This window comes from Shewanella sp. ECSMB14102 (assembly GCF_000813075.1).
Lineage (GTDB): Bacteria > Pseudomonadota > Gammaproteobacteria > Enterobacterales > Shewanellaceae > Shewanella > Shewanella indica.
Genome location: NZ_JWGX01000016.1, coordinates 1 through 57,671, shown reverse-complemented (window position 1 = coordinate 57,671; position 57,671 = coordinate 1). Strand labels below are relative to the sequence as shown.

Here is a 57,671-nt window from a genome sequence, read left to right as displayed (position 1 = left end):
ACGTCACCGATGACTTCAGGATCACCGCCGGAGGCAGGGTTGAACGGGAATCCCAGCTGCGTAATTTCTGGATGAAGCAGCCGCAAACGCCCATAGAAGATACCCTGGACAACAGTAAGACCATCAAGTTGCCCAAGCTGGTATTGCAGTACGATATCAATGCCGAGACCACAGTCTCCTTAAGCGGTCGCCGTGGCTACAACGCCGCCGGTGCGGCGATAGGCTTCCCGGAAAATGAGTTCTACTTCTACGATGAAGAGTACGTTAACGCCTATGAACTTGGGCTGAGAACCAGCCTGGATGGCGGTAATATCAACCTGAGCGCCAACCTGTTCTACAACGACTACGACGGATATCAGGCCACTGGCTCTGCCAGACGGGTTATCAACATGGACAAGGTGATTACCTATGGTGCCGAGTTTGAAGCCTCAGCCATGGTGACCCGGGATCTGCGCCTGCACGGCGGCCTTGGGCTGTTGAGTTCGGAAATCAAGGAACCGGGAGAAGGTTATGCTTCTGCCAAGGGCAATGAACTGGATTCGGCCCCCTCAATGACCGCCAATCTCGGTGCCCAGTATTGGCTGACAGATCAGCTTACCTTGAGTGTCTCCGCCAACTATGTCGGTGAGTACTATGGTGACTTTGAGAACACGGAGGAACGAGTTGCCGGTGACTATGTGCTGGCACGTATGTCGCTCAATTATGAGACAGACAACTGGATCTTCAACGCCTTCGTCAACAACGCCTTTGATGAGAAAGCCGTGTTGAGTCGCTCTCCGGCTGCCCGTAACTACCCGGATGGCTATGCGGCAATAGTCGATCCCCGTAACTTTGGGGTCTCTGTCACCTACCAGTTTTAACCTTAGATAAGCCCAAAGGCTCCCAAGGGAGCCTTTTTAATTTTATTGAAGCCCCTTTGACAAAGGGTTACGGCTTCAAAGCCGGTTCATGACTGAGCCGCAAACCACATGAAGTAGGCATAGTTTTACAGCATGCACTTGGCCAGGCTGCAGATACTCCCTGGATGCCGAAGGCCCAAAAAACGATACATCACAGTTACCGAGTTCGGCATTGAGTAGGGCCCAAGCCCCTGGAAGGATCGAATCACAAGGGCAGCAACAATTTTTGAATGGAGTTAGGGGCTAGTTCGTCGGCGGAATGGAATAAGTGCCCACGGCATGAGCCACAACTTCGCTGTGTCCATCTGAAAACACAGACACTTCGGCAATCGCCAATGATTTACCCAGTTTCAGCAGCCTACAATCGGCAACTATGTCACACTCGGCGCTGGGTTTACGCAGGAAGTTGATATTCAGGTTGGTAGTTACCGCCAGAGGCACTATGCCTATTTCCGCCAACAAGGCGATATAGATGGCAATATCGGCCAACTCCATCATGGCCGGCCCTGAGACAGTACCGCCGGGGCGCAGGTGCGCCTGAGTTATCGGCTTACGCACTCTGGCCGACTTATCTCCCAGATGTTCAATCACAATATCGCTCTGTGGCAGCTCGCGTTCGATAAAAGCTTGCAGCTCAGCGATAGTCACCATCTAAACCTCCTTGATTATTTGGTCAATCTTGCGGTATCAATGGGCCATGGGTATCACTTGAGCATTAACAGCCTCTGGTTTAGCCATGTTTGCCCTTCTACTCCTGTTTGGTTCTGGGCTTTGATACCGCTTTTAATTGTTGCCGCCGTTTAAGCTCCCGCCCCTGAAGGGTAAATATCAACCAGACTAACAGCAAAGGCAGCATTGGAACTATCCCCCAAAGCAAACCCATTGAGCTTGCTACCATGGTGTATTTAAGCTGATATAGCGGCACCAACACCCAAAGGGGATAGCTGTAGAACAATCCTCGCACCAGACGCATCGACAAACTGCGATGCAGTTCGGCGCCGGGCAGCGAAGCAAACATCAAGGCAAACCAGCCCAAAACGCCCGTCAGCAGTGCAAAACCCAGCACAAACTGGATCAATAGTTCCGGCATTCCCTCTCCCTGAGTATAAGCTTCCAACCCTTTTGCCCGATTTACAGCGCTGACCGGAGATCGCCTGTCAGCCAGGAGTGGTCATCGCAGAAACAAAGGTCAAGCACCCACGGCCAACTCGCTCACTTTCAGCTTAATCACTGCCAGAATCACACCCCGGATCCGCAGCGGCGGTTTCCGCTGCACTATGGCCGGCACTGGCCTCATGCAGGCTAGCGACCGTAAAATCCTGTGGCCGACCAAAGATAACCTCCGCAGCTTCCCTTCTCAGTTGACCATAGTCCGGCTCACTGGAACCTTGAGTTATGGAGGTTTGCATCGAAATGCGGGAAAATTCGGCCGGTGAGCAGTACATGGCATAGGCATAATATTCGTTGGTCGAAATACCGCCATGACTATCACAGGCTCTGGGAGGACGCCTGAGCTTTTGTCTGATTAAAGCCCTTTCCAGCTGATTTCTGGAGTAATATCTCTTCTTGCCATAATGCTTTAGCAAATCCCTGGATAGCCTACGGGCATATTGCTTTATTTTTTGTTTTCGAAACAGATGGGCAAACATAAGAACTCACTCTGCTTGGCTCACTTCTCCAATATGCCGCTTTGTGCTCAAAGCCTGATTGGATCCCACTTGCCGAGCGGCACCAAAAAACAGATATGGCGCGGCAAATAAGTTAATGATCAGGCTATAAAACAGCAGCAACGCCACACCCAAACCTGTCATGATGGTTTCGGCGCCGCCTGAGCCTTGTCCCAGAATCCGCAACAAACCGTAAATAAAGATAAGCCCGGCGGCCAACCAGCATACGTTCATGGCGCTCCGTCTTGTCGCCGATAAAACCAGCTTGCCGAGCGTATCAGACCAGGCAGTAAACTATGACCACAGCCCGGTTCAATTTCTCATCCTGGTTTCGCGGCTAGGCTTCCAGAGCCAACTGCAGCAAGAAGTCCAGTTGCACTCTGGCATCGCCTCTTTGAGTCTTATCAATAGCTGGTTCACCCCCGAGACGCAGTGCCGGGGTGTAAAAGTAGATCTGGTTTGGCTGCAGCCTGCCTTGCTGGTCGCTGACTTGTTGAAGTTCCCTCTTCCTGAAGAAGCTGGTTTGCACTTCATCGTCACAACACCAGTCGTTGAAGAAGTCTTCCATGTTCCAGGTGAGCACATCTGTCTGTGAAGTGTGGGGATCGATAAAAGCGATATCTTCATCCCCTTCATCGCTCAGGAGCCGATAATAAAAAATGTCGCCAAAACAGCTGATAGCGAACGGGATGCGACTCATGTCTTCATCCAACATCAGCCAGCCCCAGAGATTGTCCAGGTATTCATCCGGATCAATAAGTTGGATTAAACCATCACCATAGTGGCCAAAGCCATGTTGTTGCCACAGTTCCAATAAGCACTCGGGCAAATGGTCCTGATATTTGGCAAGAGTTGGCGCCGATACTGATTTGATATCTGCGCCGGGTGGCAGATGGTCGATAAAAGATTGCAGAAGCATTGAGGTAAAATTCCTTTTCCTATCAGAATAACTGTCACAAAACCTTGGGTTTTCCGTGACCTTGATTTGAAAGCCTTAAGGCACCTAGGTATAGATATGAGACCTGGATAAGGCCGGCTTCGATTATGCGGCCTTTGATAGCATGATTGCAATCCCGAGAGACGCACCGGCTTATACACAGCGCCCAAAAATCGCTGCGACAGTATCAGTATTTTTCCGGAAACATCTTCCGATAACAAAGCCCTCCACCATAAGTCAGGCTGTCACCACCGAATTCATCCATCACAGTAAGCGGCTGCCCCGCCACTTCAATAACGGCTTAGAGGTAATCACCCTCGGTTTGCTTAAATACTGCTTGCACGGCTTTCCTTATAAAAATTTTTTTGAAGCTGTGCCTCCGTTGGTCACTGCTCAGCTTCTTTAGCCGCCAGCCATTCACATTCCGCGGTATTGGCCAACTCCCCCAGTTGACGACGCTGATCCCGCCCTTGGAAACCGCAGCGAGTCCCCTTGCGAATAGGTACTGCATATTGAATATCACGGGCTTGTTGTTTAAGAAAGGCATTGCCGGAGCGGCGATACTCTGCCACTTCCCGCTCATTGAGCTGGACCATAAAGCGGTTGTTATGTCGGCAAAGCACGTCCAGATATAGCTGCCCTTCATGCTCCAACAAATACCATTGCCCTTGAGCCATCGCCAGTACTCTCATACTCAGCTCCCGATTATGCCGCTTTTGCCGAAAGAGGCACAAAATTACAGCAGCGTAAGCCACTCTGAGGTATCTGCCAGAATAAACTCATAGCGTTTGCCATCATTGAGAATGATCCGCAGCGCATCTGCCGATATAGGAAAAATACCGCCGCCAGTAGCCAGACACTTTTCTACCGCGCAGATATCATCTCGCTTGAGAGTGTAGGGCCCCAGCCCCAGTTGCTGATTGAAAGGCACAAACTTGAGTTCATTGCCGGTCAAAGAAATCTTGCCATCGGCTTTGGCCACTCCGTTCTGCACTGTAGTCATTGACGATTTGATCAGTTCTGCTGCCATCCTTGCTTCCTCTTGGGTGATGCCTTGCTTCCTTAAGGCCTTGTTGGCATAAGCCATCAATAATGTTCAAACTACCCCAATAAATGGGATTTGTCATCCCGATGAACAGGCACTGCTGCACTGCAGGGCTCAGGCGATAGCCTCTGGCAGGATGATCTCCGACGCGCCAAAACTGTGAAGATAGCCATCAATAATGGCCAGCGCGTCTTCATCCGAGCAGAGATAAACGGGCAAACCATGCCGCTCTGCCAATTGCTTTGCACGCCGTTTTTGGCTGAGGCCATGGGATTGGTCTCGGCTCTGCGAATGAACCACATGGGGCACAAATAAAAGGTCGGCCAAGCCCAGCGCCTTCAGGTTTTCAAGGCCTACTGTATTGCTGTCACCACAAAGCGCCGCGGTTTCTATGTTGGCAGTCAGCAGCATGGCGCCGGCACTGACACCAACCAAGAGATGTCCGGATGCAGCATAACTCTTGAGATTCTGCTGTTGATTGCGACTATGCAAGCCATGTAAAAAACGGTAAGTATCCCCGCCCGAGAGATGCACTAAAGGCTTATCCAGTAACCTCTACATCACAGTGTTGTTAAAACCCTGTTCAAAATCCAGGTAGGTGTTGAGACCTATGCCAAGGCCTTGATAAAACGCCTGTGTTGGCCGGTAGAAATCCCCCTCGGGATCAGGCTCTGAACCTATGTAACCACCCGCTTGCCCTTTAAGCCCCAGAGCCTCAATAACAAACGCAAGCGCCTCACGGCCTCTTGCGCTTTGGTGATTACTGAGCAGCAGTAGATTCATACTTTTTCGCTCCTTGAAAGTCGGCAACTTCTTACAACACCCTGAGTTTCCCGCTCACAGCCTCAACGGCCATTCGCGCCGTGATTGATAAAGTTCTTCAGCCCAAGACATCAGCGCAGGGAGTCAAAAGCAGCCAGCAGTGCTTCATCTTCTCTTTCTAACAGGCACTCGCCAATCTCATCTATGGGTAACGTAGCGCTGAGGGACAACAGCTTAAGGGCTTCAATATGCTCAAGAGTCAGTTCATGCTCGGTAAGCAGGAACGACCAATCGAAACTGTCGACAAGCGCCTGCTCGACACCATCGGCATACAGCTGGTTAAACCTTTTTGGGTTGTGACCGAAGATCAATGCCGCCAAGCAAGCATATTCGCCGAATTCACTGTCATCATCAAAGCAGTAATCCAACGCTATGCCCCGACTCAGCAAGGCTGCCAAAGCCTGTTCACCGGCTCCATTCAAATGGTATTCATTGTAAAACAAACAGGCCGCCGCCGTAGCCAGTGCCTTATGGGAGAAGGCGTATCTGGGCAGTAGAAAATTAAAAATGGCGTAAGCGTCAGACTCTCCTGCAAAGACCAATGCCAACAACCGGTTATGGTCCAAGCGGCCACCCACTGAAATAAACGCGCTAATAAAACCGAGATAAACATCGTGACACAGCCGGTAAAGATGTTCAGGGTCGTCTTCGACCAAGCTGCCATCCGGGCCGTTGACTTTGATGATGTCAAATAGCGGCGTAAACTGCTTCGGCTCGGAATAATACGTCACACGGCAATACATAAGGTAATAGATTTGATAGTCCTTGATAACGGCGTTCGCCCTGAGATAAGAGATGATCTCAAGCCCGGCCGGGTCTTTCTCTATCCTGAACATATATTGGGACCAGGCTTTCGGCATATGCTGGCGCAAATAGTCCAGATTGCCTTCTTCAATATGTTGTTTTATCTCATTTAATCCACGAAACACGGCATTCCTCTCATAACAGGTGTAAATCTTCTCCGGGAAATCCCGGGCCTGGTAGGTAAAAGACCTGAGTTAGGGCTGACTCAGTTTTTGCTCAAGCGCCCGGTTCTGAGCCATAATCTCTTCGAGAAAAACCGAATCATGCAGCCTGGCCAATTGCAGCGCCTTGATAGACGCCGCCATTGCCTTATCGAGCTGTTGGTTAAGCGTATAGGCCGTTGCCAGGCTGTCCCAAAGGATTTCCGAGCGAGCGAATTTCTCTACTCCTTGCTCCAATATGGCAACGCCCCAGGTAGTTTGGCCCTCATAGGCGGCCTTTAGGCCGTATACGTTGAATTGATGTGCCGACAACGGAAAGGTATAGCCATACTCGGCAGTTTTTCCCCTGTAGAACGCCAGCAGTTGTTGCAGCGACATCACATCGACTTGTGGTACCGCGTTCCAGCCACTGAAGATGGCTTTAAGCCCCTCGACATTGCCAATCAAGGGAGTGCTGTCGTGGGTTTCTCGGGCAAAACGGGCATTGAAAACCTGTAGCTTTGACGGCTTCTTGGTTTCCAGTTTTTGCAGCATGGCGTCAAAGGCCTGCGCCATCTCGCCTGGCTCACTCGCCATACTGAGAAACCAGCGCATGGGCGCTTTGCGCTCGCGAGCCTGGTATTTGTCATAATCTGTAATCAAGGTGCCATCGTCCCACCAGAGGCTGGGACTAATGGCTATCGCGGCATTGAAGGAAGACGCCGGACCGAGCGCCTGATAACTGCTGTAAAGCCCGGCCAAAGAGTGGCCAAATATCGTCCGGTAAGGCGCCAGACGGTAACGTTCACTCAATGCAGGCAGCAGTTCCTCTGCGATAAAACGGTTATAAACATCAGCCTTTCCCGCCCTTGCGGCGAAATCTTCCGGCTCTGTGGGAGTAAAGTACTTGAGTCTGTCGCGGGTGCTTATGCCCACCACTATCATTTCCGGCACTATGGCGTATGTGCTCAAAAAGCCGACGCTGGATGCCACATGATGAAACTGGGTCGAACCATCAAGTACCAACAGCAAGGGGTAGTGAAAACTGTCTGAATGTCGATAACTCTCGGGCAAAGCAATCTGAACTGTCACGGCTTCATCGATAAGCCCGGCCGCAAGTGTAAAACGCTGCTCTTCGGCCAATACAGTCAGAGACAGCAAGGCACAAAGCAAAAATACAAATCTCATGGAAATCCTTGTCAGTAAAACGTCTTTAACGGGCTTTCAAAGGTCGGCCGGCGCGGGATGAAAAGCTGACGGTCAATAGCTGATGACCGCGGGCATCCGTCGTTGCCAAAAGTCTGTATTCACCTTCCCGGCGTCCTCTTTACCTGGATTTAAAAGCAGCCGGGTTACAAACGGCCTTTGAGCGGGTGCTGAGTTTGCCAACCGCTGGCTCCGCGGCTGCTGACAAAATACACCAGCAGATCAGCGGCGCTGCGATGGCTGACCCAATGAATCAGTGACGTGGCCATTGAGCGGCTCGCCACCTGATACCAGAGACTATCCTGATTGTGCGTAGCGCCGCGGCTGTCGACTCGATAAACCAATAGATCGGCGGCCGCGCGGGAGCTGACTTCATATACCAACACCTTGGCCGCTCCCCGAACCTGAACCTCATAAATAAGTGCCATAAAACCTCCCTGTAGTAGCTTGGCTATTTGTAATGTGGATGTTAACTCCCGAGATAATCAGCAAACTCAAGATCCAATTACAATATTTTTCGGTATTACAATGACGACAGGTATAAACATCCTTCCTCTCAGACTCAAAGCCAGAGACTGGATTAGGAGCTCAACACTATGACCATGCAGTTTGGTTGGATGACTTAATCACCTTGATTGCACAGGCGTCACATTTCTTGTTTCTTATCATCCATGCCCAAAATAATCATTTACCCAAAATCGAGTGAGTTTGTGCATGATGCATTCATATTCAGTCGTCACTCGTAGTTGTGCTGCTTATGAGTTAAAACCAAATAGCGGCATATAGTCATTATTGTCTCCCAGGTTGACCTCTAAGCGCAGCACCTTGTAACACATGGCAAACAAAGACTCTCCCAACCAACGGGGATCAAAAGCCTCGAGGGCCCTGAGCATGCCTGCAGGGCCGGCATCGCCCTTGAGCTCTATAGGGGTCAACACATCGATAAAACTGGCCACCAAACCGTAGAGATCCCGTTCAGCATCTCCTTCCAGGGCCCAGAGATCCGGGTCGGCATATTGAGCAGCATAGTGTCTGGCCGCTATGTCCTGACCCAGGCCAAAGTTCAAAAGCACGGCGCGGTCGCCATTACAAATAATATTCTTCGGGCAGATGGCTCGATGGAAGATATCCAATCTGTGGAGATACTGCAGCGCCGTCAGCAACTGTCTAAACCAGCCTATCACCTGTTGCGGCGATTGGATCTCGGTGCAATCCAAAGCAACGCCCCGCTCCCAGGCCCTGGCAATGAAGACCCGGTCGCTGCCGCCAAGTTCGCCAAAGGCCAATACCCGCTCCACATTGGGGTGATAAATGCGGCTCAGGCTGCGGTATTGATGACATACACGCCCCACTCGCCGACCACCAGAACATCCACCTCCATCGCTTGCCCGGACTGAGTCGGGATCTCAATATTGGTCAGCAGCAGATAATCTTTGGGTAACTCATCACCCAGCAGTTTAAAGGCCCAGCGCTCGGCGTCGTTGACCGGGGTTCCAAAACTGATGTGTTTGGCCATATCACTCTCCCTGAGATTGGCAATCAGTGGGGGCAGAATAAAAAGCTAGAGAATAAAAAGCCACCCAAATTTGGGTGGCTTAGGAAAATTCACTTATCTTCAGTGGTGGCAGTGCTCATCACACTCATGGTCATCATCGGCAAACTCGTCATCGCCGTCCTGATGCTGCATCACGCCCCAACCATCTGTCATACCATCAAACTCGGCGGCAAAGCTGTTCAGCTCGGTTTCGCGCGCCACCAATGCCTGATACTCGGGCACCATATTGATGCAGACAATCAGCTCCCACTTTTCTATCTCTTCGTTGAACTGCAGCTCAACTTCGCCTGCCTGCTCGGATTGACTCAAATCTTCCAATGCCGATTCAGCGTCGCGCTGATCATCAAACACCAGGAAAAAGTCCACATCCAAAGGCTTGCTCAGGTCGATACCCGACTCCTGCATTGCCTGCAGCATCTTGCCGTTGTCATCATCTGGAAATTGCATTCTGTTCCCCTTGCGCTTATTGCGCCGCCACTATTTTAACCGTTTCGCCGTTGAAGCTGACCAGATCGCCCGGCAGCAATTTCTTGCGCTTGCGGGTTTCAACTTCGTTATTGACCAGCACCAGCCCTTCGGCAATCACATGCTTGGCCTCAGCGCCGGCACTGGTCATGCCTTCTGCCTTCAGCACCTTATAAAGCTCAATATACTCATCGCCGCTATTGAGGGTGAATTCGCTCATTTTCTGTGTCACTGTGACCTTGCCTTGCTGGAATTGACTCTATTTGGGGCGGATTATAGCAGCAAGCATCCGCTTGGGGGAGAGAAGTCAACGACGCTCATCACTGAGCAGGCCATAGGCCCTGTCATCCACCCAAAGATCGCCGATACGGAAGTTGTGCCGCAATATTCCCTCAAGCTCGAAGCCGCACTTCTCCATGACCTTGGCCGAAGCCAAATTATCATTGGCGCAGTGACCGATGAACTTATGAATATTGAAGCTCAAACAGCCCCAATCTATTACCCCGCGCAGCGACTCAGTGGCATAGCCCTTCCCCTGCATATCTGGATGCAACAGGTAACCCACCTCGGCCTGCGCCAGCTCAGGATCGACGCAGTAAAAGCCGGTCAAGCCGACAAAGCTGTCACTGCCCAATTCTTCAATCACCAGCGTCAGCCAGTCGCCGGACTCATAACGCCAAGGCTGGCTTCGCTGCTCAAACTTGGCTTTGAGCAGTGGTTCGGGTTCGGGATCTCTAACAAAGCGGCCCACCTCAGGATCGCAATGCAGTGCCAGAAACGCCGGCCAATCTTGCTCCTTCAGAGTCCTGAGCCTGAGTCTATCGGTATAGATTTCTATCACTTGCTTAAACTCTTACAGCTTAACCGCGACTGGTAACTTCAAGCAGGTGAAAACCAAAAGCCGTTTTCACCGGCCCCTGTACTTCATTGAGCGGCGCGCTGAACACCACTTCATCAAACTCACGCACCATCATTCCCGGGCCAAATGAGCCCAGCTCGCCGCCTTGGGCTCCAGAAGGACAAGCAGAATGTTTACGGGCCAGCTCGGCAAAATCGGCGCCATCGATAATCTGTTGTTTCAAGCTGGCGCATTCTGCTTCGGTTTTTACCAGTAGATGTCTTGCTGTTGCCTGTACCATAATTTGCTCCTCAGTAATCTTGGCCAAGTGGCCTTTTTTCGGTCGGTCACCGAACAAACCCGGCCAGTATAATATCATTCTGTGTCAGAAGTTAACTGACACAACAATAATGGCAGGCCGTGAGTCGAAGCTAAAAAACGCCGTCAGATGACGGCGTTTTGAGTTTGCGTATCGAAGACTCGACTTAAATTCAGTCTCAGGCTGATGCTTTTTGCTTCAGCTGCTTTTCTATCCAGAGATCTATCTTGGCTTCCATCACCGCCATGGGTAAGGAACCTGTGGTAAGGATTTGATCGTGGAAGGCCTTGAGGTCGAAATTATCCCCCAGGGCTTTCTCGGCCCGGGCTCTGAGCTCCAGGATCTTCAGCTGACCAACTTTATAAGACAGTGCCTGACCAGGAATTGCCATATAGCGCTCCACCTCGGCGATGATGTCGCTTTCCGCCAGTGGAGAGTTGTCTTTCATATACTGAATCGCCTGTTCACGGCTCCAGCCCTTGGCATGCAGGCCAGTATCCACCACCAGGCGCATCGCCCGCAGCATTTCATCCGAGAGCTTGCCGAAATACTGGTACGGATCTTCAAACAAACCCATCTCTATTCCAAGATATTCGGCATAGAGGGCCCAGCCCTCTTCAAAGGCGGTGTAACCGCTGAAACGTTGGAACTCAGGCACGCCCTGCAGCTCTTGCTTGATGGCTATTTGGAAGTGGTGACCCGGCGCCGCCTCATGCAATGACAAGGTAGTCATGCCCCACTTGGGCTGAGCTTTCAGGTTATAGGTGTTGATGTAAAACACCCCTGGACGACTGCCATCGACGGCCGGTGCTTCATAGGAAGCTCCCGCAGCCGATTTTTCACGGAAGCTTTCAACCGGCTTCACCACATAGTCGGCCTTGGGCATCACATTGAAGTAACCGGGCAATACGGCATTGATCTTGTCCTTAAGCACCATATAGCCGTCAATTAAGCCCTGCCTGTCACTGAAGAAGTATTCTGGATCGGATGACAGTGAAGCAAAGAAGGCCTTGAGATCACCTTCAAAACCCACTTGCTGGCGCACCTTGTCCATTTCATCGAGGATCCGCGCCACTTCCTTGAGGCCGATTTGGTGAATATCGTCCACCGCCATAGTGGTTGTGGTATGAGCATTGGCCAGATGTTGATACCAAACTTTACCGTTAGGCAGCGCCCACCAACCGTCAGTAGCCCGCGAGGCCGGCAGATAGGTTTGCTCGAAATATTGCTTGAGTGAGGCGATAGCCGGCAGCAGTTCTTGGCTGATCATCTGCTGGTATTCCTGCTCAATCAAGGCGCGTTCGGCGGCATTGAAACTCTCGGGCATCTTGGTCACAGGGGCGTAGAAAATGCTATCTTGAGGCTTATCCACCAACTGCGCCTGCAACTGAGGGATAAGCCGCTCGACCAATACCCGTGGCAGCACAACCTTGCTGGCAATGCCTTCATCCATACGCTGTTTCGCCAGCTCTGTCCATTTGACAAAACCTTTCACCCTCTGCTGCCAGTTGGCGTAATCCTGCGGGGTATTGAAAGGCTGGGCACTCTCACCACTGCCAAGCTGCACCATGGTAATCACTGTGCTGTAGAACTGGCTTATCGGCATAAAACGGCTGGGGAAGGTTTCATCCACTAACGCCATATCCCTGTCATAAACAAACATGTCGTAACTGAGTTGCAACTGTTCGGGCAAAGCTTGTTTGTCTATGGTCTTGGCCTGGGCGGCGTAGCGACTGTTAAGTTCATGGCGCTGCTTGAGGTAGGCCTCGGAGAGATCGCCACCGAAAGTATCGTTATAGTCATTGACCCCAACAAAGGTGGCGTAGATGGGCTCAAGCTTGAGGTAATCCTTGAAAAATTGATCCACCATGGCGAGGTAAGCCTGCTCTGCCGTTTGTACCATTGCCGCAGCGGGCTGTTGCTCCGCCTGTGGCTGAGTCACCAAACTGCTCTCCTCTTTAGAGCAACCGCTCAACGCCAAAATAATAGAGCACAGCAAAAACCCTTTTTTCATTGTCGTTATTCTCCTGTCACAACTCAGTAGATGGATTGGTTAACTATACTTGTAGCAGTCACTAGCTCGGAGCCAACCCATGATTTATTCCTTCAGCAACTCGGGTTTCAGGGATCCGGAAACCGGGGTCTATAACCGGACCTATTTTATGGAAGTCTTTCACCGTGAATGGTATCGCCATCTGCGAGATCACCAGAGTCTGGCGCTATTGTATCTTTGCCCTCACATACATGAAACAGTTAACCAACCTCACTTGCTGGAATTCTTTGCCAAACAGGCGCAGCAAGCCTTGCTGCGCAATACTGATCTATTGGGACGCATCAACCACCAACTGTTCGCCCTCGGTCTATTCAACGTCGATAAGATGGGAGCCCAAAAGGTCATCGAACGGATTAATGAGAAAATCAACAAGTTCAGCGAAGAATACAACAAATTTCATCACCTGCAGCTGGACTACCGTTTGGCGGCCTGTATTTGCCAACCCAACAGAGAACTGAAACCCGAAACCCTGTTTATTGATGTTGAAACCCTGACCCATCAATTGGAACAGCAAGACAACACGCTTTCCAGCGTCAGGGAGATCCACTGAATCAGTGCAAAAGGCTTATCGCAGAATCGCAAAGGTCTCAACAGCAGATTATTTATGACTAAACTGGTCAGGATAAAATGAACCTGGCCTTGGTTAGTTTTGCTGCCCCAAACGGCTGAAATAACCGGGTGGATACCCGAGCCAATGCTTGAAACTTTGACGAAAGTGACAACTATCACTATACCCCAAACGCTCGGCAATCTCGCTCACCGACAGTTGGCCTTCGAGGATCCAGCTTACCGCTCGCTGACACCTTTGCTGATCCACCAGGCGTTGATAACTGCTGCCAAGGGCCGCCAACTTGCGCCTCAAACTACGACTGCTCATGTGTAACCTGAGTGCCATGGTTTCCAACGTTGGCACCAAGGGGAAATCGCCATCAAGTTCGTCAATAATTTTTTCAACCAGCGAACTCTGCTGCTCAAAACTTTGACTGCGACCTGAGAACTGAGTCAGATCCACCGCAAGCGTCAGCCAAGATTTGTCGAGGCGCCATTCATTGAAATCACTCTGGAACTCCACCCGCTTGGCCAGTTTTACCAAACTTGCAGACTGCATCAAGATGCCGGTAACACTGATAGCGTTAAAAACTATCTCTTGTCCGGTCAACTCCCGCGCCAAACTCAGTAATGCGCCTATACTGTGAAGAAATTCACCACGATAGATTAACGGTTCAGCCCGGCCGGTATTAAGCCAGCGCAGACTGATTTGATGCTCATCCTCCAGCAGTAAAAGATCAGCAAAGCTGCCCACCCACTTGGGATGATTTAGCACAAACTCCAGGCACTCACCAAGGCTCCGACATTCTCCAAGCAAAGGCAACAGAAAACCCAAATCAGTTACCCGAGTGTAGAGCCCGGCCAACAGGCTAACATCCTCACGTCGACTGCGCTGCATTAGAAACGCTATCGTGGCGCTGAGTTGCCAAACCCTTACCCATTGGCACTCCTTGAGCTCATTGATACCCGTACCTATGTGCAGGCATATCTCTTCAGCAGCCTCGGTTCCCAATTGTGACTGAATAAAACGAATAAGGTTGGCCAGTTCAAAAGCCGGGTACGCCTGATCCCCAACCATCATATTGGCTCGGTATTTGATCTGCATAGCCATTGTTGTCTTTTTGTTAATTACCAAAAATGGTTTTAGCGTATCCAGCAAGAGAATTAAAGACACACCGCATAAAAAACCCCGGGAAGCCGGGGTCTGATTATCGAGTTAGCGAGATACCAAAGGTTAGATTGGTCGATTTTTCTCAGCCAACTTGTTATAGCAGGCGTTGAGCATCAAAGAAGCGCTGTGAGCCAACTTGTCGGCCAGTTTCTTACGCAGCTGATATTTCACTTTGATCACAGTCCGATCCGAGGCCAGCTTCAGCAAGAGGTCGTCACTGGTGCCCACTTCATCTATGAGTCCCAGCTCTATAGCTTGCTGACCATACCAATGCTCACCTGTTGCAACCCTGTCCAGCTCCAGTTGCGGCCGATAACGACCGACAAAGTCTTTGAACAGCAAATGGGTTTCTTCCAGTTCCTGTTGGAACTTGGCTCTGCCTTCATCAGTATTCTCACCAAAGAGTGTCAGAGTACGCTTAAAGTCACCGGCGGTATGCTGCTCATAATCAATGTCATGCTTCTTCAGCAGCCTATTAAAGTTGGGTAATTGGGCAACAACACCTATAGAACCTATGATAGCAAACGGTGCAGCAATAATACGATCGGCAACGCAGGCCATCATATAACCGCCACTGGCAGCTACTTTATCCACGCATATAGTCAACGGCAATCCGGCACTGCGGATCCTGTCCAGTTGGCTGGCTGCCAAGCCATACCCATGAACCATGCCACCACCACTCTCAACACTGGCTACGACTTCATCCCCTTCCTCTGCAATAGCCAAAATAGCGCTGATCTCTTCCCGCAGCGACGCGACTTCGGCGGCTTCTATGCCGCCTTTGAACTCGATGACATATACCTTGGGATCTTTGACGTCCCCGGCATCCAGTGCCTTGTCATGGGCTTTTTGCTCAGCTTTGAGTTGTTTCTCATAGGCCTTGAACGCCTTTTTGCCCAAGAGCTCAGCCTTGAGATGATGCTTGAGCGATTTGAGTTCATCACTGAGATGAGTCAGTTTCAACTCGCCCCTGTCACTCTTTTGTTTTACTGCCGATGCCACCACAATCACCACTATGGCGCCGATAGCAACCACCAGGGTAATCGCCTTGGCAAGAAATAGTCCGTACTCGTATAAAAATTCCACTAGGGGTTCCTTTCACCGCGAGAAAGCACACAAAATTGCGCTATTCTAGCAGGCCTTTTATGGATAAAAAAACCCGATGCAAAACAGTTAAACGAACATCAATAAAATTAAGGGCTTCAGAGAGATTTTAACCATCCTTCTGCAGCCCTTGTTGTCTCTATGCTTTGTCTATTAAAACGCCGTTTTATTTTTCAGCCAAGTAATGAGTAAAACATGCCTGATTATCTAAAAAAGTGGCAAACTAATCCGCATTTGGCGCTTGTATTCGTCAATGCCTTTCTTTCACTCTCAAAATGGATCAATTCCTATGTCAACTATCGTCGGCCCGATTATCTACTTGGGTAACGATGCCTGATGGCCACTGACGAAGGCATCCAATGCAGTTCTAGCGCGGCTTTCGGCATCAGCCAGAGTGTCGCTGGCCTGCATAGGCTCAACCACCTCGTAATAGCACTTGATCTTGGGCTCGGTTCCCGAGGGACGCACTATCACCCGGGCACCACCTTCAAGGTGGAAGGTCAACACATCGCTGGCCGGTAATTCGATAATCTCCCGCCGCCCATCGGCGTAACGTCGCTCGGCCGATTTGAGATCCTCGATCACCAATACTGCCATACCGGCGATGGACTCGGGGGGATTGGCCCGCAGATGAGCCCCGATATCCGGCGTTCCCGGCTTGAGCGCTATGCTCACTTGAGTATTGAGGTGCAAACCATAGTCGCGATAGAGTTGTTCCAGTCTGTCCCAGATGGTTTTGTCCTGTGCCGCCAGCTCGGCTGTCAGCTGGGCAAAAGCCACCAGCGCCGACAGGCCGTCCTTATCCCACACCATACTGCCCACTGTGTAGCCCAGCGCCTCTTCATAGGCGAACAGGAATTTATTGTTGTCGCTCTGGCGTTGCATACCAACATTGGTGAGCCACTTGAAACCTGTGAGCGTGGTATAAAACTCACCGCCCTTGGCCTTGGCGATTTTAGAGAGCAAGGTTGAAGATACGATAGTGGTTCCCAGCAGACGCTGATTGGCCGGCGCCTTGGACAATAGATAGTGGCCCAGCAAGGCTCCCACCTGATCGCCGGTGAGCATTTGATATTCGCCGTCATCGCGGCGCACGGCCACCGCCAGCCTATCGGCATCCGGATCGTTGGCACAGGCCAGCAGCGCCTGATGCTGTTTGGCCTCGGCAATCACCAGATCCATGGCGCCCTTCTCTTCCGGGTTAGGGAACTTAACCGTTGGGAAGTCACCGTCCGGTTTTTCCTGGGCGGCGACAGAATAAACCTGAGTAAAACCGGCATCCTTGAGCACTGTCTTGGCCATTTCTGCGCCAACACCATGCATGGCGGTATAGGCCAGGCTCACCCTTTCGGGCGCTGTTTTGTGCTGCAAGACATCGGCATGGAACACACCGCGGCGATAATCCTGATAAAAATCATCCTGCAGCCAGATGAGTTTACCCTGCTTGGTGGCTTCACTTTGCTCCAGCCAAGGCAGCTCTTCATTGGCAGCCTTGTCAATGCAGGCAGCAATACCTGAGTCGTGTGGCGGAATGATCTGCGCGCCATTGCCCCAATAGACCTTGTAGCCATTGTATTGCGGCGGGTTATGGCTTGCGGTCACTACGATACCGGCGGCAGCTTCAAAGTGTTTCACCCCAAAGGCCACCAGCGGCGTGGCAGCTACTTTGGCGGTGAGTCGCACCTTAATCCCCATGGCGGTCAACACGCTGGCGGCATCATGGGCGAAGGTACGTGAATCATGGCGGCCATCGAAACCTATCACCACACCGCGGCTGGCGGCATCCTTGACCTGGGCGAGCAGATACTGCCCCAGGCCCGCTGTGGTTTGGCGGATAACCAAACGGTTCATCCGCATTGGACCGGCGCCGACCACGCCCCTGAGACCGGCGGTGCCGAAGGCCAAACGGCCGGCAAAGCGAGCTGACAATTCAGTTTCATTGCCTTCGGCTTTAAGACTCAACAGCTCATCCCGGGTTTTAGGGTCGGGATCTATCTCCAGCCAATGTTTCAGTTGCAGCTCCAGATGAGTATTCATAAGTGGCCTCTTTGATAATCAGTTTCATTCCAAAGTAAGAAAAACTCAGGTCCGCGACAAGTGAATTTGCATTAATTTTATGATTTTACTCAGGCTTTAGCGCCTGTCTTCCCGCTTAAGCTAGCTGTTTGTCGTCAGTTTGGGGTGTTGGCAGCGGTAATTAAGGACTAAGGAAGGTTGAGCGCTCGGCTTTCATAACACCTGTGACTGACAAACAGATAGATGCAACTATTTCAGCGGGACATATTAATGGAGATGACATTGTTGAAGATCTCCTTGTCAAATTGCTGCTCCAGTTGCTGCCGCCAAGGCATGGGGCAGACACGCACCAGAAAGAACTGCTCACGAGAAGTATCTGTCACAAACGCCATACCGTGCTGCATCAATTCATAGTGAATATCATGGACAAATACCATGGAAAAATTCTGCCGCCCGGTTAGCTGGTTGATATCCTCACGACTCATGCTGACCCCGTGTTCTACCTGCTCGAAGCGCTTATAAAGCCAGTCGGCAAACTCTTTGGCACTGACCATAGACATAATCCCATTCCTTATAGAAGTTTGAGCCACTCAAAGCTTTGTCAGCCGTTCGAAACCCAGCCAGATTGGCGATGGTATAGAGTGCCTATGACGAGACAAGTCAATTAATCATCGGCTGGCTATATTCATAAACTATAGTCGAGCACAGCAAACTAAGGAGTTGAATAGCCGTCAGCGCGGAAGGCGCCGCTGAATTGATAGGGAATACATGAGCAGAAAATGCCTCGCAAACTTAATTGCGAGGCATTTGGCTAAACGAAAGAAATTATTATAAGGTTTTCTAAAGCTTGAAAATATTATCCCCTGAATCCCTGTCTACCAGCTTGATGAAGGGATCGACCCCGACATAGGCAGGCTTTTCGCTCAGCACCAGTTCGAGATGATTCTCGCCGCTCTTGAGCCGGTATTTCTGCAGCGACAGCACCTGTTCATCCTGTTTGAGCTTGTCCGGGTTGACCTTGAAGGCGCCTATATCAATCCACTCGTCCAGCGGTACCTCCTGCTCAGCGCCCTTCTCTGAAGCGACCCGGCGCTGGGCATAGATATCCAGACTGACTTTAAACTGGCCTTCCGGCGTTTCGGTTACCTTGGCCTCGGTCAGACGCAGGTCATAGAGGCTGATTTCAGAGAAGGAGTCCTCAATGAAACGCGCCTCGGCGCCGTCCGTATCCCGCTTCAGATAGCTGAGCAGGTCCAGAGTGGTCGGGAAAGGATCGCCGCGGAACTTGTAGCGCTCAAGGAATGCCTTCAAATTGGCATTGAGCCGTTCTTCCCCCAGGCGGTCACGGATCCCCATCATGATCACCGAGCCTTTCTGATAATGGATATAACCCTGCCCTTCACTGCGCAGTAACGGCTGTTCGCCCTTGCTTTCCGATGAGCGACCTCGCAGGTAGCGGTCAAGCTCATACTTGAGGAATCGGCGCAGCATCTGCGGGCCATACTTGTGCTCCATCACCATCAGCGCCGAGTATTGTGACAGGCTCTCGGAGATAACCGCACTGCCCTGTACATCGGCAGCACCAACCTGATGCCCCCACCACTGGTGTGCCACTTCGTGGGCCGTCACATAATAGACGGGGTCAATATTGTCCGAGTTGCGCAGGTCGGTGATAAAGCCGATACGCTCAGAGTAAGGCACAGTGTTGGCAAAACTCTGGGCAAAGGAGCGATAACCGGGAAACTCTACTATACGCAGTTGCTTGTGTTGATAGGGACCAAAAGCCTGGGTGTAATAGTCGATAGAGTCTTTCACCGACTCTATCATTCGCTCCACGTTCCAATAGTGGGCCGAATGGTAGTACACCTCGATCACTATGCCCTTGTACTGCTGCCGGTCCACTTCGAAACGTCCGGAGAGGATCGAATAGAAGTTCACCATGGGGCTGTCCATCTTGTAATGGAAGAAGTTGCGACCATTTTCACGCCATTGCCGCTGCAGGTATCCAGGAACCAGGGCCATCTGTTGGCCCGAGGTGGAAACCGTGGCTTCAAAGTCGATAAAGTCGCCGTCTACGCCAAAGAAGTTCTGCCGATAAAAGCGCGTGTCTTCCAGCTTATTGGCTCTTGGTTTGTCTTCAAGACCACGTTTCTCACGCTCGTGGCGATCGCTGAGTTCATAACCTTCCTGATACCCAAACTGAGGCAGCAGCTCGATATTATTGATAAAGGTGCCGTTTTCGACCACAGACAGATCAAAGTTAGACTCTTCAACCCCTTGGGTTTCCCGAATCAAATGAATGCGGCCGCTGATTTTCTCCCCCGGCGGCAACGGCTTGTCAAACACCAGCCAACTGATATTGAACTTATCGTCAAATTCGCCCAGAGTCGCCCCCGGTAAGGTGATACTGAGATCTTCCGCGCGGGTGTGGGACGGTAGACTGACCAGTAATTTGCTTATCGGCTTGTCCTGTTTGTTGACCCAATCAAGCTTGATATCGGCCTCGATTCGCCGTGACTCGGGATAGATATCAATGTCGGCCTTGACCGCAGTGGTGGTCAGCACGGGCAAAGACGCATACTGCTTGAATTTCTTCTCATAGTCGGCACGCAGGTCGGTTTCCTCATCATTGGTATAGTAATGATTGACCACCTTGGTCTGGTAGAAGATATAGCTGCCGCTGGCAACAAACAGCAGCACACCAAAGGCCGCCAGCAAGCGTCCCTTGGCCCCCAGCTGACCGCCCAGCAGGGCAAACCTGTGTTTCAGAGGCTGTTTCGGCCCCCTGTGATAGAGACCATAACCCAGCACAAACAGCAGCAGTGAGAAACCGCCCCAATAGAGCATATACAGGCTGTGGCTCAAGAGTCCCCAGCCGTAACCATTCATATCCGAATAAACCAGGTAAGGGGAAGCGCCGAAGTTATACAGCGAATGACCAAATCCCCAACTTGCCATCACAAAGGTCGTCAGGTAGTAAGCGACAAACAGCCCCATACCGGCATACTTGTTCGGGCTGAGCACCTGAAAGAAGAACGCCAGTACCGCCGACATCAGCAGTGGCAACAGATAGTAAAAGCCCAACCTGATGGCGTATTGAGCCAATTCGAGATTGTACTGCCCCTTGAACAGTTGGAACGTAATTGTAGTCAGGGTCGCCAACAGGTACAGCAGCGCCATCACCAACACCACAGCCACCAGTTTGGAAGCCCAGAACACCAGGTTCGGCACCGGCAGACTGTCGACTATGTCCCCCATTCCGGAGTTGCGCTCACGCCAGACAATCTCGGCGCTGTAGTAGATGAGTACTATCACCATCAACAAGCCGGTGGCCCCGGCAATATTATCGACCATGTCCTGGGTCAGCGGCCAGTTGGAGGTACCATACCAACCAAAATCACCGAACATGGGCCCAACCAGGTTAAAGACGGTGAGCAGCCCCAAAATCACAAACGGTGCTGTGTAGAGCACCTGGCGGATTTCAAAGCCGACTCGAGCCTTGAACTGCGCCGAAGTCGATGGCGAGCTTGCGCGGCTCAGTTGCTGCAAAGGCTGCAATGTCGGGGTTGCAGACTGCTTGCCGGCGCGTTTGTCCTTCTTGCGAGTAAGTGTTGGTTGGCGCCAAACCTTGGCTACAAGCAGCAAGATGACAGCCAGAGAAAGCCACATGGCGCGGTTGCTGAGCATAACACCGGTCAGCTCCACCAACTGGGTGTTTTTCTCGGCTATGGTCCAGTAACGGGTAAGGTCGGCAAAGGTGCGCAGTGCAAAGGGATCCAACATGGCCGCCAGGGTGCGAAACTGCGGCTGGCTGGCCAGTTCGCCGGTGAGGTTATAGATAATAAGCAGTGCTACGGCGGTCAGATACAAACCCATCATGGAGCGAAAACGGCTGGCCATGGCATAAAACAGCGCCGATATCAGCAACAGGCTAGGCGCGGCCAACAGCAGCAAGGGCAGCAGATAATAGCTGAGCCGATTTTCACCGAAACGGCTGGCATCGACCCAAGGCATAAAAGAGCCGAGCCACATCGCCAGCGGCACCATGGAAAATACTGCCATGACCACCAGATAACTGCCGAAAAAACGCCCCAACTGATAGGCCAGCGGTGTCAGCGGTTTGGAATAGATCAGTTCCTCCATCCCGTGCTGCTGGTTGCGCACCGCTGTGCTACCGACAAAGTTGACCACGGCAAACATGGAGATAAAGCTCATGATCAGCAGGGTCTGGGCAATGCTGAAGGGGCTGTTCTTCAGCACCTCTCCGCCACCACCTATCTGCACATTGTTGGATACAACGGATAGAAAGCTGATTAAAAACAACAGCAAAGAAACAACATAAAAAGATGGCTGCCGCAGATAGTAGCGCCATTCAAAGCGTAACATGGAAACAAACATGGGCAGTTCCTCAGGCAGCCTGAACCGGCTTGCTGTTGCGGTGGCGATGCAGGGTGCTGAAATAAAGATCTTCCAACCCCGGCGTTGCCTGAGTAAAACCTTCCGGCGCCGAATCGGCCCAGACATGCAGCACAGTGCGACCGGCAAACAGGCGTTTGGCAATCACATTGAGCTGTTGCTCAAGCTCGCTGGCCTCGGCCTGGCTAACGGTGCGAGTCCAAATTTTTTGCTCCAAAGAGGCCACCAAATCCATGGGATTACCCTGCAGCAGGATCTGACCACCGGCGAGCACCGCCATATTGGCGCAAAGCTCCGAGACATCTTCCACTATATGGGTCGAGAGGATAATCACCTTCTCTTCCCCCAGGCTCACCAACAGGTTGTGGAAACGGTTGCGCTCCTCAGGATCCAGGCCGGCAGTGGGTTCGTCGACAATCAACAGTTTGGGGTCGCCAAGCAGCGCCTGCGCAATCCCGAAACGTTGACGCATACCGCCGGAAAAACCGCTGACCGCCTTATTCTTATGTTGATAAAGGTTGGTGTGTGCCAGTAAGCCATCCACCATCTCACGCCGTTCACCCTTGTTGTTGATCCCTTTGAGAATAGCCAGGTGATCGAGCAAGTCCCAGGCGCTGATCCTGGGGTAAACATTAAAATCCTGCGGCAGATACCCCAGGGTCTGGCGCAATTTTTGCGGCTGTTTGAGAATATCTATGCCGTCGAAACTAATGCTGCCGCTATCGGCACTTTGCAATGCGGCTATGGTGCGCATCAAAGAGGATTTGCCTGCACCGTTGGGACCGAGCAGACCAAACATCCCTTTCTCTACCTGTAGATTTACATTATCCAGTGCCTTAACACCGTTATCATAGGTCTTGCTTAGGGCTTCGATACTGAGCATAGTTTCCTCATGCCGGAGAGATAAATGATGACCAAGCTAGCATGATTTAAACCTTGCGACCCGCAAAACTTGTAACAAAAAATCATACATTTAACATACTTTGTTCGCTAACGCCGATAACCTTTTACTGGACACTTTCTCTTGTGCCGTTTGCCAATGGCTCGAGGCATCATCAAGAAGAATTAGCAGATACATTGATTATCCTGAGCGCCCCCCCTGGTTCGCGCTCCAAAAAATGTCGCCGGTGATGGATTATGCTATGTGCGGTACCTTGGCTGGACTATTTCACTTTTTTGCAGCGCCACCTCAGGAAGGGGCTCAAGGCTGACTTGTCCCAGGCTAAGGCGACTGTCGGCAAGGGTGAGCCTGATACGTTTGGCGTTGAACTCGGGCCGGCTTTGTGCCGGACAACAGCGGCAACATATCATTTGCTTATGATTTTCTTGAGCTTAGGGAAGCCGACTTCGACTTGCCCCTGCATGCCTTCAGTCAGATGCCTTGAACGCCAATTGCTGTGTAGCCACTCTCTACAAAAGAGAAGGCCACGAGGACTTATTCGCACCTTCCTTAGCTCGAGTGACCAAGAGAGCGCCTTAGCTTACTCATCCCCTGTTCCATACTGACGATAACCCTGTAATCCAAGTCACGCTTGGCGGCTGAGATGTCATAGTAATGGCTGCAGGAAAGCTGTTTGGCGACAAAGCGGGTCATCAACGGCTCCTGCTTGATAGCCAGCAGTCGGTATATTCCTTCGAGCATGGCGCCAATGGCGTAGGCCAGAGAGGCTGGCACCCGCTTTTCCACCGCGGGTAAATTGTCACAGGCAAGAATGCTGTCGAGCATGGCCGCCATAGTCAGGGACTGATCGTTACTGACAAAATAGGCCTTGCCATTGCAGCGGCTAGGTTCGGCCAGCAGGCTCCTGGCTGCGCTCAGGTGGGCAAAGGCGGCATTGTCGATATAGATGGTGTCCACCAATTTGTCTTCACGGCCCACCAACTTGAGCCGGCCCTTGCGGCCTCGCTCCAGCACGCGGGGCACCAGATGAGGATCGCCAGGCCCCCAAATCAGGTGCGGCCGAATAGCCACTGTCTTCAAGCCGTTTTGGGCAGCGGCCAGCACCAACTCTTCCGCTTCCGACTTGGAGGCGCCGTAATGGTTGAGATAACGCCTGGCGTAGGGAACCGACTCATCGATACCTGCCTCATCCTTGCCATCGAAGGTGACACTCGGCGTGCTGGTATAGACCAGATAACCAATCCCCAATTCACGGGCGCAGGCGATGATGTTTTCTGTCCCCAACACATTGGGGCGAAAATAGCTTGCTCTGCTGCCCCAGACTCCAGCCTTGGAGGCAACGTGAAAGATAAGCTCACAGCCATCGAGGGCTTGTTTCAATGCTTGCTTGTCGCAAATATCGGCGCGCACCATGGTGGCGCCCATGGCCTCGAGCGCCGGATAATGGCCCCTGGCCACCCCCACTACCTGAATACCGGCGGCCAGCAGCGGCCGACATATGGCCGCTCCCAAAAAGCCTCCGGCGCCTGTCACCAATACCCGCTTGACTCGGGTCGCGAGTTCCCGGGCCAGCGCCAACAGCTCGGGATGAAGTTCATCATGCCCTTTCTCTTGTGACAAAGCCGCGGTCTCTTGTGATAAAGCCGCTGGCAAATCCTGCGACGAGGCCGGTGAACAGTCCCGTGATGACGAGGCTATTGACTCAGGTGATTGAGATCGTGGTGCAGATGTGGCCATAGTGGGTTTCTGTCTCTGTTATCTATTTTGGTTTTCAGCCGTTTCCATCCAACTGTTTTTGCGCCCAAACGGCAAGTTGCTCGCGGAATATCTTGGCATTGTGGCGCACATCCATGGGAAACCCCGGATGCAACATAAAATGCCTGATGCCCCGGGTCAGTGGCTGCTTGTCGGCAAGTACCTGCAACTCGGTAAACAGCTGTTGCTGCTCGACTGGCGACAGGGATTGCTCAAGCTCGACGCAGATAAGCGGCGCTTTTTCGGGCACAGTACTATCAGGGGAAGTGCTATCAAGAGAAGTGCTATCAAGGGAAGTGCTATCAGCGCCAGTAGTATAAGAGAAAGTGTTCTCTTGGACTTTCCCCCCGCCGCCAGGCTTATTCTGCGTCAGCTCAACGCCAACCAGTGCCGAACGTTTAACCTGAGGATGGGTATTGAAAATCCGCTCACAGGGAATAGACAGATAGCGTTTTTGCAGCTCACCGTCCTTAATGACATCCACTCTGTGGGCCTTGCGGCCACACATCCATAAACGGCCCTCTGCATCAAGATAACCGAGATCGCCCATCCGGTGCAGTTGCCTGCCTTCATAGGCAATCTTGGCCTGTTTGTTGGCGCCTTCACGGCGATAGTAGCTCTGGTTGACCACAGCGCCGTCAACGACGATTTCGCCTATCTCCCCCGTCGCCAACTCGAGAGTCGGCGACCAGCTGTCGATGGCATCTTCACTGATCCCTATGATACTGACCCTTATTCCGGATACCGGCTTACCGACACAGATGCCGCCGCCCTTGTCGGTGATGGCGGCGGTAGCGCCAAGCGCCTTGCTGCCAATCATGGAGACTGGCAGGGATTCGGTGGCGCCATAGGAGTTGAGCACTTCGACATCATCGGCCAACATGGCGGAGAAACGCGCTATCGCCTTGGGGTCGGCCGGCGCGCCGGCCGATATCACCCGCTTCAGGCTGTGCAGCCGGCGTCCGTTTCCGCCCTGTCCCAAACGGTCGAGCAAGGCGGGATTCACGAACATATTGCTGCAGGCATAGTGCTCTATGGCAGCAAACAGGTTTTCCGGTCTGGCGGTTATCGGTTTGCTGGCATCCATTTCAGGTACAATTGATGCCATCCCCAGCGCCGGACCAAAAAGGGCAAATAGCGGGAAGGTCGACAGATCCCGCTCGCCGGGACGAATGCCATAGTCATTTCGCAGCGCGGTTATCTGCGCCTCAAACATGCCGTGGCTGTAGACCACGCCTTTTGGGGTGCCGGTGCTGCCACTGGTAAACAAGATGGCCGCCATCTGCTGCGCGCCGAGCTGCGCCATGGGAAATGTGACTGACTCAGGTGCCCTGGCCAGCAAACGGCTGACACTGCTGCCACCCCAAGGAGGGTTACGGCCAAGAAAGCCTTCACCTGCCGTCAGCAACAAGCGGATACTGGGTTTGCCCCAACCGAACAGCAATCTGGCCACATGGGCCTTGGGGATCCCGATAAAGGCGTCGGGTTCGGCTTCGGCCAGACACTGCTTGAGCTTGGCGATCCCCATACCTGGGTCCACCATCACAGGGATGATCCCCGCCTTGAACAGGGCAAAGGTAAGCACAAAAAACTCTATCCCCGGAGTGACCATAAGCACGGCTTTCATCCCAGGCTTGAAGCCATAGTCGAGCAAAGCGCAAGCGAGTCGGTCGCTGTCGCTGTCCAGGGTCTTGAAATCAAGCTCCTGGTAACTGAACTTGCCAGCGCGGCGGCGCTGCACTGCAACCGCCAGGTCCTCGCTCTGGCTGATGGCCGCCTGTTTCAGGTGGCGACACAGGTTGTGCCCCTTGGCAGAGTTTGCCTCCGGGGCCGGTTCATTGGCAGCCATTTGCGAGTCTTCGGCGGGTGGGAGCATCTCAGTCAGCGCTCCCGGCTAAGGCGGTTTCCGCCGATGCCTTTTCGTCAGCGTTAGATGTTTGTTCGTCGGCGCTTTTAGTCACTGCCGTTTCAGCAATAAAGCGGCGAATATGGGCTATCACCTCATCACTGGCGTCTTCAAGAATATAATGGCCGCAGTCGGCAAAGGCATGCAGCTCGGCTTTGGGCAAGCGCTGCTGCCAACCTTCAAGGAAGTGCCGGTCAAAGACAAAGTCCTTGAGGCCCCAAAGAATAATGGTCGGCACCTGGGTAAACTGCTGCAAACTGGCATCAATCGACTGTACCAACTCCCAGTTTCTGTCACCGGGCTTGAGCGGAATATCCTGAACAAACCTCAAAGTAGAGATCCGATTTTGCCAAGAGTTGAATGGTGCCACGTAGGCGCGGCGCACATCCGCAGCCATGGGCGCACGTTTGACTCCCACATAGGAAGCGGCGGACGAGAAGGCATTGAAGCCCCGTACCAGCAGGGTGCCAAGCGCGGTATCGCGGCAGATTTTCAGCGCCAGCGGTAAGGGCTTGCTCTTTGGCAAACCGAAGGCGGCGGTATTGAGCAGCACCAGGCGTTTAATCCGCTCGGGATAGCGGGCGGCATAGCCCATGCCTATCATGCCGCCCCAGTCATGCAGCACCAGTGTGATATTGCTGCGAATATCCAGACTGTCCAGCAGTGCTTCCAGATCGTCGATACGCTGCGCCAGAGTGTAGTCATAGGCATCATCGCCCGGTTTGTCGGACAAGCCGCAGCCGATATGATCCGGCACCACACATTCATATTGGTCGCTTAACGCCTGCACCAGGTTACGGTAGTAAAAAGACCAGCTGGGGTTACCGTGCACCATCACCACGGCATCGGGGCGTCGGCCGTTAATCCCGGCGGGTTTTTCATGCACATAATGCAGTTTGTGGCCGCCGAGCGTGATGAAATGACGCTTGAACGGGAAGAGTGTATCTAGGGTGGCCATTGGCTATCCTGTTGTTAATTTTGGTTATTTAGGCACTATTCTAATGGGCCCTGTCGAATGGGCATTGTCTAAAACCTGATCAAGGGCTTACCAGCGCAGCCCCAGCATCATGCAGTTGAGCCCAGAGCCTATGCCAAGAAAGCTCACCCGGTCGCCTGCCTGCAAAAAGCCTTCACCATGGGCCAGCGCCGCCGACACAGGCAAAGAGACAGTGCCCATATTGCCAAGGCGGGCAAAGGTGGGAAACTCTTTGTGCTCGGCAATGCCCAGGGCGCCCAGTACTTGCTTTCGGTTGGCAGCACCCACCTGATGACAGATAACCTTATCCACCTGTCCGGCAAGCCACTGGCGCTGCTGCAAAAACTGCTCCCAGGTCTGGCGCGCCAGCTCCACCCCCTCCTTCAAAAGGGCAACGGCATCTGTGCGCATCACCTCACGGTAGAGGCGGTTACCGACCTCGACAAAACCCCACTGACACATCTGATGATGCTCCGGCGCCGCCAACTGACTGGCACCGAGCAACTGATGCTTGCGGGAGGTGGTAAGCGGCAAGCTGCCATCTGTGAGGATAACGGCCACGGCACCTGAGCCGCCGGTCAGGGTGGCCAGAGACGCCGCAAAGTTTGCCATGCTGGGATCGGCCAGCATCTGCTCTATGGACGCCTCGACTATCTCCCGGGATGATTCACAGGACACCACCATACCGGCGCGGATCTGCCCCAGTTCAATACGGTTGGCCACATCCAGAATACCGGACAGGACTCCCAGGCAGGCGTTGCTGATATCAAAAACGGCGCAGTCACGCCCGATACCTATGGCAGAAGCCACAGCGCAAGCCGTGGCCGGCTCATGCTGGTCACGGCACACGCCGGTGTAAACCAAGGCGCCAAGTGCTTTGGGCTCCAGCCCAGTCTCGGCCAGCGCCTTTTGGGCGGCGCACACTGCACCTTGGGAAACCTTGAAGCCCTTGGGCCACCAACGACGCTCCTCAATGCCTGTCAGGGCAGCGAGTTGCCCAATGGGGATACGAAACTTTTGATAAAGCGGCGCAAGCCGGGATTCCAACTCGCGGCTGGACACCATTTCCGGCGCCAACTCATAAGCCAGACTATTGATATACACACGGGAATAATTCATGAAAAGCCAATCGCTCTCTCGGGCGCTCTGTGCCCTTGTTATCTTTTGGGGTCGTGATAATTAACTCTTATGCCCCAGGCTGGCGTCATTTGACCAAGAAACGCCGGGGTATTCAATAAAAAACGCATTAAGCCGGTACCTGGCGCCGACTAATTCCCCGCTTGCGAGACATCTCTGTCCAAGCGGGCCTTGTTATTTCATTTATCGGCCACCAGGCAACCAGGCATGGATCAAAGCGTTGCGCGGCGTGGTGGCCTGTTCGCAAAAGGCGCCGAGCTGTACCCGGTAACCTGCCTCCAACAGGAAACAGACCCTATCAAGCAGCAGGTACCGTTCAATAACCGGCCGAAACAGATGTGCCGCCAAGTCAATACGGGCGGTTAATCTGCGCCTTTGCTCCCCCAAGTGCTGATAGGCGGCAAAATCCACCGCCTCAGGCAATAGCACTCCCTTTTGCGCCGCGGCCCAAAGACAGAACTCCTTAAAGCTGCCGGACAGCTGACTCTGCCGCACAGCAGGCAGTGGTAGATAAGTGTCCCGAGTGCGCACTTCACGCTGCAGACTATCGAATCCGAGCCGCCAACTGACCTCTTTGATCCTGTCGGCGCGCGCCTTTTGATTGGCAATAACACTGTGATTAAGCGGCAGTTGCAGCGCCGCCTTATCCAGTCGCAGCGCCTGCTCTTGGGCACTTTGACTCAAGGGAGTGATATCGCCGGAGGGCAAGAGGTGATAACAACAAGGGGAAACCGAGACCACAGCGGTACCACTTGCAACCGCGCGGCGCAGCAGCGTCAGGTGCAGCTCGCCGCAGGCATGCAGCGCAATGGCATGCTGCTTGGGCTTGAGATAACAAGGCTCGGCGGCAAAGGCATCGGCACAGACAAATTGCTGCGGCAAGTTACGTTTTTTTGCCGCTAGCTCGCCGGCTTCGCACAAAGATGCTTGCCACTCCAGGCTCAATACCGCCTTGCCGCTCAAGGCGCTGAGCAGGCGCCCGAGATGCCCTTTCCCGGCGCACCACTCCAATAAAGGAAAGGGGTTGTTATGGGTGGCTATGGTATTGGCAAAGCGGCTTATCTGCTGCCATTTTCGGCCCTTGATACCGGCACTGAGCCGGGCCTCGGTTGACGCGCAGAGCTTAGGTTGGCCATTATCCTTTTCAGGTGCCGGATAATCAAAGAGCTGCCAGGCAAAGTGTCTCTTATCCCACAGGGCCAATTCATGCTCGCTCAAATCTGCAACCAAGGCCGGCCAGAGGGTTGCCAACAACAATGACTGACTGGCATCCACAGTCTCGAGCGCATCGTCATCAATAGCCCAGAGCGCTGCGGCCAGCTTGGCAAAGCGCTGCTGCCAGGGAAGTTTTTGGTGCTCGAAACTTCTGACACTCCAAAGCTCGCGGCTTGAGAGCAACAATTGGCTGAGCTGTTGAAGCTCTGCTTTCACCTCGGGCAAGCTGCAATCAACTGCCGTCAGCCGGGTTTCAACCCTGTAAGCCACTGGCTCGGCTTGCCGGGAGGAATTCTGTTGGCAGTCACACATTTTACTGGCCCGATTAACTTAAAAGGGCTGCATTATAGCCCCTGGCTGCCTTTGAGGAAAATAGCGTTCCAAAGCAGCAAACTGGGGGCAAAGCCTTTGCGCAAGCTGGGGTTGAGTCTCCCGCTTGCTGATAGCTTTACAGCCAAAGGAAAAACCAGCAGTAAAGACAAATTCACATAACAAATTGATTAAAAATGGATAATTATTTCAATAAACTATGCCTAAAGCCCGAGTCATCATTTTTCCTGGCGGCCTGGCAACGAAAGCTGCCGCCGCTGTTTTCAGGTATAAATTTGCTCAAAGCTGTTACCGCGGCATCTGCCACAATAGACTGGTGCCCTCAAGCTGACAAAACAATCGAACGAACTCAATCTAACGAACTCAATCTAACGAAATGGTCGAGTGAAATCGGTCGAGCGAAATCAATCGCGCCAATTCACGGCGCTAAATTCGGCCGCTGAACAGAATATTGATAAAAAGGATGTTGAATGATCCAATCTCCCTGTGTGGCGCGCTGCGGCCTCAATGAAGATGACTTTTGTATGGGCTGCCTGCGCCATATAGATGAAATCGTCAATTGGAGCCGCTGCCCGGACGAAGATAAACGCGCCATTATTGCCAAACTCCCGGAGCGAAAACGCGCTTTTTCGGGCATGGAAAACAGCGGCATTATCAGTAGAGACAAATACCTCGAGGCAGAGGCCAGGCTTGGGCGCAGCGACAAGAGCAAAGCAAAAAAAGCGTGATACAACTTCTTAAGCGTTCAAGGCAACCAAGCCTTCAATAAAGAAAAAGACCGCTATTGCGGTCTTTTTGGAATTTATGGGTCACTCAGACATTACTGCGCTGAGCCGGCAGCGCCATTACCGTTATGGGAATGGTGAGTTTCTGTAAGACGACGCATCAGCGGCAATACCGCCAGCGCGATAAAGGTACAAACCAGCGCCGCAATCCCCAACTTGTTGAACAAGCTAGTATAGATAGGCAGAGTCTCAAGCGGATCTGTAATGTTCTTCGGCACACTGGCGAAGTTGGCCACCACACCACCCAGATACTGAGAGATGCCCGAGGCGACAAAGTAAGCCCCCATCATAAAGCCACCCATGCGCTCAGGTACGTAACGGGCAATCATCGCCAAGCCCAAACCACTGACCAGCAGCTCACCGAGTGAGTATGCACCGTAACCCCAGATCATCACCCAGGAAGAGGTCTTGCCATCGACGGCGAACATACCGGCGAAGCTGTAGATGAAGAAACCCAGCGCCACTACGGCAAAACCCAGTGCGAACTTGGCAGCGATGGAAATATCCTTGTTGTTACGTCCGGCAGAGGCATAAACCCAGGCCAGCACAGGGCTAAGCAACATGATCCAGATAGGGTTCAAGGCCTGGAACTGCGCCGGTGACCAAGTCCACAGATCGACACCGAAGGCCTGGAAGTTCCAATCGACGTTACGCAGGGCAAACAGCGCCAGCGAGGTAGACATCTGCTGGTAGAACACAAAGAAGAATACAGTTTGTACCGTCAGTACCAAGGCGGCTATCAAACCGGCCCGCTCACTGGTTTCACTGTTTTTAATCAGGTAGATAAAGATACCGAGTACGGCAGCACCTGCGGTGTAAACAAAGGCGCGGGCCACATCTTCATATTCAAGGATAAAGGCTGAAGCCACTACAGAAAGGGCCGCCAGGCCGAGTACCGCAAACAGCTTATTCATTTCCACCGGACGGGTATCCGGCTCTGAGCCATAGTTGGCCAGAGTTTTACGCATCATGGCGTAGTTGCCCAGTCCCACCAGTAAGCCCACGCAGCAGACGGCAAAAGCCGCGTGCCAACCGAACTCGTTGCCATAGTTGGCGTTGACGTAATCTTTAATCCAGGGAGTCAACAACATGGAGAAAGTAGAACCTACATTCACCGCCATGTAGTAGATGGTAAAGGCGCTGTCTATCTTGGAGTCGTCCCCCTCATAGATTTTACGCACCAGGTTACCGGCATTGGGTTTGAACAAACCGTTACCGACAACAATTACCCCCAGAGCCGAAAACAGGAACCAGGTGTTTTCGGTTGGCACTGTCATCAAGGCATAACCCAGAGACAGAATACCGGCACCGAGCAACATGGTGCGCTTGGTACCGAGGATCTTATCCCCGACCCAACCACCAATCGCCGGCGACACATAAATCAATGCGGCACAGGCACTCCATACCAGGTTGGCGCGACTGTCCTCAAACCCTAGACGCTGTACCATGAAGTACACGATAAGCGCCTGCATACCGTAATAACCGAAACGTTCCCATAGCTCGATAAGTGACACAGTCATAAAAGAATGTGTCTTACTTACCTTAGGAGACCCTAATGTCATTTTGCTTGCTTCCATCTTGATTTGAAATAATTGTCAGACGAGTATAAAACTGCAGGCCGCACAATCCAACGCAAACTCTGGGGCAAAACACACTTTGTCGCAATTCTCCTACTCAGCTCAAATTCCATTGGCGACTTTTTCAACAATACTGGGTTATTCAAAAGAGTAAAGCGAAGCAAACCTAGCTGTAACAAGGTTTTTTACTGGTTAATGAGAATATTTATCAGTATCAAAATCACCGCAAAGCCAAGGTCAGAACCGCTTTTATCAGCGCCTTTGATATAAAAAAACCGCCCTTGGATAGACGGTTTCCATTGAGTAGCCTACGCCTTATCAGGCCGAGCAAGATAGGCGGTCAATCTTTGGCTGCCATTCTCGCCTTGAGATCGGCAAACGGATTGAAAGTGGCCGGCGCCTGTTTGGCTTCACTGGTGTCGCCGTACTGCACCAGCTCTTCAAACCTGGAATGCTCATTGTCATGGCAGTAGAGGCACAACAGCTCCCAGTTAGAGCCATCTGAAGGGTTATTGTCGTGATTGTGGTCTCTGTGATGCACAGTCAACTCACGCAAGTTCTTGTGGGTGAACTCCCTGGCACAGCGGCCACAAACCCAGGGATACAGCTTGAGCGCCTGCTCCCGATAGCCTTTTTCACGACTCGCCTGATACTCACGGGCCTGTGCCAGCACCCGATCCAATTTACTCTGTTCTGCCATCTTTCTTTTCCGATGAACGGGCCGCTTAGTGGCCCTCTACATATTCTGCACTGGACAGATGCAGATAGTGCAGGTATTTCTCATACTGAGTCACCACATCTGCCTGGATCTGCTCTTCCGTATAACCCATCACATCATAATACTGTCCACCATGTTCGAGAAAGACTTCAACCCGGAAGTAGTTATTTTGTGATTCATCCTCACCTTCTTCCTGAGTTTGATGGGTCACAGGCAGCGTAAAGGCACGGATCCGCAAGCCATAAACAAAAGTCTGCACCTCTTCATTTTCGATAACCAACCTCACCCTGTCTTCATCGTACTGGAGATCAGCATTGATACCGCGGGATAAAAATCCCTGAGAGACCTTGGACAGCGCCGGTGTTGCCACGTTGTCGACAAAGCGCCGCGCCTGCTCGTAAGAGGGATGCGACACCAGCACATCTATTCTGTCTTCCCAGGACACGCTGGTTCTGGCGTACTGCACACTGGTGGTATGCAGCTGCACACTATTGATTTTGAGCCAGTCATCCTGCAACGCCTTGAACAGGCCAAAGCAGATAAGCAACATCACCAACAAGAACGGCATGGCACTGGCAATCGCCGCCGTTTGCAGCGCCTGCAAGCCACCGGCGAGCAGCAGTACAGAAGCCACTAAACCCTGCATCAAAGCCCAAAAAATCCGCTGCCATACAGGTGCATCGGCATCACCGCCTGAGGTGAGGTTGTCGATAACCAAAGAGCCGGAGTCTGACGAAGTCACAAAGAAAGTCACCACCAGACACACGGCGATAATGGACAGCAGATTGGACAGCGGCAAATGCTCAAAGAAAGTAAACAGGGCGACCGATACATCGGTGGAAACCGCAGTAGCCAGATATTCTGCGCCATGATTCATGATGGCATCTATCGCCGAATTACCGAAAACCGTCATCCACAAGAAGGTGAAACCACTGGGAACAAACAAAATCCCCACCAGAAACTCACGAATGGTACGGCCACGGGAGACCCGGGCGATAAAGGTACCGACAAAAGGTGACCAGGAGATCCACCAGCCCCAGTAAAGCAGAGTCCAGCCACCGAGCCAATCATTCTTCTGCTCGTAGGCATAAAGGTTGAAGGTCTTGCTCACCAGTTCACTCAGGTAACCACCTGTGTTTTGCACGAAAGACTGCAGCAGAGCGACGGTTGGACCAAACAGCAGCACTATCATCATCAGCACAAAAGCCAGCCCAAGGTTAAGCTCACTTAAGCGCTTTACCCCCTTATCAAGGCCGGAAAACACAGAGCCTGTGGCGATAAGAGTAATACCTATGATCAGTGCCACCTGCACCCCGGTATTGATAGGGAATATATCACCCAATAGATAATTAAGCCCCGAGTTAACCTGCAATACCCCGAAACCCAAAGAGGTAGCCACACCAAACATGGTACCCAATACGGCAAAAGTATCGACACAGTGACCTATAGGGCCATAAATACGTTCGCCAATCAGAGGGTAAAGTGCGCTTCGTGGCAGCAGTGGCAACTTATGCCGATAACTGAAGTAGGCCAGACTCAAGGCCACTACCGCATAGATGGCCCAGGCATGAATACCCCAGTGAAAGAAGGTGATCTTCATCGCTTCTTTGGCGGCTTCAACTGTATGGGGATCCGCATCCGGCGGCGCCAGATAATGCATCACAGGCTCACCGACCCCAAAGAACATCAAGCCTATTCCCATACCGGCAGAGAACAGCATGGCAATCCAGCTCTTATAGCTGTAATCCGGCTCGGCATGATCCGGCCCAAGCTTGATATCACCGAAGCGACTCACCATCACAAAGATGATGAATACCAGAAAAATCGCCACACCCATGATGTAGAGCCAACCCGCCTTCAACTCCAGCCAAGATTGAGCTGCCTTGAACAATTCCTGTGCCTCATTCGGCCAAACCGCGCCGACAAACACCAGAATAGCGATACAGATCAGTGACGAAAAAAACACCGGAGGATTAATACTCGACTTAATCAAATTTTGCGCTCCTTTTTACGGATAATTAGCGCCGCCTGCGAGCAAGTTCCTAAATTATAGCGGAACTCGGCCGGGGACAACGCTTATCCAAAGCCACACCAAAAGCTTATAGAGTGTTTATGTGCAATATGTGACACCCTTCCGCGGACAAGCTCTCGGCTTGATTTAAATGGAAGAGTTAGGGCCCACCGGGATCAAAGTGTTGGCGGGACAGACAAGATTACCGTGGCATAGTGAATGGCAATCGACTCAGACACAAACTGCTACTTTTGGCAACAATCGGCGCTGATTATACACAAAAATGAATAAAATGGGGAGTCTATAGCAACTCCAGCTCAAAGAATCATCACTTTAGTCCTTCACGACCTTGGGGGTTTGCGAAATGCCCGCTGTCAGATTAAAGCGCATCGCCTCCTCGAATGACCAATTCACCATGATCAAATCCTCTCGCTTGACCAGGCTGGTAACTCCGGCCATCTGGTAAGAGAGTTGAAACAGCACAGGCACCCAGTCCCCTTCGGGCAAGGCATCGAGCAGTGGCTGAGGTGGCTTGTCTGTCATGATAAAGCCGACCACAAAACCGCCGTTGGCCTGACGCACCAATACCGTCTGTTGCGACTTGGGCTTACTGCTATCACGGTTCATCAAAGAAGCGATATCGCGGATACTGCCGTAGACAGACTTGAACAGGGGAAAGCGCATCAACTGCCGCTCAATCCAGCTCCAGATCCAGACGATGGGGCTGACAGAAAACAGTAACCCGGCAATAAACACCAAGGCTGTGACCAATATAAAACCTGCCCCTATGAACACAGTATCCATACCCAGCAAAGAAAAAAGTAATTTTCCCAGGCTGTCGAGAGATTCAAACAGGGACCAAAACAGCCAGAGACTAAGCGCCATGGGCAGCAGATTAAGCAAGCCGCGGATCAGGGTTTGTTTCATTAAATTCCTCTTGATATTTAAGACTGTATTAAGCGCAGGACAGAGGCGCAAAGGAAGGTTTCTCGGCGGCCCCTTCCCCAACAGGCACTCAACTCTGTATCCTGACAGAGACGCAAATCGATAGCAAAATGTTGTGCATTACCCCGAAAGGCCGCTGTGTCTCTCGGGCGCGATAAGGAGAATAGCAGCATGCGCGTAACCCGACTGGACCACCTGGTGTTGACCGTCCGCGACATAGAGCAAAGTGTCGCCTTCTACCAAAAATTGGGCATGAAACGCCAAACCTTTGCCGATAACAGAACGGCGCTGCAATTTGGCGATCAGAAAATCAACCTGCACCAACTTGGCCGCGAATATTACCCCAATGCCGCCAAAGCCCAAAGTGGTTCGGCGGACTTGTGTTTTATCACCTGTGGTTCACTCAAGGATACTATGGCACATCTCAGTGCCATGGGAATTGACATCGAAGAAGGTCCCGTCGCCCGTACCGGCGCCACAGGCCCGATAGATTCAGTCTATATTCGCGATCCTGACGGTAACCTGATCGAACTGGCAGAATATCGCGTTGACTAGGCTGCGTTTTGACTAGGCTGGGGTTGACCAAGTGCTCCGTTAACCAAGAGATCCGTTAACTAAGTGCTCTGTTGACCGCACGGTGCAGCCTACCGGGCTGCACCGCCCCAAACAGCGACAAAAAAGCCGCTTGAATCTAAGCGGCTTTCTCTGAGACTTCCGGATAAGAGCTTACAGCTCTTTTTCCATCTCCTCGTAGGAGACATGGCGTACGTCTTTGCCTTTTACGTAGTAAATCACGTACTCACAGATGTTTTTGCAGCGGTCCCCTACCCGCTCAACCGCGCGGGCAGCCCAGAGCACATCCAGCACGCCGGGGATAGAGCGGGGATCTTCCATCATGTAAGTCATCAGTTGGCGAATGATGCCTTCATATTCCTTGTCCAACTTGGCATCTTCCTTGTGCAGCTCCAACGCCGACTCGGCGTCCATCCGCGCCAGCGCATCCAGGGTCGAATTCAACATGCGGGTGGCATGACGCCCCATGGACTCAATGCTGACCAGCAGTGGCTGCTGATTATTGCTGCGCTTCTCCTGTGCCGCCTTGGCAATACGCACGCAGGCATCGCCGATGCGCTCAAGATCGGCAATCGTCTTGGAGATAGCTATCACCAGGCGTAAGTCGCTGGCCGCCGGCTGGCGCTTGGCAATGATGCGGGTACACTCTTCGTCTATCATCACCTCCATGCCGTTGACCTTGTGATCGCCCTCGATCACCTTCTGTGCCAGTTCGGCATCCAGGCTGCCCAGGGCATCCAGCGCCTGTTCCAACTGGCGCTCTACCATACCGCCCATGGCCAGTACCCGGTTGCGGATATCTTCCAGTTCAGCGCTGAACTGGCCTGAGATATGTTTATTCAGGTTCTTGTTTTCCATTTGCTTCCCCTTGCTCGGACGCAGCGTTTATTAACCGTAGCGGCCGGTAATATAATCTTCGGTCTTACTCTGTTTTGGCGTGGTAAAGATAGTGTTGGTATCCGAGTACTCAATCAACTCACCCATATACATAAAGGCAGTCTGATCCGACACCCTGGCCGCCTGCTGCATGTTGTGGGTCACTATCACCACTGTGTACTTGGACTTGAGCTCTGTGATCAGCTCTTCGATAGTCAGGGTCGAGATAGGATCCAACGCCGAAGTCGGCTCATCGAGCAGCAAGACTTCCGGCTCGATGGCTATCGCCCGGGCAATCACCAGACGCTGCTGCTGACCACCGGACAACCCGAAGGCGTTGTCATGCAGCCTGTCTTTCACCTCGTCCCAGATGGCGGCGCCGCGCAGTGAACTCTCACAGGCTTCATCCAGCTCACGGCGATTGTTCACGCCCTGTAGGCGCAGGCCATAGACGACATTTTCATAAATGGACTTGGGGAAAGGATTGGGGCGCTGGAACACCATGCCCACATTGCGTCTCAGCGCCGCGACATCCACTTTCTTGTCGTAGATGTTTTGACCATGGAGCAAGATTTCCCCGTCGATATGGCAGTTATCCACCAGATCGTTCATCCGGTTGATACAGCGCAGCAAAGTGGACTTACCGCAACCACTGGGGCCGATAAAGGCGGTGACCTTCTTCTTGGGGATCTTCATGGAAACATCAAACAACGCCTGCTTGTCACCATAGCGCAGATCCAGGTTACGGATCTCCAGCGCCGTCTCTTCGGCAGGCAGGTTCGCCAGATCCAGCGTCTCAGTATTCATTACCGATGAGTCTATCGAAATCATATTCTGTCCTATCACTTCAGGATAATCGTCAATTAGTGTTCAAGCGAGCGGTACTTTTCACGCAGATGGTTGCGCACGCTGATAGCCGTCAGGTTGAGTGCCACGATCACAGATACCAGCAGGAACGAGGTGGCATAGACCAAAGGCCTGGCAGCTTCTACGTTGGGGCTCTGGAAACCGACATCATAAATATGGAACCCGAGGTGCATAAACTTACGCTCAAGATGCACGAAGGGGAAATTCATATCCACAGGCAAGGTAGGCGCCAACTTGACCACCCCCACCAGCATCAAGGGTGCCACTTCACCGGCGGCGCGGGCAACAGCCAGAATAAGCCCTGTCATAATCGCCGGGCTGGCCATAGGGATAATAATCCGCCACAGGGTTTCGGCCTTGGTGGCCCCCAGAGCCAGGCTGCCCTGACGCACTGAGCTTGGAATACGTGACAAGCCTTCCTCGGTGGAAACAATCACCACAGGCAGGGTCAGAATCGCCAAAGTCAGTGCCGACCAGATAACCCCGGGAGAGCCGAAGGTCGGCGACGGCAATGCCTCTGGATAGAACAGCTGATCCAGCGAGCCCCCCAGCATATAGACAAAGAAGCCCAGACCAAACACCCCGTACACAATCGAAGGCACACCGGCAAGGTTGATTACCGCGATACGTATCATCTTGGTGATCGGCCCTTTCTTGGCGTATTCGTGCAGATAGATGGCGGCCACCACACCGAATGGTGTCACTATTACGGCCATCAGCAACACCATAAATACTGTGCCGAAAATCGCCGGGAACACCCCGCCCTCTGTGTTGGCTTCGCGGGGATCGTCACTGATAAAGCGTCCCAGGCCAACAAACCAGTGGCCTACCTTGTCGATAAAGCCCATGCGGTTGACATAGCTGACATCCAGCACCGAATCCAGACTGAGGGTCACTTCTTCGCCGCGCATGTCGCGTACTATCACAGAGTCGCGCCCGGCTTGCTCACGCAGAGAGAACAGCTGCTTTTCCAACCCTTGGTAATGCTGATCCAGTTGTTGACGCTTGGACTCAAGCTCGGCCTTGCGCTCAGGCGTCAGGGCATCGTCAAGCTCATAGCCACGTTCTTTGAGGCGCAGACGTTCGAGCTCATAGTTAACCGCGCCTATGTCCTGCTTCTGCAGTGTCATCGCCTGATCGGCCAGGTCCACTGCGCGCTCGATATGCTCCTCGAGTGAATTCTGCACATCGCCGCCGAGCTCCAGCCGCTGGCCCTTCTCAATCACCGCCACAGGGTAGCCGTAGAAGTTACCGTTCTTGGTACGCTCTATCATGGCCAAGCCTTCCGGGGTGGAGCGCGACACAATATCTGTCTCCAAAATCCAGCGGAAATCCAGGCCGACAAACTCACGGTTACCCGTCTTGACCAGATAACGGGTCACAAACTCACCCGGCTCTGAGTTGAAGTGATAACCGGCGGATTTCAACCGCTCGGTCGGCACTTCTTCTCTGTCGTACAGTTCACCTATCAGGGTGTAACGCTGGCCTTTATCATCCTGCATCTCCCACTGATAGATATCCGCGGGCCAGAAATAGCTCAGGCCACGCCAGGCGATGAGTAACAATAGCCCCAACACCGCAATCAAACTCAGGCTGACGGCGCCCCCTGTCATCCAGATCCAGGGAGAGCCTGATTTAAACCACTTACCCATTGCACAAACCCCTTAAGGTGATTGGCGAAACATCTAGTGTTCTATTCATAATTTCTCTCCTGTTACAGTGAGCTGTAGCGGTCGCGCAGACGCTGACGCACCACTTCGGCCACAGTGTTGAACAGGAAGGTAAAGATAAAGAGTACAAAGGCTGCGAGGAACAATACCCGGTAATGGGAGCTGCCAATGGCCGATTCCGGCATTTCCACCGCGATATTGGCCGCCAGGGTCCGCATCCCTTCAAACACGCTCCACTCCATGATGGCAGTGTTCCCCGTGGCCATGAGTACAATCATGGTTTCACCCACGGCGCGGCCAAGGCCCATCATGACTGCCGAGAATATCCCCGGGCTTGCGGTCAGCAGCACTACCCGGGTCAGGGTCTGCCAGGGGGTCGCTCCCAAGGCCAGGCTGCCGTTCGACAGGTGACGCGGCACAGAGAAGATGGCGTCTTCGGCAATGGAGAAGATGGTTGGAATGACGGCAAAGCCCATGGCAATCCCCACCACCAGCGCGTTACGCTGATCGAAGGTAATCCCCAATTCATTGGTGATGAACTGGCGGGTGTCGCCGTGGAAGAAGGCCACTTCGATTGCCGGACTGATGGCAAAAGAGAACCAACCGACAAAACAGATAACCGGGATCAGCATCAGTTCCTGATAGGTTTCCGGCAGTATCGCCTTGATGCGCCCCGGCAGCTTGGACCAGGCATAGGCACTGGTCACTATGCTTATCGGCAACAACAGTAGCAAGGCCAGAATGCCGGGCAGATGCTCTTCAATCAGCGGTGCCAGCCAGAGACCGGCCAGGAAACCGAGGATCACTGTCGGCAGGGCTTCCATAATTTCAATGGTGGGCTTGACTACGCTGCGCACCTTGGGCGACATGAAATAGGCGGTATAGATGGCGCCGGCAATCGCCAGAGGAACGGCAAACAGCATGGCATAGAACGCCGCCTTGAGCGTACCGAATGCCAGCGGCATCAGGCTGAGCTTGGCTTCAAAATCATCCGAGCCGGAAGTGGACTGCCAGACAAACTGCGGCTCAGGGTAACCTTCGTACCATACCTTGTTCCACAGGGCACTCCAGGAAACTTCCGGGTGGTCGTTGTCAACCGCGTACAGGTGCAGCTTGCTGCCATCTTCAATGATCAAGGCATTGGAGCGGGGGCTGAAGCCCATAACACCCGGTGCCTTGAGATCGAACTTTTTATCGAACAGCTCGCGCTCACTCGTGGTGTAAAGCAAAGACAGTTCACCCTCTGGGCTTACTGTGGCAAAGCTCTTGCGATAGAACTCAGAGGCAATGGTGTCCACCTTACCCAAACCGCTAAACTCGCGGATCTCCTGATAGACACGGCCGCGGTCGCTGGCCACCTGAAAATACTGGGCCACCACACCGTTATCGTAACCTACCAGCAATGAACTGGCGCCCGCCAACAGGCTCAAACTGGTGACCTTGGCCTTGGCTTTCTCGACATCTATCACCTGTTGCAGCGAGATTTCATCCACATACTGAATGTTGTAGACAAAAATCTTGTTGCCGGACTGCAGCAGCAGTTGGCGCTGATCCGGGGTCATGAGTTGATGTTCAGTACGGGAAGGTGCATCCGGCAGCGGCATGGTTTGTGTAGTCCACTCCACTTCCTCGGTCATCATGTTCTCTTCGCCGACCATCTTGGTCAGTTGCCAGCGATTCTGGCTGTCCTGATAGGCAAAGCTCATACTCTCGGAGCTATAGCCGAAGGCGAGACTCTTGAGCGGCGAGCCATCCTCGGCAACCGTCAGCGCAGACTCCCCCAGTGGATATTTGACCTTGGGCGTGATCAGGCGTTGGTTATTGGGATAGCTGACACCAAAATCCACCCCGGCCAACAAGAGTTGACCATTATCCAGTCCGAGGGCAAACAACTGCTGGCTTGGGGCGCTGACGGCGCTGCTGACCACTTTGCTCGAATCTGGCACTGGCAGTTTCACCTGCTGATGCAGCTGATCGCCTTTGACCCTGAAAAAATCCACCACGCCCTGGTCACCGACCCGATAGAGCAGTTCATTTTGCTCGTCACTGCCCACCATCAGCGTCTTGTCTGAACTGGCCGGCAGGCTCACTTCGGTGACGGGTTCAACACTGGCGCCGTCAAACACAGGTTTAATCACGTAAAGCAGATAGAAAAAGATCAACAAAAGGGCGACGAACACCATGGTTCCACCCACTGTTACCCCTATCTGCGCGGCCTTATCCTTGAAGGCTCTGCGGCCGGAGCCTTTGCTCACCAACAGATCTTTCGACGCAGAAGCAGGTTGAATGACCTGACTTTCCATTAAGAACCTCTATTATTAATAGCTGTTAGGCTTTTTACCGAATTAACCGTACGTTATTGCGTTTCGGCCAACCCAGGTAAGACCATCCCTTATCGAGTGGCTGGGATTATATGACGCAAAAATGACAATAGTGTTACATAGCTTTTTTTAACATTATTCAGGAGTCTGTCTACCATGCTTCGTTACCTTATCACACTGCAAGTCCCTGACAGAAAAGGATTGGTTGAGCAGATTGCCCATGCGGTCAGCCGCCACGGCGGCAACTGGCTCGACTCGGAATTACGCCATATCGACGGGATTTTTGCCGCCATTTTGCTGCTTGAGGTTCCCAGCGAACACTGGGATGACCTGCTTGATGCCCTGGAGTGCATCGATGGTATGGCGCTCACCAGTGCCAGGGCCGGCCAGCAGCAGAAATATATCAAACGCCTGAGTTTCAACCTGGTGGCCTACGACAGGCCCGGGCTGGTACTGGATATCTCCAACAGGATCAATGCCCTTGGGATCAATATCGAGCAATTCAGCAGCAAGTTTGAAACCGCGGGCCATACCGGCATCGCCTTGTTTCGGGCCACCATCAGCCTGGGATTAACCGATCCTATGCAGGAGGAACGCCTGACTGAATCCCTCTACAGCATAGGTGATGATCTGGTATTGGATAAGCTGAATCTGACTTGAGCTCAATACTGCAACTGCCTAACCTCTGACTCTTGATCGCCTGCAAAAGCAGCAACCGATGTGCAATCGATAATTCCTGTTAGGAAAACTGATACACTGGCGAAAATCACAAGAACAGAGCTTTGTCGTTATGCTTGGAACACTGAATAAGATGGCCGTCGCCCTGGACGAGAACCATCTGGCACAATACACCCTCAGAGTGGCTGAACAACGCCTGGCGTTGAACCCTTTGATTGGCAAGAGTTTAACCCTGAGTCACACGGGTAACATCTTCTGCTGCAACTGCGGTAAGAAGACCAAGAAGAGTTACTCACAGGGCCACTGTTATGTCTGTATGCAGAAGCTCGCCAGCTGCGATCTCTGCGTGATGAAACCGGAAACCTGTCATTATGATCAGGGAACCTGCCGCGAACCCGAATGGGGCGACACCCATTGCATGGTGCCCCACTATGTTTACCTGTCCAATACCTCGGGAATAAAGGTCGGTATTACCCGCCACAGCCAGCTGCCCACCCGCTGGCTGGATCAGGGAGCCACCCAGGGGCTGCCGATATTCAAAGTCAGCAGCAGGCAGCTTTCCGGCCTCATCGAAGTCGAACTGGCCAAACTGATTGCCGACAAAACCAACTGGCAGGCGATGCTCAAGGGCAACAACGACGAGATAGATCTCAAGGCCAAGGCCGAAACGCTATTGCCGAGTATCGAAACCCGCCTGCACGAGCTGGCAATGAGCCGCGGTGATTACAAGATAGAAAGATTGACCGAGACAGAGACGCAAATTCACTACCCGGTCAGTGAGTTTCCGAAGAAGATCAAGTCCCATAACTTTGATAAAGAAGCCGTTGTCAGTGGCACTCTGATGGGCATCAAGGGGCAGTACCTGATTTTCGATACCGGCGTAATCAATATCCGCAAGTTCACCTCTTATGAAGTGGAAGTCAGCTACTGATTTTTTAATTTGAGCAAACAAACGGCGCCGCTTGAATGGGCGCCGTATTTCATCCCTCAACACCTTTGGTGCTTGCCAGTACCCCAGAGGCTGCCTATGATGGCCGCCAATAACGCCCTTACACAAAGACAGAGCAGAATATGGCCACAGACTCCATGATGGGATCCCAGACTATCGCCGCCCAAACCCAGGCTTGGGTCAAGGAGGTGATCATGAAGTACAACATCTGCCCCTTCGCCAGGCGGGAAGTCGAGCGCGACTCGATTCGTTACACAGTTTGCGAACAAAGCCGCATGGATACTGCCTTGCAGGCGTTGCTGGACGAGTGCCAATATCTGGATGAGCACCCACAAGCGGAAACCAGCCTGTTCATTCTGCCGAGGGGCTTTGAAGGCTTTCACCTCTATCTGGATCTGTTGGCCTTTGCCGAGCAGCTGTTATTCGAAGAAGGGTATGAAGGGGTTTACCAGTTGGCCAGCTTTCATCCCGACTATTGTTTCGAAGGAGAGGCCCAGGATGATGCCGCCAACTATACCAACAGAGCGCCCTATCCGACTCTGCACATCATACGTGAAGCCAGTATGGAACAAGCCCTGGCCGAATATGATGATCCTGAGTCGATTCCGGAGCGCAACATCGCCTTTGCCCGCCGCAAAGGCAGCGAATTCTTCGCCAAACTGCTGCAAAACTGCCTGAGCCGCAAGCCATAACTTGATGTGATTCAGGCTTATCTGCCCCTTCCCGGGCCTTCCTCAGACCTTGAAACCCTAGACCTTGATACGCCCGAGGGTTACCCGGTTCTTATTGATTAAGTCGAAGAATTCACTGCCATGGTACGCCGCATCCCAGGCGCTGCTGATGAAGAGCTGCTACTTGGCTTCTCTTCACCCGAGGTCACGCCACTCAGGCCCGCATTCCCCCTTATCATCCATGACAAATGATAGACCCCACCAGAGATAATAATTGCCAAAAAACTGCAAAAATGATTGAAATATAAAAGAATATTGTTGCAATCGAGGTTTGTAGTTAGAAAGTAAACCTGTGCGATAGGCTAAACACCAACCTGGCATCGGCGTTATCCGAGTCCAGGCTGGTATCTTCACCCGCCAGCTCAATATCTATACCGTGATATTGGGTCTGATAGGCGATGCGGTAGTGTTGATAGCCTCTGCTTCCCTGCCACAGCCACTTGTCTGCATCATACGATGTGGAACGGTCAAAACTCAACCTCAGCCGGTGACCGGGCGCCAATTCGAAACTGTGGGCCAACATCACTATGCTGTGGCCGGCACAGGTACCAAAGTAATTCCAGCTGTACCAGAGATTCAACTCCGACTGACCGAATGGCGACTGATACCCCCACTTGGCATAAGCTTCCGGATAGTTGTAGTCATCGGAAAAGGATTCGCCGTGATAGCTGTAATAGGCAAGCCCGGCATCCAGGCTCAGGTTTTCATTGAACCGGTAGAAATAACCTGCGTAACCATCAAGCTCCAACCGGGTATCATCAGCGCCACCAAAATCGACATTGGAAGCAAAACTGCCAAGATACCAACCACTTTCACTACTGTAATCCAAGCTGGCCTGTAACGCCGGGCCTTCATCTGTCTGACTGACCCCGTTGAAACTGTAATCCGATACCAGGGTCACTGTCGATGACCATTCGGCTTGGGCTGCAAATGTCAGTGTCAGTAGTGCAGCTAAACCGCCGCACTTAAGATAGTTTGCCATGGCGTTTAAACCCATCTGTGTTCCTCTTTTGGTTTTATGGATTGAAGTTTGCATCAGTCGGCTAGTTTTATTTTATTAAAATCTATGGTGTTTTCTTTGGGAGAACCTTGGATCCGGCCCAAGGTTTTCAGTTTGGTCAGCAGCATGTAACCGGCACAGGTTAAGATAAGCCCTATGGCCAGAGCCCCTACCCATTGGATCTCCAGAAAATCCAGTTGGAACAGTAAAGTCAGCAACACCATCACGGCGATATTGCCAAGCAGATAGTTGCGTTTGCCGAGTCTGGCAACCGTCAGCCCCAGGTTATCCGTGTAGAGACGGATCAATGAGTCCAACGAATTGATCACAAAGGTAATGCCCACCATGACCATGGCCAAGTTATAAAAGCCGGATGTGGAGATTGCCTGGGTATCGTAGAAATAGAGAACACTGAACCAAATCGCGACCGGAATGGAGGGGAACACCATCATGGCCAGCAGCAATTGCCAGGTCTTGATCCCACCGACAAAACGCGAGGTAAACTGGCCGATCATTATGCTCCAGGCAAACCACCAGAACAGGTAAAAGGCGTGATAGTCATTAAGTGGCAACACAAAATGTTTGATATCAACAAAGTAATCACCCAATAACGAAAAGGTGCTAATGAAGTCGCCGACAGTGCCGTTCTCTCCTAAAAATGCGCCGCTCCACATCAGAGCTATCAGGGCCACAAACAACCAGGTACTGGCCAGGCTGAGTACCTTGACGTATTTAATACTGGTACTGGAATAAACCGCGATGGCGATAACGGCAAACACCATCAGATAGAAGGCGCCTATAACGGACTCTCCATCGCCCATCTCCGGCAGATACCAGGGCAAGTTGCTGAGCAGCAAATAAGCGGTGAAGGCACAGGTGCCGATAATCACCATGTTGTTGATGAATTTTACCGGCTTGAGTTCAAAGAACTTCACTCTGGGTTCTATAACGCAGAAATAGAAACAGGTGACAAAGTAAAAACCCCAGATAAGAAAGGCCCAAAATCCAAACTCTATCGCCAAGGGATTGGAAAAGGCGTATTCGGGGCTGCTGTTGGTATCTGTGTAAGTGTCGAATTCAGTGAGTGGGAACATGATCAAGCCAACATCGAGGCCTGAGGTAAACAAAATAGCGATAAAGGTGTTGATCCGCACCGGGGTGACACCTACGCAGGGAATGTTGCCCCACCGATACAGGATCACCCCTATCATAGCAAAGGTAAATAAGATCCCTGCTGAAAGCCAAAGCTCCATAACTTTTCCCTTTATTTTTGATTTAAATTATATTTTTCTAATTCCAGCCCCTGACTAATGGCGAATTTTGGCCGACAAAAAGCCCTCGGCTTGGCTACACCGATTACAGCATTGACAGGGGTAAGGGGCCGACCGCAGACTGGCCCCTTGGATTTTAAGATCAGGTAGGTCGCTCGGGTGCGTGGCTGCGCTGCTGCGCTCGCCACTTGTCAGCCAGAACAACTGTGGCATCAGAGGCCGGTAAGGCTTCACGGCCGCGGATAATATCGGCGGCCTTCTCTGCCAACATTATGGTCGGTGCATTGAGGTTGCCATTGGGAATGGTGGGGAATACGGAAGAGTCCACGACTCTCAGTCCTTCAATGCCATGCACCCGGTTTTGTGGGTCTACCACAGCCATGGGATCTGTACCCATCTTGCAGGAACAGGATGGATGATAAGCACTCTCTACCGAGCGACGAACAAAGGCATCTATCTGCTCATCGGTTTCCACTTCGGCACCAGGCTGGATCTCTTCTCCGCGATAGCCATCGAATGCCGGCTGATGAATAATCTCCCGGGTCAGGCGCACGCAGGCGCGAAAACCTTCGATATCATCCTGGTGTTGCAAATAGTTGAAACGTATCTGCGGATGCCGGTGCGGATCGCTGCTCTGTGCCCTGACCCATCCCCGGCTCTTGGGCTTATTGTGGCCGATATGCACCTGAAAACCATCGCCATCAAAGGCTTCCCGGCCGTCATAACGCATGGCGGCGGGCAGGAAGTGATACTGGAGATCCGGTGCGGCCAGGCCCGCCTTGGAGCGGATAAAACCGCAGGATTCAAAATGGTTGCTCGCCCCGAGTCCCGTCTTGGTAAAGAACCAGCGGCTGCCGATCAGAAACTTGTTCCACCAATCCAGTTTGCGGTTAAGGGACACAGGCTGGGTGCAACGGAACTGAAAATAGAACTCCAGATGATCCTGAAGATTCTCCCCGACCCCGGGCAAGGCATGCTCCAGCTCAATACCGGCTGCTTTAAGGACTTCGGGCGCGCCTATACCGGAAAGCTGCAGCAGGTGGGGGGAGCCCACTGGACCTGCTGAAAGAATCACTTCGCCGCCCACGCCAACCATGGCCTGCTGCAACTTGCCGCCGCATTCATAGCGCACCCCGGTTGCCACCTTGTCCTGCAGCAATACCTTGTGCACTAAGGCGCCGGTCACCACTTTTAAATTATTCCGTGTCATGGCCGGACGCAGATAGGCATTGGCCGTAGACCAGCGCACACCATTTTTCACTGTCATATGCATGGCGCCAAAGCCTTCCTGCTGGGCACCGTTGTAATCATCTGTGGCCAGGTACCCGGCTTGCACACCGGCATCAACAAAGGCCTGATACAGGGGGTTAACCATGCGGTTGCCGTTGTTGACCCCCAAGGGCCCACTATCGCCTCGATACCTGTCACCGCCAAAGGCCCAGGTCTCGGCCTTTTTGAAATAGGGCAAGCAATCGGCGTAGCTCCAGCCCTCTGCGCCACAGGCCTGCCACTCATCAAAGTCATGGGCGTGACCGCGGACGTAGACCATGCCGTTGATAGATGACGAACCGCCGAGCACCTTGCCCCTTGGACAATGCATGCGCCGATTGTCCAGACCCGGTTCAGGCTCGGTTTCAAACTGCCAGGCATACTTTTGGGTATTCATGGGAATGGACAACGCCGTTGGCATCTGAATAAAAATGCTGCGATCACTGCCGCCGGTTTCCAGCAACAAGACCCGTTTGTTTTTATCTTCGCTCAGGCGGTTGGCCAGCACACAACCCGCGCTGCCGGCACCGACAATGATATAGTCGAAATTCTGGTTCATAACGGCTCCTTAAAATGGGCTTTCCAGGGGCTGCATGCCGACATAAACCGATTTGGTCTGGGTATAAGCCTTGAGGGTTTCACTACCGTTCTCCCGACCAACTCCGGAAAGCTTGTAGCCACCGACGGGCATCTCCGAGGGTGAGGCGCCATAGGCATTGATCCAGCAGATCCCGGCCTGAAGGCAATGAATCACCCTATGAGCGCGGCGAATATCGCGGCTAAATACCGCGGCAGCCAGACCAAGGGCGGTATCGTTGGCGCGGCGGATCACTTCCTCTTCATCGTCGAAAATCAGTACAGACATCACGGGGCCAAAGATCTCTTCACGGCAGATACGCATCTTGTCATCACAGTCGACAAATACGGTCGGCTCAACAAAGAAACCTTCAGGGGCCGAGTCCGGCGTCAAAGGCTTGCCACCGCAAAGGAGCCTCGCTCCTTCGGCCTGCCCAAGGGCGATATACTCGAGCACCTTGTTTCTGTGCGCGCTGGATATCAGGGCGCCGAAATTGGTGTCCGGCGCCATGGGGTCGCCGGCCTTGATATTGGCCATCCTTTGCTGCAAACGTTCGATAAAGGCCGGATACAGGTTGCGGGCGACATAGACCCGGGTACCATTGGTACAAACCTCTCCTTGGGTATAAAAGTTGCCCAGCATGGCGGCGCTGACGGCATCCTCCAGTTCGGCGTCTTCAAAGATGATCAGCGGGGACTTGCCCCCCAGTTCCATGGTGACATCCTTGAGACTGGAGGCCGCTGCCGCCATCACCTTCTTGCCTGTGCCCACTTCGCCGGTAAAGGACACCTTGGCGATATCCTCGCTGTGAGTCAGCCATTGACCTACTTCGGCCGCGCCCTGCACCACATTGAACACCCCTGCGGGCACACCGGCTTCGAGAAAGATTTCCGCCAGCTTCAGAGCGCCGAGCGGGGTCTCCTCAGACGGCTTGAAGATCATCGCGTTACCGGCAGCCAATGCCGGCGCCGACTTCCAACAGGCTATCTGCAAAGGATAATTCCAGGCGCCGATACCGGCGCATATCCCCAGAGGTTCACGGCGGGTATAGAAGAAATCATCGCCAACACTTTGCTGAGAGCCTTCCAGGCCCACCACGATACCGGCGAAGTATTCTATGGCATCGGCCCCTGTGACCACGTCCACCACAGACGCCTCCTGCCAGGGTTTACCCGTATCCAGCACTTCAATTTTGGCCAGCTCATCGTTGCGCTGCCGCAACAGGGCAACCGCCTTCAACAGCACCCGGCTGCGCGCCATGGCGCTCATGGCTGACCAAGCGGCAAATCCACGTTTGGCACTGGCAATGGCCGCCTGTTTGATGGCCTCATCGGCCACTTCAACGCGGTATTGCACCTGGCCGGTGCCAGGGTTAATCACCTCAAAGGATTCACCCGAGGCGTTGGCCATATAACGACCGTCAATAAAATTCTGATAAACAGGCTGTGTCATCAATGTACTCCGTGATAAGCCAGACTTTGGTCAATGAAATCGATACACCAGGATTCTGCGGCAGCAAACGCCTGCTCAGGCTCAGGACTGAGAGCACTGCGCAGCCAAAAACCGTCAATCATGGCGGCCACCTGCTCGGCACTCTTGAGCGCCTGTTCCCCGGGCAATAACTGTTTGAAAGAGAAGGCCAGGTTACTCTGCAGTCTGGCACTGTTGACCTGCTGCAACCTGGCAAGCCCGGGCTCATGCATGGACTGAGCCCAGAAATTAAGCCAGGTGCGGGTAGCCGCCCCCGAGCGTTGAAACTCGGTGAAGTTGGCCGCCACTATGGCGTGCAGCCGTGCCTTGGGGGAAAGCTGCTGCTCTGCTGTTTGGGCCAGCAAAGCCAGCTTCAGTTGCTCCAGCAAATGTCGCAATGTCGCTTCAATCAGCTCCTGCTTGCCACCGAAATAATGGCTGATAATCCCCGACGACAACCCGGCCAAGCGGCTGATGCTGTTGATGGTGGTATTGTGCAAACCATTGGCGGCCACCGAGGCCATAGTGGCATCGATCAGCTGCTGGCGGCGCACGGGTTTCATTCCAATCTTAGGCATATTTTTATTAATTGACCGTTCAATTAAAAACAAGCCTAATGATTTGAACTGTAATTATCAATAACGCAAAACCGCTCAACTCATGTCACACAAGGCATCAAAAAGTGATTTACCTCACAACAACAAGCGGTTGCGTTACTTGAAATTTATCTAAAAAAGTTTCTATTTTCCGACAATACTTCGCTATTTCTGAGGGGTTAGCCGAAAAATCAACGCAAAGCCATTTAAGCGTTCACCATCCCAAATAGTTACAGTCGATATGATTAGAGCTAAAACCTATAACCAACTCTTTAACCCGAAAGCGCAGATAAATACGCCTGTCGCTCCGGACCAAACTTGCTGCTTGGAAGCCGGACAATGAGATTGAGACTGAGGATAAGTCGATGAGTAGAGGGAAGCAGAGAATAACGTGACAATGAGAAAGCGTGATTAGCATGGGGAGTTATGACCAAAAAGAGGAGCCATGATTAAAAAGAGGAATACTGATACTTAGAAACCGACTAACCCTGAACCATGCGGGGACAGGTAACAGATAAATAAAATGAAAAGGCGGATAAACAGCAAAATAAGAGTCCCTTCAAAGGGTTAAGAGCCCGGTAAAATACCGGGCTCTTGCATCAGATGAAGTCCGCTGAGGTCAGAAAAATAACTGTCGCAGCAAGGCCTATGACCGACGACCGAAATCTATCAGAGTGTTGCGATAAAGCTCAAGCAACGCCTCATCGCGTACCCCTACCCCAACACTCTGCGGCGGCATATCACTCCAATCATCGTGGGGATGGCGCCGCTCATAGGTTTTCTGCATTGTGTGACCAATGGCCGGTCCGGAGCAAACCACCCGTACAGGCCCCTTTCTCAGGGTAAACAGACTGGGGTCAATCACATAGGCAATGGCCGAGGGGTCATGCACGTGGCAGCCGGAAATCCCCAGGCTACGCTGGTAAAAGTCGAGATAGAAACGGCTTATCTGGTGAATAAAGCGTCCCGGCTCACCGGCTTCATCGCGCAGCTTATCCAGATACTCGGGCGTAAAGAAACTCTCATGGGTCACATCCAGACCGATAATCACCACGGGCCAGTCGGCGGTAAATACGATATCGGCCGCTTCAGGATCATCATGGATATTGGCTTCGGCGAAAGGACTGACATTACCCTGATGGCCATTAACCCCGAAGGCTCCACCCATGACCACCACTTCCTTTACCAATTTGGTGATCCCGGGTTCATGCTGCAGTGCCAGTGCCAGATTGGTCAGAGGCCCAACAGCCACCAGAGTGATCTCCCCCGGTTGCGCCTTGAGCTGCTCGACAATATATTGCCAAGCCGGACGGGGATCGGCGCTCAGACTGACATCGGCGGCATTGACTTGCAGATCGCCAAAACCGGTTTCACCATGAACTATAGTGGTAGGGCCGACAGGAGGGCGCGACAGCGGCTTATCCGCTCCCATGGACACGTCTGCCTTCATGCCATATTTCTGTTTCAGATACAGTGCATTACTAGTGCTGTTTTCAATGGTGGCGTTGCCAAATATTGTGGTGATACCGATAAGATCCACAGCTGCATGGCCTTCGGCAAACAGAATTGCCATAGCATCATCAATACCGGGATCTGTATCCAGGATAATTTTCTTCGTCACAATCCAGCTTCCTTTGCGATGTTATTGATATTATCTGTGCCACAACCAACCGGTAGCACCGAGCCATTCTAGCGCCAAATCTGGCGCTATGCGCTCCATAATGCCACGCGAAATAGCAAAAACGGTAGAGAAAGAACAGTATCTGTTCACTTAAGGTAATCACTACCCTATTTGGCTCTCATCCGGATAAGCTTGAAAGTCCTTGTAAGCAGCTAAACACGCAATAAAGAAACAAGAACTACCGCGATATTACGGGCAATTATTACTTTGCAGACAAACGCCTACAGCAAAAATGCTGTTATTGACAGCCGCGACCAAATAGGACTTTAGTCTGATATCAGCAACAACCACCTTCCATTAACATCAATACATCAAAACAACAACAAGAGGTGTCCCATGAATGCTGTGCTGTTGATGTTAATGGGCCTGGGCGCGATGGCGGCCGGCTATTTTGTCTATTCAAAATTCATCTGCGAAAAAATCTTCAAAGTCGATCCCAACTTCGTGACACCTGCACATGAGATGCAGGATGGTATCGACTATGTGCCCACCAATAAATATGTGCTTTGGGGCCACCACTTCACCTCAGTGGCCGGAGCTGCGCCGATTATCGGCCCGGCCATTGCCGTTATCTGGGGCTGGGTGCCGGCCTTCCTCTGGGTGGTGTTCGGCACCATCTTCTTTGCCGGGGTGCACGATGCCGGCGCCATCTGGGCCAGTAACCGCAACAAGGCCAAATCCATAGGTGCGGTCACGGGTGATGTTATCGGCGAGCGGGCCCGCAGCATCTTTATGGTGGTGATATTTTTAGTGTTGCTCATGGTTAACGCCGTGTTTGCCGTTGTCATTGCCAAGCAGTTGATCAACTTCCCCAGCGCCACCCTGCCGGTTTGGGGCGCCATTGTAGTGGCTCTCATCATAGGCCAGCTCATCTACCGTCGTCTTATCAACCTCTTGGTGGTGTCCATTATCGGCGTGGCGGCACTGTACGCACTCATTTATATCGGCCCGTCCATGCCGCTGGCATTGCCGGAAACCCTGGGGCCGCTGTCAGATAACCAGAGCTGGATCATCCTGCTGTTTGTCTATGCCGCCATCGCCTCGCTGCTGCCGGTATGGATGCTGCTGCAACCGCGGGACTATATCAATGGTATTCAGCTGTTTATCGGCTTAGGCTTGCTCTACGGCGCCGTGCTTCTGGGCGCGCCTGATATAGTGGCGCCGGCCTTTAATACCGATGTGCCCGAAGGCACTCCATCCTTGGTGCCGCTGCTGTTCGTCACCATTGCCTGCGGCGCGATTTCCGGCTTCCACGGCCTGGTTTCCAGCGGAACCACCTCAAAACAACTGGATAAAGAGCCGGATGTGCGTTTTGTCGGCTACTTTGGCGCCATAGGCGAAGGCTCTCTGGCACTGGCGGCCATCATAGCCGCCACTGCGGGTTTTGCGACCCTGGCCGACTGGCAGGCCATCTATCACGCCTTTGGTCAGGGGGGCGTCAGTGCCTTTATCAAGGGCGGCGCCAATATCCTCGAATCCGGGATAGGCATGGATGAAACCATGGCGCAAACCCTGCTGACGGTAATGGTAGTGCTGTTTGCCGGTACCACTATGGACACAGGCTTACGGCTACAGCGTTACATCTTCCAGGAATGGGGCAGCATCTATAACCTCAACTGGATGCAAAATGGCGCCGTCGCCACTCTGCTGGCCGTGGGTACCTGCTTGCTGCTGGCCTTCGGTGCCGGCGGTGACGGCTCGGGTGGCATGCTGATCTGGCCGCTGTTTGGCACCACCAACCAGTTGCTGGCTGGCCTGACACTGCTGGTAATCACAGTGATGCTGGTGAAACTGGGTCGCCCCATGTGGTATACCCTGGCTCCGCTTATCTTCCTGCTGGTGATGACCACCATGGGCCTACTTATTCAGCTCAAGGGCTTCTACGACAAGCAGGATTGGTTCCTGTTCACTCTGGACTTGGTGGTACTGATCGCCGCCATAGTCATTTCACTGGAGTGCAGTGCCACGTTGAGCCGCTCGCTCAAGGCGCGTAAAACCGCAGCGGAGAACGACTGATGAAGCTGGCGAAGATCAAGGCATTGGTCAAAGACCTGAGCCACCTGGCGGAAGAGGCGTATAACGCCCCTTTTCGCTCGGCAGTCGCCCGCGCCCGCAGGGAGCAGGACGATCTCTTTATGCTGCTGATCTTCTCCGAAATGATGGGGGTACCCAACCCGGCCAGTTACTACACTCTGGAGCTGCAGCCCTTGATGCTGGAAAAGTTCCATGACTGGCACCTGCGTATGGGTATGCCCCACTCACCGCTGGATCAGTTCAGATGCTGTTGAAACAAGATGTTAATTAAGGACGGGCTATGGCGCAGCTGACCGACAAACGTATTCTGTGGGTGGGTGGCAAAGGCGGTGTCGGCAAGACCACTGTCTCCTCCTCACTGGCCCTGTTGGCGGCCGGACGCGGCAAGAAAGTCCTTTTGGTGTCCACAGATCCGGCCCACAGCCTGAGCGATGCCTTTGCCAAGCAGATAGGCGATCACTACACCCGGCTGGCACCCAATCTGGATGCACTGGAAATCGACCCGGATGAGGAAGTGCGCCAACATCTCGACCGGGTCAGCCAACAGTTGAAAAGTTTTACCCGCCCGGAGATGTTCGCTGAAATTGAGCGGCAGATGCGTCTCACCCGACAGTCTCCCGGTGCCCAGGAAGCGGCTTTGCTGGAGCGGATTGCCAAGACCCTGGAAAGCGGCCTCGGTGAATACGATCTGATCATTTTTGATACCGCGCCCACCGGCCATACGCTTAGGCTACTGAGCCTTCCTGAGGCGATGGCCGCCTGGACCCAAGGTATGCTGAGCGCCAATCAGAAATCAGAAAAGCTCGGCGCCATGCTGTCGCATCTGACACCCGGGCGGGGCCGTGATGTCGATAACCCCTTCGACGATCCGGCCGAGCACGCCACCGCCGGAATGGCGCCGCGCAACAAGGCCATAGCAGAAACCTTACTGGCCCGCCAACGGCTGCTGCAGCGCACCCGTGAGCTGATTAAAGATCCGCAGCAAACAGGGCTGCTGTTTGTCCTGACCGCAGAAAAGCTGCCTATTCTGGAAACCCGCCGCGCCGTGGCCAGTTTGCAGGCCGAGCAGTTACCGCTGGCAGGTTTGGTAATCAATCGGTTGCTGCCACCCGAAGCCGACGGCAGCTTTCTTGCCAAACGCCGCCAGCAGGAAGCCGTGCACCTCGAAGAGATAGACGCATACTTTAGCAAGCTGCCCCGCTTTCGACTGCCACTCAAGGAAACCGATATCCAGGGTCTGAGCGGCCTTGAACAGATGGCGACCGAACTGGCCAAAGCCGGGCTGTAAATTCTCTTATTTGTTCAACCAAACTTGCCTCCAAAGCTTTGGCTGTTCCCTTTCCTAAATCGAGAATTTCTATTGGCAACAGATGATGGTTAATTTATGAAGAAATCCACAAAGAAAAAACACTAACAAACTAAATAACTGCTCCAAAAGTAGATCACTGAACCGATATCGTCTCCAAGTAGTAACTTGACGCAGTTAGAACACCAGCCTGATGAGGTGGGCTTCAGAATCACATATCCGGAAACTCTTGCGCCACAAGGGTTCAGCAAGATGTAGCACAAATAGGATCAGTTATTTAGTATTAAAGTTAATCCAATGAAAATAAATAAAAACCCTAAAAATAAACCTTTTGTGTTCGTTCTAAAATCTAGTTTATGCCTAAAGCCTATTATAGTTAAACCTACCACTACAAACCCGATTAAAATAAATTTTAACATCTTATATCCTGCTGAGGAGAGTCCTCCTCCGCTAACTAATTTAATCGTTGCATTACTGAGAATAAGCGTTTCCTTTCGTGATAGAACCCACCGCGAATTCAAAACCCAACTTCAGCAGTAATCATATTAATTTAAAAACAACTTTACAATAACAAAAAGAATAAAGCCAAGCCAAGAAAATGCTACGACAAAAATGATTAACTTAAAAATCATGCTCAACCCAAATGAATCCACCAAAGCGTACTCTGTAGGGAATAAATCTTCTACCTTCACTTTACTTAACCACTTCATTTCCACCTCCAACACTCAATAATGTATGACATGTAAACTCTGGCTAAAACAATTACTAATATTACCAATAAAAACAACCTATGGAATAATGGATAACAACGACAGCTAACATTAACTTTTTCAAAAACTGAAATATCGCAAGAGGAATACTAAAACCCTAAAGCTATAGAAAACTCAATATATAAAAACATTAAAAAACTAGCAAAATCCTAGAACATAATTTCTACTTACCTCTTTTAAAAATGTAAGCTAGCAAGATAACAACGTGCCCTACAATAAAAATTACAATCTTAGAAAGAGTGCCAATTGGGAAAATCAAAATAAAAACAAGTAAAACATACGCTAATATAATATATAAGTTTATATCTTTCATAATTAACTTTATCTGTTAATGGAAGGGGTTCCCCCCTTCCCATAAGATTATCTATAGCACACCGCAGCTGCTACAAATCCTCCGAAAAAGGCACCAGCCGATGCCCCACCAGTGAACCCTAGACCCAGAGAGAAGTATCCAGCAGCTATGCCGCCGGCAAGTGCAGAGCCTGAGACAATTGCAGCTGAACATACTCCAGAATTTATTCCACCATTCACTATCTCTGTATCTTTAACTGTTAATTCTTGCATTTTTCTCTTCCCCTCTTATAACATCGAACACATTGCCAAACCGAACCTTTGCCCTGTTGTAGCACCAAAAACACCTCCAGCAACCATACCTGCAGGCCCAAAAATTCCTCCAGCGATTACCCCAATAGTTCCTCCCATAATGGAAGTACTAAATAGCTATATGGACACCTCTCCGATGCAAGCACCGGCAGGTCTCTTTCTGACAA

General features: G+C 52.3%; 57 protein-coding genes (1 of these 57 running past the window's edge). 13 read left to right on the top strand and 44 right to left on the bottom strand.

The genetic code is table 11. The features are described 5' to 3' along the window. Nucleotides 1-860, top strand: the 3' portion of a protein-coding gene (locus RC73_RS06905; RefSeq protein WP_039033958.1) for a TonB-dependent receptor. 1,192 nt of this gene lie to the left of the window's left edge; 860 of the gene's 2,052 nt are visible here — the last part of the coding sequence; its start codon lies beyond the left edge, outside the window; the stop codon is at nucleotides 858-860. A 282-nt stretch (nucleotides 861-1,142) separates the two neighbouring features. Here RC73_RS06905 and RC73_RS06900 read toward each other — a convergent pair whose 3' ends face one another. From RC73_RS06900 to RC73_RS06815, 19 genes are all read right to left on the bottom strand, one after another. Next, nucleotides 1,143-1,550, bottom strand: a complete 408-nt coding sequence (locus tag RC73_RS06900) for a PaaI family thioesterase (protein WP_039033957.1) — start codon at nucleotides 1,548-1,550, stop codon at nucleotides 1,143-1,145. Between the two features lie 97 nt (nucleotides 1,551-1,647). Beyond that, nucleotides 1,648-1,989 carry a hypothetical protein gene (locus RC73_RS06895; protein WP_039033956.1) on the bottom strand — a complete coding sequence of 114 codons (342 nt, stop codon included), beginning with the start codon at nucleotides 1,987-1,989 and terminating at the stop codon, nucleotides 1,648-1,650. A 133-nt stretch (nucleotides 1,990-2,122) separates the two neighbouring features. After that, a complete protein-coding gene (locus RC73_RS21420; protein WP_039033955.1) occupies nucleotides 2,123-2,548 on the bottom strand; it encodes a DUF6559 family protein in 426 nt (141 codons plus the stop codon). Nucleotides 2,549-2,554: 6 nt separating this feature from the next. Continuing rightward, complete coding sequence (locus RC73_RS06885) at nucleotides 2,555-2,800, bottom strand: hypothetical protein (RefSeq protein WP_039033954.1); 246 nt, start codon at nucleotides 2,798-2,800, stop codon at nucleotides 2,555-2,557. A gap of 103 nt (nucleotides 2,801-2,903) precedes the next feature. Beyond that, a complete protein-coding gene (locus RC73_RS06880) occupies nucleotides 2,904-3,485 on the bottom strand; it encodes a GAD-like domain-containing protein (RefSeq protein WP_039033953.1) in 582 nt (193 codons plus the stop codon). Between the two features lie 404 nt (nucleotides 3,486-3,889). After that, nucleotides 3,890-4,195 (bottom strand): hypothetical protein, encoded by a 306-nt coding sequence (locus tag RC73_RS06875; RefSeq protein WP_039033952.1) that lies wholly within the window; start codon nucleotides 4,193-4,195, stop codon nucleotides 3,890-3,892. Nucleotides 4,196-4,239: 44 nt separating this feature from the next. Then, nucleotides 4,240-4,533 (bottom strand): hypothetical protein, encoded by a 294-nt coding sequence (locus RC73_RS06870; RefSeq protein WP_039034013.1) that lies wholly within the window; start codon nucleotides 4,531-4,533, stop codon nucleotides 4,240-4,242. Nucleotides 4,534-4,662: 129 nt separating this feature from the next. Beyond that, on the bottom strand, nucleotides 4,663-5,097 hold the full coding sequence (locus tag RC73_RS19825; protein ID WP_082014272.1) for a Type 1 glutamine amidotransferase-like domain-containing protein: 435 nt from the start codon (nucleotides 5,095-5,097) through the stop codon (nucleotides 4,663-4,665). A 6-nt stretch (nucleotides 5,098-5,103) separates the two neighbouring features. After that, nucleotides 5,104-5,331: a hypothetical protein gene (locus RC73_RS19820; protein WP_052248041.1), complete on the bottom strand. Its 228-nt coding sequence runs from the start codon at nucleotides 5,329-5,331 to the stop codon at nucleotides 5,104-5,106. A 110-nt stretch (nucleotides 5,332-5,441) separates the two neighbouring features. Further along, nucleotides 5,442-6,299: a hypothetical protein gene (locus RC73_RS06860; protein WP_039033951.1), complete on the bottom strand. Its 858-nt coding sequence runs from the start codon at nucleotides 6,297-6,299 to the stop codon at nucleotides 5,442-5,444. Nucleotides 6,300-6,368: 69 nt separating this feature from the next. After that, the gene (locus RC73_RS06855; RefSeq protein WP_039033950.1) at nucleotides 6,369-7,502 is read right to left on the bottom strand and encodes an alpha/beta hydrolase; all 1,134 of its coding nucleotides are present in this window, start codon (nucleotides 7,500-7,502) and stop codon (nucleotides 6,369-6,371) included. 164 nt (nucleotides 7,503-7,666) lie between these two features. Then, nucleotides 7,667-7,948: a DUF6150 family protein gene (locus RC73_RS06850; RefSeq protein ID WP_039033949.1), complete on the bottom strand. Its 282-nt coding sequence runs from the start codon at nucleotides 7,946-7,948 to the stop codon at nucleotides 7,667-7,669. A gap of 327 nt (nucleotides 7,949-8,275) precedes the next feature. Then, nucleotides 8,276-8,872: a protein kinase gene (locus RC73_RS06845; protein WP_152608421.1), complete on the bottom strand. Its 597-nt coding sequence runs from the start codon at nucleotides 8,870-8,872 to the stop codon at nucleotides 8,276-8,278. Further along, nucleotides 8,839-9,036 carry a nuclease-related domain-containing protein gene (locus RC73_RS06840; RefSeq protein WP_039033947.1) on the bottom strand — a complete coding sequence of 66 codons (198 nt, stop codon included), beginning with the start codon at nucleotides 9,034-9,036 and terminating at the stop codon, nucleotides 8,839-8,841. Before RC73_RS06840 ends, RC73_RS06845 begins: the two co-directional genes overlap by 34 nt. A gap of 99 nt (nucleotides 9,037-9,135) precedes the next feature. Further along, nucleotides 9,136-9,522 carry a ribonuclease E inhibitor RraB gene (locus RC73_RS06835; RefSeq protein ID WP_025011246.1) on the bottom strand — a complete coding sequence of 129 codons (387 nt, stop codon included), beginning with the start codon at nucleotides 9,520-9,522 and terminating at the stop codon, nucleotides 9,136-9,138. Between the two features lie 16 nt (nucleotides 9,523-9,538). Next, a complete protein-coding gene (locus RC73_RS06830) occupies nucleotides 9,539-9,760 on the bottom strand; it encodes an RNA-binding S4 domain-containing protein (protein WP_037475159.1) in 222 nt (73 codons plus the stop codon). Nucleotides 9,761-9,847: 87 nt separating this feature from the next. Continuing rightward, nucleotides 9,848-10,381, bottom strand: a complete 534-nt coding sequence (locus tag RC73_RS06825) for a GNAT family N-acetyltransferase (protein ID WP_039033946.1) — start codon at nucleotides 10,379-10,381, stop codon at nucleotides 9,848-9,850. A gap of 19 nt (nucleotides 10,382-10,400) precedes the next feature. After that, nucleotides 10,401-10,679, bottom strand: a complete 279-nt coding sequence (locus RC73_RS06820) for a peptidylprolyl isomerase (RefSeq protein ID WP_039034012.1) — start codon at nucleotides 10,677-10,679, stop codon at nucleotides 10,401-10,403. A gap of 196 nt (nucleotides 10,680-10,875) precedes the next feature. Beyond that, a complete protein-coding gene (locus tag RC73_RS06815; RefSeq protein ID WP_039033945.1) occupies nucleotides 10,876-12,711 on the bottom strand; it encodes a DUF885 domain-containing protein in 1,836 nt (611 codons plus the stop codon). Nucleotides 12,712-12,790: 79 nt separating this feature from the next. Here RC73_RS06815 and RC73_RS06810 point away from each other — a divergent pair, with 79 nt between their 5' ends. Beyond that, complete coding sequence (locus tag RC73_RS06810) at nucleotides 12,791-13,300, top strand: diguanylate cyclase domain-containing protein (protein WP_039033944.1); 510 nt, start codon at nucleotides 12,791-12,793, stop codon at nucleotides 13,298-13,300. 93 nt (nucleotides 13,301-13,393) lie between these two features. On the opposite strand, the gene RC73_RS06805 is transcribed toward RC73_RS06810, so the two are convergent. The 11 genes from RC73_RS06805 to RC73_RS06755 all read right to left on the bottom strand — a co-directional run bounded on the left by RC73_RS06805 (nucleotide 13,394) and on the right by RC73_RS06755 (nucleotide 30,166). Then, the gene (locus tag RC73_RS06805; RefSeq protein ID WP_052248040.1) at nucleotides 13,394-14,404 is read right to left on the bottom strand and encodes an AraC family transcriptional regulator; all 1,011 of its coding nucleotides are present in this window, start codon (nucleotides 14,402-14,404) and stop codon (nucleotides 13,394-13,396) included. A 129-nt stretch (nucleotides 14,405-14,533) separates the two neighbouring features. Then, nucleotides 14,534-15,556 (bottom strand): protease SohB, encoded by a 1,023-nt coding sequence (sohB, locus tag RC73_RS06800; RefSeq protein WP_039033942.1) that lies wholly within the window; start codon nucleotides 15,554-15,556, stop codon nucleotides 14,534-14,536. Nucleotides 15,557-15,889: 333 nt separating this feature from the next. Then, nucleotides 15,890-17,611 carry a phospho-sugar mutase gene (locus RC73_RS06795; RefSeq protein WP_039033941.1) on the bottom strand — a complete coding sequence of 574 codons (1,722 nt, stop codon included), beginning with the start codon at nucleotides 17,609-17,611 and terminating at the stop codon, nucleotides 15,890-15,892. Between the two features lie 233 nt (nucleotides 17,612-17,844). Then, the gene (locus RC73_RS06790) at nucleotides 17,845-18,150 is read right to left on the bottom strand and encodes a hypothetical protein (protein WP_025009827.1); all 306 of its coding nucleotides are present in this window, start codon (nucleotides 18,148-18,150) and stop codon (nucleotides 17,845-17,847) included. A gap of 280 nt (nucleotides 18,151-18,430) precedes the next feature. Then, nucleotides 18,431-21,988, bottom strand: coding sequence for an ABC transporter permease/M1 family aminopeptidase (locus tag RC73_RS06785; RefSeq protein WP_039033940.1), 3,558 nt, complete (start codon nucleotides 21,986-21,988; stop codon nucleotides 18,431-18,433). A gap of 10 nt (nucleotides 21,989-21,998) precedes the next feature. Continuing rightward, entirely contained in the window at nucleotides 21,999-22,889 is an 891-nt protein-coding gene (locus RC73_RS06780) for an ABC transporter ATP-binding protein (RefSeq protein ID WP_039033939.1), read from the bottom strand. A 567-nt stretch (nucleotides 22,890-23,456) separates the two neighbouring features. Continuing rightward, on the bottom strand, nucleotides 23,457-24,527 hold the full coding sequence (oleD, locus tag RC73_RS06775) for a 2-alkyl-3-oxoalkanoate reductase (protein ID WP_039033938.1): 1,071 nt from the start codon (nucleotides 24,525-24,527) through the stop codon (nucleotides 23,457-23,459). Between the two features lie 151 nt (nucleotides 24,528-24,678). Continuing rightward, nucleotides 24,679-26,538, bottom strand: a complete 1,860-nt coding sequence (locus RC73_RS06770; protein WP_039033937.1) for a fatty acid CoA ligase family protein — start codon at nucleotides 26,536-26,538, stop codon at nucleotides 24,679-24,681. 1 nt (nucleotide 26,539) lies between these two features. Next, nucleotides 26,540-27,526 carry an alpha/beta fold hydrolase gene (locus RC73_RS06765; RefSeq protein WP_039033936.1) on the bottom strand — a complete coding sequence of 329 codons (987 nt, stop codon included), beginning with the start codon at nucleotides 27,524-27,526 and terminating at the stop codon, nucleotides 26,540-26,542. Between the two features lie 87 nt (nucleotides 27,527-27,613). Next, nucleotides 27,614-28,663 (bottom strand): 3-oxoacyl-ACP synthase III, encoded by a 1,050-nt coding sequence (locus tag RC73_RS06760; RefSeq protein ID WP_039033935.1) that lies wholly within the window; start codon nucleotides 28,661-28,663, stop codon nucleotides 27,614-27,616. A 201-nt stretch (nucleotides 28,664-28,864) separates the two neighbouring features. Further along, complete coding sequence (locus tag RC73_RS06755; RefSeq protein ID WP_235369972.1) at nucleotides 28,865-30,166, bottom strand: class I SAM-dependent methyltransferase; 1,302 nt, start codon at nucleotides 30,164-30,166, stop codon at nucleotides 28,865-28,867. Between the two features lie 27 nt (nucleotides 30,167-30,193). On the opposite strand from RC73_RS06755, the gene RC73_RS06750 reads away from it, so the two are divergent. The 3 genes from RC73_RS06750 to RC73_RS06740 are packed head-to-tail and all read left to right on the top strand — an operon-like array spanning nucleotide 30,194 to nucleotide 30,954. Next, the gene (locus tag RC73_RS06750) at nucleotides 30,194-30,388 is read left to right on the top strand and encodes a hypothetical protein (protein WP_039033934.1); all 195 of its coding nucleotides are present in this window, start codon (nucleotides 30,194-30,196) and stop codon (nucleotides 30,386-30,388) included. 14 nt (nucleotides 30,389-30,402) lie between these two features. Continuing rightward, a complete protein-coding gene (locus RC73_RS06745; protein ID WP_039033933.1) occupies nucleotides 30,403-30,669 on the top strand; it encodes a hypothetical protein in 267 nt (88 codons plus the stop codon). 30 nt (nucleotides 30,670-30,699) lie between these two features. Beyond that, nucleotides 30,700-30,954 carry a DUF1289 domain-containing protein gene (locus tag RC73_RS06740; protein ID WP_039034010.1) on the top strand — a complete coding sequence of 85 codons (255 nt, stop codon included), beginning with the start codon at nucleotides 30,700-30,702 and terminating at the stop codon, nucleotides 30,952-30,954. A gap of 92 nt (nucleotides 30,955-31,046) precedes the next feature. Here the strand turns inward: RC73_RS06740 and RC73_RS06735 are convergent, their stop codons facing one another. The 4 genes from RC73_RS06735 to RC73_RS06720 form a co-directional block, all read right to left on the bottom strand. Continuing rightward, nucleotides 31,047-32,573 carry a peptide MFS transporter gene (locus RC73_RS06735; RefSeq protein WP_039033932.1) on the bottom strand — a complete coding sequence of 509 codons (1,527 nt, stop codon included), beginning with the start codon at nucleotides 32,571-32,573 and terminating at the stop codon, nucleotides 31,047-31,049. Nucleotides 32,574-32,928: 355 nt separating this feature from the next. Next, a complete protein-coding gene (locus RC73_RS06730) occupies nucleotides 32,929-33,288 on the bottom strand; it encodes a YajD family HNH nuclease (protein WP_025009816.1) in 360 nt (119 codons plus the stop codon). 25 nt (nucleotides 33,289-33,313) lie between these two features. Then, entirely contained in the window at nucleotides 33,314-35,299 is a 1,986-nt protein-coding gene (locus RC73_RS06725) for a BCCT family transporter (protein WP_039033931.1), read from the bottom strand. A 351-nt stretch (nucleotides 35,300-35,650) separates the two neighbouring features. Beyond that, nucleotides 35,651-36,244 (bottom strand): DUF502 domain-containing protein, encoded by a 594-nt coding sequence (locus RC73_RS06720; protein WP_039033930.1) that lies wholly within the window; start codon nucleotides 36,242-36,244, stop codon nucleotides 35,651-35,653. Between the two features lie 189 nt (nucleotides 36,245-36,433). Between RC73_RS06720 and RC73_RS06715 the strand changes: the two genes are divergently transcribed. After that, nucleotides 36,434-36,817, top strand: a complete 384-nt coding sequence (locus RC73_RS06715; RefSeq protein ID WP_039033929.1) for a VOC family protein — start codon at nucleotides 36,434-36,436, stop codon at nucleotides 36,815-36,817. Between the two features lie 171 nt (nucleotides 36,818-36,988). Here RC73_RS06715 and phoU read toward each other — a convergent pair whose 3' ends face one another. From phoU to RC73_RS06695, 4 genes are all read right to left on the bottom strand, one after another. After that, the gene (phoU, locus tag RC73_RS06710) at nucleotides 36,989-37,693 is read right to left on the bottom strand and encodes a phosphate signaling complex protein PhoU (protein ID WP_039033928.1); all 705 of its coding nucleotides are present in this window, start codon (nucleotides 37,691-37,693) and stop codon (nucleotides 36,989-36,991) included. Nucleotides 37,694-37,723: 30 nt separating this feature from the next. After that, a complete protein-coding gene (gene pstB / locus RC73_RS06705; RefSeq protein ID WP_039033927.1) occupies nucleotides 37,724-38,542 on the bottom strand; it encodes a phosphate ABC transporter ATP-binding protein PstB in 819 nt (272 codons plus the stop codon). Between the two features lie 32 nt (nucleotides 38,543-38,574). Next, a complete protein-coding gene (gene pstA / locus RC73_RS06700) occupies nucleotides 38,575-40,230 on the bottom strand; it encodes a phosphate ABC transporter permease PstA (RefSeq protein WP_039033926.1) in 1,656 nt (551 codons plus the stop codon). A 62-nt stretch (nucleotides 40,231-40,292) separates the two neighbouring features. Further along, nucleotides 40,293-42,551, bottom strand: a complete 2,259-nt coding sequence (locus RC73_RS06695) for an ABC transporter permease subunit (protein ID WP_039033925.1) — start codon at nucleotides 42,549-42,551, stop codon at nucleotides 40,293-40,295. Nucleotides 42,552-42,725: 174 nt separating this feature from the next. On the opposite strand from RC73_RS06695, the gene RC73_RS06690 reads away from it, so the two are divergent. The 3 genes from RC73_RS06690 to RC73_RS06680 all read left to right on the top strand — a co-directional run bounded on the left by RC73_RS06690 (nucleotide 42,726) and on the right by RC73_RS06680 (nucleotide 44,888). Continuing rightward, complete coding sequence (locus tag RC73_RS06690) at nucleotides 42,726-43,229, top strand: glycine cleavage system protein R (protein ID WP_025009810.1); 504 nt, start codon at nucleotides 42,726-42,728, stop codon at nucleotides 43,227-43,229. Nucleotides 43,230-43,359: 130 nt separating this feature from the next. Then, nucleotides 43,360-44,178, top strand: coding sequence for a DUF2797 domain-containing protein (locus RC73_RS06685; RefSeq protein ID WP_039033924.1), 819 nt, complete (start codon nucleotides 43,360-43,362; stop codon nucleotides 44,176-44,178). A gap of 140 nt (nucleotides 44,179-44,318) precedes the next feature. After that, nucleotides 44,319-44,888: a DUF1415 domain-containing protein gene (locus RC73_RS06680; RefSeq protein WP_143078384.1), complete on the top strand. Its 570-nt coding sequence runs from the start codon at nucleotides 44,319-44,321 to the stop codon at nucleotides 44,886-44,888. A 316-nt stretch (nucleotides 44,889-45,204) separates the two neighbouring features. Here the strand turns inward: RC73_RS06680 and RC73_RS06675 are convergent, their stop codons facing one another. The 6 genes from RC73_RS06675 to RC73_RS06650 form a co-directional block, all read right to left on the bottom strand. Beyond that, nucleotides 45,205-45,909 (bottom strand): TorF family putative porin, encoded by a 705-nt coding sequence (locus tag RC73_RS06675; protein WP_039034008.1) that lies wholly within the window; start codon nucleotides 45,907-45,909, stop codon nucleotides 45,205-45,207. Nucleotides 45,910-45,962: 53 nt separating this feature from the next. Beyond that, a complete protein-coding gene (locus tag RC73_RS06670; protein WP_039033923.1) occupies nucleotides 45,963-47,180 on the bottom strand; it encodes a choline transporter in 1,218 nt (405 codons plus the stop codon). A 160-nt stretch (nucleotides 47,181-47,340) separates the two neighbouring features. Further along, on the bottom strand, nucleotides 47,341-49,026 hold the full coding sequence (gene betA, locus RC73_RS06665; protein ID WP_039033922.1) for a choline dehydrogenase: 1,686 nt from the start codon (nucleotides 49,024-49,026) through the stop codon (nucleotides 47,341-47,343). A gap of 9 nt (nucleotides 49,027-49,035) precedes the next feature. Continuing rightward, on the bottom strand, nucleotides 49,036-50,496 hold the full coding sequence (betB, locus tag RC73_RS06660) for a betaine-aldehyde dehydrogenase (protein ID WP_039033921.1): 1,461 nt from the start codon (nucleotides 50,494-50,496) through the stop codon (nucleotides 49,036-49,038). Further along, a complete protein-coding gene (betI, locus tag RC73_RS06655; protein WP_039033920.1) occupies nucleotides 50,496-51,092 on the bottom strand; it encodes a transcriptional regulator BetI in 597 nt (198 codons plus the stop codon). Before betI ends, betB begins: the two co-directional genes overlap by 1 nt. 664 nt (nucleotides 51,093-51,756) lie before the next feature. Further along, nucleotides 51,757-52,731, bottom strand: a complete 975-nt coding sequence (locus RC73_RS06650; RefSeq protein ID WP_039033919.1) for a nucleoside hydrolase — start codon at nucleotides 52,729-52,731, stop codon at nucleotides 51,757-51,759. A gap of 396 nt (nucleotides 52,732-53,127) precedes the next feature. Here RC73_RS06650 and RC73_RS06645 point away from each other — a divergent pair, with 396 nt between their 5' ends. The 4 genes from RC73_RS06645 to RC73_RS21110 form a co-directional block, all read left to right on the top strand. Beyond that, nucleotides 53,128-54,807, top strand: coding sequence for a carbon starvation CstA family protein (locus tag RC73_RS06645; protein WP_039033918.1), 1,680 nt, complete (start codon nucleotides 53,128-53,130; stop codon nucleotides 54,805-54,807). Beyond that, complete coding sequence (locus tag RC73_RS06640) at nucleotides 54,807-55,079, top strand: cory-CC-star protein (protein WP_025009799.1); 273 nt, start codon at nucleotides 54,807-54,809, stop codon at nucleotides 55,077-55,079. The genes RC73_RS06645 and RC73_RS06640 overlap by 1 nt, the downstream gene beginning before the upstream one ends. Nucleotides 55,080-55,105: 26 nt before the next feature. Further along, nucleotides 55,106-56,113 (top strand): ArsA family ATPase, encoded by a 1,008-nt coding sequence (locus tag RC73_RS06635; RefSeq protein WP_039033917.1) that lies wholly within the window; start codon nucleotides 55,106-55,108, stop codon nucleotides 56,111-56,113. 1,248 nt (nucleotides 56,114-57,361) lie between these two features. Next, nucleotides 57,362-57,671 (top strand): hypothetical protein (locus RC73_RS21110; RefSeq protein WP_039033916.1); only part of this gene is annotated, 310 nt, incomplete at its 3' end.

Excerpts from the sequence above, each read along its gene's own strand:
- RC73_RS06900 (WP_039033957.1), bottom strand. The coding sequence starts at position 1,550 with ATGGTGACTATCGCTGAGCTGCAAGCTTTTATCGAACGCGAGCTGCCA.
- RC73_RS06895 (WP_039033956.1), bottom strand. The coding sequence starts at position 1,989 with ATGCCGGAACTATTGATCCAGTTTGTGCTGGGTTTTGCACTGCTGACG.
- RC73_RS21420 (WP_039033955.1), bottom strand. The coding sequence starts at position 2,548 with ATGTTTGCCCATCTGTTTCGAAAACAAAAAATAAAGCAATATGCCCGT.
- RC73_RS06885 (WP_039033954.1), bottom strand. The coding sequence starts at position 2,800 with ATGAACGTATGCTGGTTGGCCGCCGGGCTTATCTTTATTTACGGTTTG.
- RC73_RS06880 (WP_039033953.1), bottom strand. The coding sequence starts at position 3,485 with ATGCTTCTGCAATCTTTTATCGACCATCTGCCACCCGGCGCAGATATC.
- RC73_RS06875 (WP_039033952.1), bottom strand. The coding sequence starts at position 4,195 with ATGAGAGTACTGGCGATGGCTCAAGGGCAATGGTATTTGTTGGAGCAT.
- RC73_RS06870 (WP_039034013.1), bottom strand. The coding sequence starts at position 4,533 with ATGGCAGCAGAACTGATCAAATCGTCAATGACTACAGTGCAGAACGGA.
- RC73_RS19820 (WP_052248041.1), bottom strand. The coding sequence starts at position 5,331 with ATGAATCTACTGCTGCTCAGTAATCACCAAAGCGCAAGAGGCCGTGAG.
- RC73_RS06855 (WP_039033950.1), bottom strand. The coding sequence starts at position 7,502 with ATGAGATTTGTATTTTTGCTTTGTGCCTTGCTGTCTCTGACTGTATTG.
- RC73_RS06850 (WP_039033949.1), bottom strand. The coding sequence starts at position 7,948 with ATGGCACTTATTTATGAGGTTCAGGTTCGGGGAGCGGCCAAGGTGTTG.
- RC73_RS06840 (WP_039033947.1), bottom strand. The coding sequence starts at position 9,036 with ATGGCCAAACACATCAGTTTTGGAACCCCGGTCAACGACGCCGAGCGC.
- RC73_RS06835 (WP_025011246.1), bottom strand. The coding sequence starts at position 9,522 with ATGCAATTTCCAGATGATGACAACGGCAAGATGCTGCAGGCAATGCAG.
- RC73_RS06830 (WP_037475159.1), bottom strand. The coding sequence starts at position 9,760 with ATGAGCGAATTCACCCTCAATAGCGGCGATGAGTATATTGAGCTTTAT.
- RC73_RS06820 (WP_039034012.1), bottom strand. The coding sequence starts at position 10,679 with ATGGTACAGGCAACAGCAAGACATCTACTGGTAAAAACCGAAGCAGAA.
- RC73_RS06815 (WP_039033945.1), bottom strand. The coding sequence starts at position 12,711 with ATGAAAAAAGGGTTTTTGCTGTGCTCTATTATTTTGGCGTTGAGCGGT.
- RC73_RS06810 (WP_039033944.1), top strand. The coding sequence starts at position 12,791 with ATGATTTATTCCTTCAGCAACTCGGGTTTCAGGGATCCGGAAACCGGG.
- RC73_RS06805 (WP_052248040.1), bottom strand. The coding sequence starts at position 14,404 with ATGCAGATCAAATACCGAGCCAATATGATGGTTGGGGATCAGGCGTAC.
- RC73_RS06795 (WP_039033941.1), bottom strand. The coding sequence starts at position 17,611 with ATGAATACTCATCTGGAGCTGCAACTGAAACATTGGCTGGAGATAGAT.
- RC73_RS06790 (WP_025009827.1), bottom strand. The coding sequence starts at position 18,150 with ATGTCTATGGTCAGTGCCAAAGAGTTTGCCGACTGGCTTTATAAGCGC.
- RC73_RS06785 (WP_039033940.1), bottom strand. The coding sequence starts at position 21,988 with ATGTTTGTTTCCATGTTACGCTTTGAATGGCGCTACTATCTGCGGCAG.
- RC73_RS06780 (WP_039033939.1), bottom strand. The coding sequence starts at position 22,889 with ATGCTCAGTATCGAAGCCCTAAGCAAGACCTATGATAACGGTGTTAAG.
- RC73_RS06770 (WP_039033937.1), bottom strand. The coding sequence starts at position 26,538 with ATGCTCCCACCCGCCGAAGACTCGCAAATGGCTGCCAATGAACCGGCC.
- RC73_RS06765 (WP_039033936.1), bottom strand. The coding sequence starts at position 27,526 with ATGGCCACCCTAGATACACTCTTCCCGTTCAAGCGTCATTTCATCACG.
- RC73_RS06760 (WP_039033935.1), bottom strand. The coding sequence starts at position 28,663 with ATGAATTATTCCCGTGTGTATATCAATAGTCTGGCTTATGAGTTGGCG.
- RC73_RS06745 (WP_039033933.1), top strand. The coding sequence starts at position 30,403 with ATGGATAATTATTTCAATAAACTATGCCTAAAGCCCGAGTCATCATTT.
- RC73_RS06735 (WP_039033932.1), bottom strand. The coding sequence starts at position 32,573 with ATGACATTAGGGTCTCCTAAGGTAAGTAAGACACATTCTTTTATGACT.
- RC73_RS06730 (WP_025009816.1), bottom strand. The coding sequence starts at position 33,288 with ATGGCAGAACAGAGTAAATTGGATCGGGTGCTGGCACAGGCCCGTGAG.
- RC73_RS06720 (WP_039033930.1), bottom strand. The coding sequence starts at position 36,244 with ATGAAACAAACCCTGATCCGCGGCTTGCTTAATCTGCTGCCCATGGCG.
- RC73_RS06715 (WP_039033929.1), top strand. The coding sequence starts at position 36,434 with ATGCGCGTAACCCGACTGGACCACCTGGTGTTGACCGTCCGCGACATA.
- phoU (WP_039033928.1), bottom strand. The coding sequence starts at position 37,693 with ATGGAAAACAAGAACCTGAATAAACATATCTCAGGCCAGTTCAGCGCT.
- pstB (WP_039033927.1), bottom strand. The coding sequence starts at position 38,542 with ATGATTTCGATAGACTCATCGGTAATGAATACTGAGACGCTGGATCTG.
- pstA (WP_039033926.1), bottom strand. The coding sequence starts at position 40,230 with ATGGGTAAGTGGTTTAAATCAGGCTCTCCCTGGATCTGGATGACAGGG.
- RC73_RS06695 (WP_039033925.1), bottom strand. The coding sequence starts at position 42,551 with ATGGAAAGTCAGGTCATTCAACCTGCTTCTGCGTCGAAAGATCTGTTG.
- RC73_RS06690 (WP_025009810.1), top strand. The coding sequence starts at position 42,726 with ATGCTTCGTTACCTTATCACACTGCAAGTCCCTGACAGAAAAGGATTG.
- RC73_RS06685 (WP_039033924.1), top strand. The coding sequence starts at position 43,360 with ATGCTTGGAACACTGAATAAGATGGCCGTCGCCCTGGACGAGAACCAT.
- RC73_RS06680 (WP_143078384.1), top strand. The coding sequence starts at position 44,319 with ATGGCCACAGACTCCATGATGGGATCCCAGACTATCGCCGCCCAAACC.
- RC73_RS06675 (WP_039034008.1), bottom strand. The coding sequence starts at position 45,909 with ATGGCAAACTATCTTAAGTGCGGCGGTTTAGCTGCACTACTGACACTG.
- RC73_RS06670 (WP_039033923.1), bottom strand. The coding sequence starts at position 47,180 with ATGGAGCTTTGGCTTTCAGCAGGGATCTTATTTACCTTTGCTATGATA.
- betA (WP_039033922.1), bottom strand. The coding sequence starts at position 49,026 with ATGAACCAGAATTTCGACTATATCATTGTCGGTGCCGGCAGCGCGGGT.
- betB (WP_039033921.1), bottom strand. The coding sequence starts at position 50,496 with ATGACACAGCCTGTTTATCAGAATTTTATTGACGGTCGTTATATGGCC.
- betI (WP_039033920.1), bottom strand. The coding sequence starts at position 51,092 with ATGCCTAAGATTGGAATGAAACCCGTGCGCCGCCAGCAGCTGATCGAT.
- RC73_RS06645 (WP_039033918.1), top strand. The coding sequence starts at position 53,128 with ATGAATGCTGTGCTGTTGATGTTAATGGGCCTGGGCGCGATGGCGGCC.
- RC73_RS06640 (WP_025009799.1), top strand. The coding sequence starts at position 54,807 with ATGAAGCTGGCGAAGATCAAGGCATTGGTCAAAGACCTGAGCCACCTG.
- RC73_RS06635 (WP_039033917.1), top strand. The coding sequence starts at position 55,106 with ATGGCGCAGCTGACCGACAAACGTATTCTGTGGGTGGGTGGCAAAGGC.